This window comes from Sulfitobacter sp. 1A13679, assembly GCF_043557115.1.
Classification (GTDB): Bacteria; Pseudomonadota; Alphaproteobacteria; order Rhodobacterales; family Rhodobacteraceae; genus Sulfitobacter; species Sulfitobacter faviae.
Map to the genome: position 1 here is coordinate 1 of NZ_JBIFFO010000023.1, position 53,796 is coordinate 53,796.

Here is a 53,796-nt window from a genome sequence, read left to right on the forward strand (position 1 = left end):
ACTCAGACGGACTGATCAGCTCGGCCGTCGAAAGCGCCCGGCCAGCCGCGAGTTACACCACGCTATGGGGCATGATCTCCAAGAGCATGTCATGGGAGTTCGAGCCGCTAATCCCGGCATTGGCGACGGCCCGCCAGGCAATGATCTCACGATCATGAGCATCGAGCAGGAACGCCGCGCGGATAATGTCGCCATTCCAACAGGTGAACTCCAGCCCGTCAGAGTACCAGCGCAAGTTCGACCGCAACATGATGACATTGCCGTCATGGACGCGTTCTGGCCCGTTGAAGCTGGATCGCTCCAGCAGCAGGTGATTGGCTTTCATAATGCGATAGACGCGTTTATGATTTGCCGGGGCAAGGCATTCTGCTTGGAGTTCCAGGTTCAGCACTGCAGTGATCCTGCGGTAGCCGTAGGTTGGGCGCTCCGCCACCAAACGTTCGATACGTGGCAAGAGAGCCGCGTTTTGAGCTTTATAATAGCTCCGACGCGGCTCCGTGGTTCCTTTCTGTCGTTCATGTAGGTTCGAACGGAATACGCCTAACGTCTGTGCCACCGCCTTCATCGGGAACCGCCCGGTTTGAGTGACTGCGCAAGCAAGGTCGGTTTTTTTGAGCGGGACTTGTCCAGCGCTTCCTTCAAGATCTCCACTTCCAACGTTTTGCGTCCCAGCTGGCGCTCAAGCTCCCGGACGCGGGCTTCCATCTCTCGGACAGCCTTATTACTGGTTACGCTGTCATCCCCTGTCACGGCGATACTCCCTCCCTCGAGCATCAATCTCCGCCAACGATACAACAGATTTGAGGCCACGCCATTACGGCGAGCAACAGCGGAAACGCTTTCCTCGTCATAGAGGGTCTCTTCAACGATCCGCAGCTTTTCAGCCGCGGACCAGCGCCGACGGCGACCACCATCGGTGATGATTTCTATCTCAGACATAAGCACGTGCTTAAGGCTATCCTTAAGCCTCCTTGGTCAGTCCAAGGTGTCCGGTCGAAATAGGGGCCAGTTCACTCATGGACAGCGCAGACATGAGAGGCGGTGACCAGTGGCTGCTGGAGGATACCCAGCGTTTCGGGGAAGGCCAGTGTCACCGCGAGATGGGTGATATGGCTGCGCAAGCGGTTTACGATCTCGGAAGAGGAGAAGCTGTCGATAACCAGTTCGATTGACGGGTAGGGCGTTTCGAACTGGCGGACGGCGGGGGGAAAGAAATGGGTGGAGAGGGCTGGGGTAGCTCAGACCTTGAGGTCGGCGGGTTTTTCAGTCCTGATCTGTTCGGCGATGCGGTCAAGCTGATCGAGGCCGACATGAAATTTTCGACCCCCTGAAAGAAGCGGCCAGCCGCTTCAGTCGGGAGCAGGCGGCCCCGTACACGATCAAACAGGATGAACCCCAAGGACGCGTCCAAATCGCCGATCAAGCGGCTGGCAGCGGGCTGAGAGACAGCCATTATCTCGGCCGCGCCGGTGATCGTGCCGGTGATCATGACAAAGCGGAACGCCTCTATCTGACGAAACTGCATGCTGCGGGCCGGTGTTGTCACGTTAACGGGCGTGAGGTTGCTGGTTCATTGATCTGGGTGTAGGCGGCATTCGATGCAGACATTGAAAATCAACTACAAGCGCCACCGGTTTTCGCCCCAGATCATTGCTCATGTTGTCTGGCTCAACGTCCGGTTCAACTTGAGCCTGGGCGAGGTCAAGGAGCTGATGCTGGAACGTGGCGTGGACGTTTCGTATGAAACGATCCGACGCTGGACCGTCTAGTTCGGCCACCCTGATCGCCCACGTTCTACGGCGACGGCAGCCGCGCCCTGGCGATGTCTGGCATCTGGACGAAGTCGTTGTGAAGATCGCGGGCCGGTCATACTGGCTGTGGCGCGCGGTTGATCAACATGGCGTCGTTCTTGAGGAAACCCTTCATTCGAGACGAGGCAAGCGCGCCGCAAAGCGGCTTTTGCTCAAGCTGATAAAACGTTGGGGTTTCGTGCTCAAAAGGATCATTACGGACAAACTGGGCTCCTATGGTGCTGCCAAACGTGAGGTGACTCCCGGCCTTGATCATTGGTCACATAAGGGGCTCAATAACCGTGCCAAGAACAGCCATTCGTCTCTATGCAGTCTGCAACCCGCAATCATTTCTCTGTCCCAGCCCGCCGTCGGTCCGCTCACGCCATCCGGTACCATCGGCTCGAAGCTTTCGAGGCGTGGAAATCCGCGGCAATTGCCCCTTAATCAACGATCGGCATGCCAACTTGAAAAGTAGGCGAGTTAACGTGACAACACCTTGCAAAGACCTCGGCACAGCCCCCAGATTGCAGCGTCTCGGACTGGGGCAGGGGGGTCTGATCCTCTGTGAAACGCGGGCATAGCCTATCAGGGGCATGAAGGCGGGGCCGATTGCAATGTCATATACCGTTACCAAACGACCGTTTGTAGCCAAATGCAAGTAGGTGCTCTCTCGTCGTGCTCGTCCAAAAACCTTTGGTTTCCTTGCGCTGAAAGCGATCTGACAGGTTTCACCTGCAGTCGCGCGCGCGTACTATATAAGTGGCGCAGGCAGCGGCCACGAAAACGCCTGGGCAATGTGCAAAAAATCAGTATTTTGCACACAAGATGACGCAAGCCTCTTCTTTGACTGATGATTACGGCGACCTCCTTATCACCATCGAGGAGGATGAAGAGGCTCACGAAGACGATCTCTGGTTTCTACCTAGGTCACTTGAAGAAGAACCGGATGATTTGCCTCCAGGGCCACGGGCGGAACCGCCCGACACTGCTGTCGTCGAAGACTGGGCAAAAGCAGAAGGCGTTCACGCTGCGCGACTGGCAAGAGTGGCTGGACGCCTGGGAGCTCTGGATGACCGGCTGCTGCGTGGCCCGGAAGGCTGGCGGCATCGCCTCGCTCTTATCGAGGCAGCGGATCTCAGCTGGTTCGCAGGGGATCGGGTGAGTTCTGATCGTCTGGCGCTCTGGATATCGATGCGGCTGTCAGGTGCACAGGATGACCCAAATGCACTGGCAAGAGTTGGATGGGCTGTTCGGCGCCTAACAGGCGGTCCTGGACCGAAAGCTGACTTGGCCGCCTTCCTGGATCGCCGCGATCCCGAGAACATTGAAGACAGCGCTGAGCGTTTCGAGGATCGCGCGGGTGGGTGGCTGGACGTCATGGCAGCCGCAAAGGGTCTCCACCCGATCACGCGGGCGTGCATGGGGTATCACCTGTGGAGCTTGGCGGGCCTCGGACGCCACGGCGACCAGATCGAAGCTGCCGTCACCGCGTCCAGGATCGCGACCAGCGATGGAAGCGGTGCCATCTTCGCGCCGCTCGCTATGGCCGGGGCCGGGGGGCTGCGCGTTTCGGGCTTGCCACCCGAGCGTTTGGCCCGCTGGTTGGATGGGATGAACAGCGCAATTCTAACGGCGATGCGAACACTTGATGATATTGAAGTGTGGATCGGGCGGGCAGAAAACGTCATGGCGCAATTATCTGGCCGCACGCCGGTTGCCTTGCGAAAGGTTTTCACGGAATGGCCCTTGGTCTCCGCCCCGATGGCTGAGGCCATGACCGGAGCCAGCCGCGCCGCCGTTCAGCGCAATCTCGCATGGATGGAGGCAAGCGGTTTGATCCGCGAGGTGACGGGGCACGGGAGGTATCGCATGTGGAAAGCTGACCTAATATAGGTCATTTGTCGAGGCTGACACCGGCTTGACCTGGCACGCTTTAGTGCCGCCCCAGATGATCGTTTAAGCCACTTTCCGTTCGAATGCGACAAGGCTTTTCCAGCCCAAAGCGTTCGTTAGCCATTCGTCTCACGTTTTTGTGACAATTGATCGCTTGAAGCTCCAGTGGGTGAAGGTTGTAACCAGGCGAAAGAGGCACGACCGAAGGATTGATCATGAAGCTAATTAAAGACTCATTTATCTCACGTCGCGGAGCGCTGCTCGGTGCGGCCGCAAGTGGCGTGTTCCTAGGAGCAGGCGTTGCAACAGCGCAAACCACAGCACCACTTGCTACGCCACCAGTGCGCCGCAATATTTCATCCTTCAGCACCTCAAACTGGCGGGATCACTTCGATAATCTAAACCACGGTGCAATCCTGTGCGACATTGATTCCCGAGCGGTGCAATATTGGTCAGAGGATGAAAGTGTTTATAAGCTGTATCCGTCGAGCGTTCCGGAATCCGAAGAACTGACAAAACGCGGATACACTAGCGTTATCAAGAAAGTGGAAGGACCAAGCTGGCGCCCCACGCCTTCGATGAAGATCCGCAATCCGGATTGGCCAGACTATTTTCCACCCGGTCCAGACAACCCCTTGGGTACACACGCCCTCTACCTTTCATGGCAATATTACCGCGTCCACGGAACGGGCGACACGCGGAAAATTGGCCGCCAATCGTCGAACGGATGCATCGGCCTTTACAACGAACATATCAAAGAACTGTTCGCTTTGGCTGAGGTAGGAACACAAGTGAAATTGTTCTGATCGCGCACCTAGCATGACTTGTTAAAGTCTTTTTTCGTGTACCGGCGTTCATTCAACGTTCACCGTTCGAAAGCCACAGCTTCATGAATCGAAGAAAATTCCTCCTTGCCGCCGGGGCTGTTGGCACTTTGGCCAGTCAGCCAGTTTCAGCCCATGTAGTGCTGCCAAAGTATGATTTACCGCCGGAGTATTTACCTCAAGTAGTGAGCATTCCAGAGGGCTCCGCTCCATACGAAATCCATGTTGTTCCAAGCCAGTTTGCCCTGTTCTGGACCCAACCCGATAACACTGCAATTCGCTACGCTGTCGGGATCGGTCGCCCGGGCCTTTACGAGGCAGGCGAATTCTATGTGGGGGCAAAGAAGGAGTGGCCCAGCTGGACACCGACCCCGGGCATGTTGCGTCGTGAACCGAAAAAGTATGGACCGTTTCGGAATGGAATGCCTGGCGGTCTGAGCAACCCTCTAGGTGCGCGGGCCCTCTACCTTTTTCAACCGGGACGCGGGGATACCTTTTTACGTGTGCATGGCACAAATGACCCAAGCACTATTGGCAGTGCCGTTTCAAACGGATGCGCCAGATTGGTTAACGATCAGATTGTCCAGTTGTATGATATGGTTCCGCTGGACACGCGTGTGATCCTGTACCCCGCAACTTTCTAGGGTCAGGATGCATTGATTTTCAAAGCGCTGCGTGATTCACGGCCCGGAAAACGGAGCGGTGACATGAGCGACCTTTTCTGGCTGACCGACGAGCAGATGGCCAAGCTTTCCCCTTTCTTTCCCAAGTCCCACGGCAAGCCTCGGGTCGACGACAAACGCGTCTTGAGCGGGATAATCTTCATCAATCGCAATGGCTTGCGCTGGCGCGACGCGCCTGAAGCCTATGGACCGCATAAGACGCTGTACAGCCGGTGGAAGCGCTGGAGCGAGAAAGGCATCTTCGCCAGGATGATGGTCGGCCTGGCTACCGGACACCGCGAAGAAAAAACCGTGATGATCGACGCGACCTATCTGAAAGCACACCGTACCGCGACCAGCATGGCCGCCAAAAAGGGGGGCGCGGTCGCCTGATCGGTCGAACCAAGGGCGGCATGAACACAAAACTGCATGCCATCTGCGACAGCCAAGGACGACCGCTCAACCTGTTCGTCACCGCCGGACAGGTCAGCGACTACATCGGCGCACGGGCGCTGCTCAGCAGCCTTCCAAATGTCGAATGGCTGCTCGGGGATCGGGGCTACGACGCTGATTGGTTCCGAGAAGCATTGCAAGACAAGGGGATACGCGCCTGCATTCCCGGCCGAAAGCAACGCAAGACCCAGGTCAAATACGACAAGCGCCGCTACAAGCGGCGAAACCGCATCGAGATCATGTTCGGGCGCCTCAAGGACTGGAGGCGCGTGGCAACCCGCTATGACCGCTGTCCAAAGGTCTTTCTCTCAGCCATCGCGCTCGCAGCAACCGTCATCTACTGGTTATGAATCCTGACCCTAACGAATTGTCGCTGCGCAACTTCGGACCAGGTATCGTGCGAGCAGTTTTCTCCTCCCAAGCAAACTGGAAACTGCAAGGATCGCATGTTTACTCACGAAAATTTGCCCTTGAACCTCTAGCCACTAGAAGTCCTATCTGTTCAAGGAGAACACATACCGTTCTTGCCATCAATCGCCGGTGGGAACCGAAAGGGTACGACATGCTGACAAGACGACACTTCATTCAAACAACAACGGCGCTATTTTCTGCGACCGTTCCCGGCGTGACGTTTGCCGATAGCTGGCCCACCGAGGCGCAGAAGGCTGAATGGGACGCACAGGTGACGCCTCCAAATTATGTCCCCGAAACCTCCAATCCCTGGGATTTGCACCCGCGGTTCCTGCCGCAACGAGTCCTTGCGAAGGCCGGTCTCGTGCCGGGAGATATCCATGTCGACGCGGTCGCACGATATCTTTACCACATTGAAGAGGGTGGAACCGCGATGCGCTACGGCGTGGCCATCGCGCGGGGGAACCTCTACGAGCCGGGTGTCTATACCATCAAGCGCAAGGTCAGGTGGCCGCACTGGCAACCGACACAGAGCATGATCAATCGCGACCCCGAACTTTATGCTGACATTGCCGATGGCATGGAACCGGGACCGGAAAACGCGCTTGGATCGAGGGCGCTGTATCTCTACGTCGGGGATCGCGATACCCTTTTGCGCATCCATGGCACTCCGAGCCCACGGAGTATCGGTGGCCGCGCAAGTTCGGGCTGCGTACGGATGGTCATGGCTCATATCAATGATCTTTACCCGAACGTCGAGACCGGCTCTACGGCCTATCTTTACTCGGCGGAGGACAGCGTGACTGCCCGCAGCTAAGCCAAGCAGCGGACGGCAAACGCAATTAAGTTTCGCGAGGGGTGCAGATACGATTGCCGTTCGCCGTGCGCAGCGGCAGCAAGGTTGTTTCTACGGGGCCGCTGTGTTTGTACCAGTAGCACCCGTCTTCCGGTACCAAGCGCGCAGTTGCAACATCCTGATCCGGGGCAGCCATTGCAATCACGGCTTCGGGAACGTTGCCCCCCTGTTTTGCCACGTCGCCCGGTCCAGTCGGCTGGACTGCGCACCCGGCCGTGAGCGACAGCGCCACTGCAACCATCATTTTTTGCTTCAGAATCAAAACCCGCATTAAGTTTCCTTTCGTGACTGTTTTTCTTTGCAGCGGCTGTTCATGCCTCAAGGCGTGATAGAGCCAGTCACCGCATCCTCTAGCAATAAAACAATCTGAAATACCACCGTATTTTGCTCTTGAAGCTCTAGCCACTGTAGGGGCTATGTCATGGTAAAGCACCCGAATCCAGAGGTCCATTCATGCCGTCCGACACCCATCGTCACGACCACGATCACGCCGAAGATGCCCAGACAAGCGGCGGCAGCTGCTGCGGGAGCGCCGGAACGTGCGGCGACATCGTTCCGGCGACCCCCGCGCCAGCGGGCGGGCGCAGTTTTCAGGTGTCCGGCCTCGATTGCGCCGAGGAGGTAGCAATCCTGAACAAGGTGGTCGGCCCGAAGATCGGCGGGGCCGAACATCTTGCGTTCGACGTGATCAATGGACGGATGACTATCCTCGACAGCGCCAAGAGTGTATCGGACGGCGAAATTGCAGAACTGGTCGCAAGCACCGGCATGACCGCCAAGCCCTGGGATGCCGAAAACGCGTCGGTCGACCAGGCGGCCCATCTTGCACGCCAGCGGCTGTTTACGGCGCTCAGTGGTGGCTTCTGGGCCGCGGGATTTCTGTGGCACATCATCGAGACCGGCATGGGGGGGGCACTTGGCCTCTTCGCAGGGCACGGCGAAGCGCCGATGCCACTGGTCGAGGCAGGGCTATTCGCGGTCGCGATCCTGTTCGGTGTTTGGCTCGTGGCGCCCAAGGCATGGTCGTCCGCACGGCGGCTGTCGCCCGACATGAACCTGCTCATGGTCGTCGCAGTCGCGGGTGCAATTGGCCTCGGCGAATTTTTCGAGGCGGCGACGGTTGCGTTCTTCTTCTCGCTCTCGCTTTTCCTCGAAAGCTGGAGCGTCGGGCGTGCGAGGAATGCGGTTTCAGCTCTGCTGGACCTGGCGCCGCCGACGGCAAGAATTCTTTATGATGACGGTTCGGAAGCGGACGTACCGGCTTCCGCGGTTGCTATCAACGCACGTTTCGTCGTGCGCGGCGGAGATCGCATCCCATTGGATGGTGAGGTTGTCGATGGGGCAGGGGCCGTCGATCAGGCGCCAATCACCGGAGAGAGTGCGCTGGTCCCAAAGGAACGGGGCGACGAAGTCTATGCCGGTACGATCAACGGCGAAGGCACACTGACGGTGCGCGCCACGAAGGCCGCCTCGGACACCGTGTTGGCCAAGATTATCCGCATGGTCGGCGACGCCCATGCCCGCCGTGCGCCGGTGGAGCAGTGGGTGGCGAAGTTCGCCCGCATCTACACGCCTATCGTCATGGCTCTCGCCATTGCAATTGCCCTGCTGCCGCCGCTCATTTTCGGTGGGGCCTGGGATTATTGGTTCTACAATGCACTCGTGCTGCTGGTGATCGCCTGCCCGTGTGCTCTGGTCATCTCGACACCGGTCTCCATCGTCGCCGCACTCACCGCCTCAGCGCGGGCTGGGGTGCTGATCAAGGGCGGTGCATATGTTGAGGCACCGGGCAAGACCACTGCACTGGCCATGGACAAGACCGGCACGATCACCATGGGCGAGCCGGAGGTGGCGGCGGTGCATCCGCTGGGCAAAGCATCGGCGCAAGATCTGATGACCCTCGCCGCTGGGCTGGAGGCACGTTCCTCGCATCCCTTGGCGCGCGCCATTCTCGCGCGGGCAGAAGCCGAAGGCATCAATGTGTCCGCCGCGCAAGATACCCGAACCGTTCCAGGTAGGGGACTTGAAGGACGCACAGACGGCCGGTCGATCTGGCTAGGGTCCGACCGGTTTGCCGAGGAGAAGGGTTTCGGCGACGCCATTCCGAAGGATCTGCGCGACCGCATCGAAGGGGCCGGCAGCACCCTTGTTGCCGTGGGCGACGACACCGGCGTCACCGGCATCCTGGAATTGCGCGACCGTATCCGCCCCGATGCCAAGGGCATCGTGGCACAGCTCCACGCGCAGGGCGTGAAGACCATCGTCATGCTGACGGGCGACAACGAGCGGACAGCGCGCGCTGTTGCAGCCGAGGTCGGCATCGACGAGGTCCGTGCCGAGCTTCTGCCCGAAGACAAGGTGACAGCTATCGAAGAACTGGTCGAAACGCATGACATGGTGGCCATGATCGGCGACGGGGTCAACGACGCCCCGGCCATGGCGCGCGCGCATTACGCCATCGCAATGGGTGCCGTTGGTTCGGACGCGGCAATCGAGACGGCGGATATTGCCCTGATGACAGACGACCTCGGGAAGGTGCCTTGGCTGATCGGTCATTCGCGCCGGACAATGTCGATTATCCATCAGAACATCGGTATTTCCTTGGCGACCAAGGGCGTTTTCGTTGTCGCTACCGCTTTCGGAGTGGCATCGATGTGGGGCGCTATTGCAGCCGATGTAGGAGTGTCATTGCTGGTGGTGGCCAACGCCCTGCGCCTGCTGAACAGCCAAGAGGCCAAGGCGCCGCCGTCTGGCGGTGAACAGGTTGGCGAAGGCTTGGCCAAAGGAGCGCTGGCACATGGTCATTGAACTGGGAGAACCCGGAAAGGAGCCGAGACGAGACATGAGCGTGAAGGGCAGGATGATGTGTCCGGTTTGCGAGGTGCCCTTGAGCATGACCGACCGCCAGGGGATCGAGATCGACTTCTGTCCCGATTGCCGGGGTGTCTGGCTCGACCGGGGTGAACTGGACAAGATCATCGAGCGTTCGGCACCCGATGTGGCGCCTCAGCGGGTGCCTGAGCCGCGCGGCTACGACGATGATCGCGGCTACCGGCGCGGAAAGCACGGCGGCGGCGACCGCAAGCACGGCTATCGACGCAAATCCTGGCTTCACGAGTTGTTCGATTAAGGCTTGCCGTGGTCTCCCTGCCGGTCGCCCTCAAGGCGCTGCGGTAGGCCCGCAAGGCATTCAGCGGTGAGCAGGTTGGTCCAGAGATGGCAAAGGCCGCGCTTGCCCACGGACATTGATCACGCAGCATTTGCAAGGTAACGTAATGTCCATATCAGACCTCACGAAAGAGGCATCGAGCAGTGAAAACCATCCGATTTCCCCGCCGCGCCGTCCTGTTGGGCGGATTGGCAGCGTTTTTGTCTGGCTGTGCCAGCAAGTTCCGCAGCTATGGCGGACCCGAAGTGACCCGTGTTCGGCTTTACAAGGGGCAGCGTTTGCTTGTTCTGGACGGAGCCGATCGCGTATTGCAAACCTATCCGGTCGGGCTGGGTTTCGCTCCTGAGGGTCACAAGCAATTCGAGGGAGACGGCCGGACCCCTGAGGGCGCTTACGTAGTCGATAAGCGCAACCCCGACAGTACGTATCATCTTTCGGTTGGCATCTCCTATCCGAATGAGGCCGACATCGCCTTTGCTGAAGCGCAGGGCCTTTCCCCCGGCGGCGACATCTTCATCCATGGTGGTCCACGCCCAGGCATCGACCCAACGGACGTCCGCGACTGGACAGCTGGCTGCATCGCGGTCACAGATCGGCAGATCGAGGACATCTATGCAATGGTGAAAGACGGAACACCGATCGACATCTACGCCTGATGGGAGGAGATGATCTTCCGTCAGATCAGGCAAATCGTCGGCACAGGGCCACGTTGATCGCTTCGATGGCGATCACGGCCAAAGTGACACTTGCCGCCGTGGGCCAGCGCAAGCACCCGGTACGCGTAAGGACACTACAATATGTGTCCAGCCGTGGCAGTGGCGAGACAGGCGGGCCCTAGCGGAGAAGAATACGTCTGGTCTCATGTCGAATTCAATCTATCCGAGGGCATAGACGATGGTCACGACGGTAACCATGACAACCATGAACATGGAGAATGCGCCAAGGGCGAGCGTACGGCCCATGTCTCGGTTCGGCTTCCCTACTTTCAGACGCAGTTCCTCCGCGGTTTCCGGAAACTCGAGCGCCGCCGCATTCGATTGGCGCATCAGGTCGTAGCGGGACGTCCAGCGCCGTTCCTCCGCCGCGTTCCAGCCGTTCAGCACCAGAATGATTGCCGCGATGAGAACCATCGACGACGGGACCCAGATTACGTAGCCACCGATTGTCTCGTCAGCCAGGGCGCGAAGTCGGCCACCGCTCGCTGCGATGATTTCTGATCCATAGAGAGGCACCTCTTTGAGCGTTGTCAGGGAGCCCAGAAAGATGTTGGAAACGATCACCACGAACCCTGACATCAGCCGAGCACCGCGCCGCGCTCCTTCAGGCGGATCACGCAGATCGAACAGCATAGCAAAGTACCAAAGCCCAGCCAGCACCATAGACAGATGTGCTAGCGCTTCCATCGCCGCAATACGTTGTGTAAGGGCGTAGATCATCGGGATCTGCCAGACGAAAAGCGCACCAATCAACAAGGAGGTGGCAGATGCAGGAAGCGCCAAGAATCGCGGGATGCGCGCACGCCCAATCGCGGCAAGGCGTCGGCGCCATTCCCTTTTCAATCCGGCTTGAAGGACAAGCCAGGGTTGAGAAACCGCAATGAGAATGGGTCCTGCCAGTCGCAGAAGAAGATGCTCGGCCTGGTGTACCGAAAACAGACTGTGCCCCAATGGCGGGAGCGGCCCATTCGTCGCGACGAGGACGGCCGCGAGGCCGACAAAGAAGACGGCTCGACGCCAGCCAGAAACCCTTCCGAGACAGCGAGCGTGTATTTTGAGCCCACGCAAAAACAGCCATGCTGTAAGACCGACAACAATGAGCGACACCGGTGACAGCACATAGCCGAAAGGGTCGTAAAGGAAGAAGAAGTTCGTGATCATTCGCTCTGGCCCTCGCTCATCCGAGGGTTGTCGGAGGTAGCCGGTGTGAGCCGCGATATCCCGGAAGCGCCGCCACGGGCTAGTGACAGATCGGTCGACATGGCGAGGTATTCGCCTTGTATCCACGAGGGAAAAAGATTGTCGTAGAATCGAGATAGCGGATGTCCCGACTGTCCGGCGGGCGAGATGTAGTATGATCCCGCTGCTCCCGATATCGACATGACCGCCTGAAAATTGCTTCCGGCACTTACAAGGAATGGACGGTCTTCTTCAACACCAAATGACGTCAAGAATTGCGTAAAGGGATCGCCTGAGATCGGCGCTTGAAGGGACAGCAGGTCGGTCAGCAACCCACGTGAACTGATCGGCGACCACTGCATGTCCAATGTATGCTCCTCCCCCCAGGTCCAGGTCGAAAGATCGCGCCCATATCGATCGACCAGCCAGCCAAGGGCATCATCCAAGGCCACGCGAACCTGCTCCTCACATGTCTCTCGAGGTGACGATGGACGGATGTCGCACCAGATCGCGCTGCCGCGACGATCGCTGAGTACCGCATAAAGAAAGTCCGGGTTCGGACGGGTCCAGAGTTGCTTCGCTGTCGGAAACTCGTCTTTCAAAATGCGCTGCTGCAAAGCCCAGACCCAGGTCCAAAACAGCAGAGGTTCCGGCGCATATCGATCCATTTCGCCATTCCACGACGCAAGCCTGTCCAGTAGCTCACGACGAAGGTCGTCCGTATCGGTGCCTTCGATGCTGTCTCTGGACTGCACGAACCAAAGCTCTTTCGCCATTAGGGGCAGGAGGGTTCGCGCCACGGAACTTACGGTGTCCCTTTGAACACCCATGACGCCTTCTGTCGAGAAGATCGATTGCCGCGTTTCAAGCTCCGCCAGTCGAATGTCGCGAAATGACGACGCCCGTACGGCTTCCTCTTTTGGCCAACGGTCAACGGTCTCTCGATCAATTACCAATGCCTCCATGCCCTTCGGCAACATGTCTGCGGCAACTCTAGTGGCATCGTTCGCGTCGGCTGAACGCGCAAACAGCTCCAGCATCGTCAGGAAACCTGCCGTCTGCATGGGTGATGGCCCCCCTGGCGCCTCCTCGTCTGGCACGGGAAGTGACCGGAAGGCCCAGGCGACGCGCGCGTTGCGACCAACAATAACGAAAGGTACGCCCGGCATTGTGGCCCCTATGGCCGGCCCCGTCGAAAATTGAAGATCAGCGAGATACCATTCCGAGGGAAGCGACAGGGAACCGCTGATTTCGGCGGCGAGAATTGGCGTCCCGGTAGCGGTTCGGTCACCGTCCATCGCCCACGCATTGAGGCGCTGCTGCGGATCAGTCGCCAGTAGTTCGGGCGCTCTCGGGCGATCCGTCGGTATAATGGCACCTGATATACTCGGCATTCCTTCCCGTGCGCTTCCCGGTCGCAGGCCATTCAGGAAAGACCGGGCAATCCTCAGGCTATCGCCGGGTGTCCAGGCCGCGATCGACCGTTCGTCTGCGATCAGCAGCTCCGGAGAGCCTCTGCCACGCCCGCCTTCCGACACAAGCTCGAGCCACGCATTGACGCCCGCGGCATAGGACGCGAGCGCGTCTGAGACCGCTGGCGCAACGGACAATGTCCCATCGGCTGGCCACGAAGCTTCCGCTTTTCGCCTTGCCCTTAACAGTTGACCGAGCCTGTCTTGGGCGTGAACGAAGCCGATCGCGAAGTAGACATCTGCAGCGGAAGTCGCGGAGATGTGCGGGACTGCCGAAGAATCTCGCAGAATGTCGACCGGTCCGCCTAAGCCTGCGACCGTGAAGTCCTCGTCGTAGTCGGGAACGGATGCGCTCAGCAGAAAATAGACCAACCCGGAACCAACCGATACCGTGATGCAGATTGCCAGAAACCCGTACAGCAATATGTTGAAAAGCCGTCTCATGTCGGTGCTGTTTCGAAACCCTTCTTAAAAAAAGATGCGCAAGAGGACCACCGATATGAAATAGGTGAGAAGACCGAAGGCGATCGCCGAACTCGCCGCATACTGGAGGATATCCAGCCGGTTTCCTTTTCGGCGTCGCGCCAGATATCCACCCCAGATCGCACCCGCGACAATGCCCGCGATTACCAGCATGACTTTTTCTCCGTTCTTGTTCTCTTGTTGCACCGGTGTGTGCCGACCAGACCTGCAGCCAGTCCGACGGCCCAAGTAGTGAAGATGAGAGCCAGCAGCGCCCAGTCACCGAAGCGCGCATAGAGCGTTGACGGATGAGCAGAGGGCAGAGCCGCATCTATGACACCGGTTTCTCCGTTGCCGAGCCGCGCGACGAGGTCACCGTTTGCGTCGATGATCGCGGAGATCCCTGTGTTTGCGGCCCGGACGATGGGAAGCCCTTCCTCGACAGCGCGCATGCGTGCGGACGCGAGGTGCTGCTCCGGTCCAATGCTGGTTCCGAACCAAGCATCGTTGGTCGCATTGAAAATCCAGTCCGGCCGGAACAGATCGTCGACCACATGGCTTGGGAAGATGATCTCATAGCAGATCGCCACGGCGACCAGCGGCACACCCGGAAGCGCAAGCGTTCGCGGGCCCGGTCCGGGCGTAAAGTCGCCCAGACCCGCCGTGAGCCGCTCGATGGGCAACCAGCCACGGAATGGCACATATTCGCCGAAGGGTACGAGATGGTGTTTCGCGTATCCGGTCAGGATTCTGCCGGTCGCGCCAAAAGCCTGGACCGTGTTGAAATATCGGGTGCCATCCTCGCTCGGTACACGGTCCGGCACACCGGTGAGCAGCACCCTGCCCTCTGTGAGCGCAGCGGCAATGCGGGCCTGCGCCTCCGTATCCTCGTCGAGGAAACCCGGAAAGGCGGTTTCCGGCCAGAGAAGCACGTCGAAATCGCCGCGCCGGGTTGAAAGCTCAAGATAGCGCGCGAATGTCGCCTCGCGGTTCTCGGGCGCCCATTTCTCCTCTTGTGGAATGTTGCCCTGGACGATGCGCAGGTCGACACCGGGTGGCTGTTGTGCATCCGACTGGAGGCGCAGCGTGCCGACAGCCCACATCGTCGCGATTCCGGCCAGCGCCATGAGCGAAACGGTCAATCGTTGCCGCCCGGACGCCATAGCAGCCGCGCCAGGGAGTACCGCGACGAACACGGTGAGAAAGCTTAGCCCATAGCTTCCGACCCAGGCGGCGGTCTGGCGAAGGGCGGCGTAGTCTACAAGTGCGTAACCGGCCAGATTCCAGGGAAACCCTGTCAGAACGTGACCACGCAACCACTCGGCCACGGTCCAGGAGGTCGCGAACAGGAGGCAGGCCAAGAGACTGCCCATGGCTCCGCGCCGCGCGATTTCGGCAAAAAGCGCAGCGGCAATGGCTGGGAAAATCGCGAGACCTGCGGACAATCCCGCGACCGCCGGAATCGCCATCGTCCCAAACCGCTCGGCCTCGACGTAGAAACTTTCCGCGATCCACCAAATCCCGAAACCGAACTGGCCGAGACCAAACGCCCAGCCGACGAGGAAAGCACGCCCGAAGGAGAGATCGCGAAGCCCGACAAACAACGCGGAATAGGCAACGGGAACAAGCAGGAGAATCGAAAGAGGCGGGAAAGTCAGAACGGTCATCGCCCCGGCGGCGAAACCAAGCGTCATCCGCGAAAGAAAACGGTGGCGCAGAGCGATGCGGTTCAGAATTTCCGGCTTCACGACTTGATCGAACGCCGCGCGCTGATCCATGGCGCGGCGAGCAAGAGCCCCACGCCACTGACGACAAATACATCGGCCAAGTTGAAGGCAGGCCAATGTGTTGTGCCAATGTAGAAATCGAGAAAGTCTGTTACAGCCCGATACCGCACACGATCGATGACATTGCCCAGGGCTCCGCCAATGATCGCACCGTAGGCAAGCATTTCCACCGCATTGTCGGCGCGAAACAGCATAACCCCTAGCCAAACACAGATGGCAAGAGCGAGAGCGATTAGGCTCCACCACGGAGCGCCGCCCAGCATCCCGAAAGTCACGCCGTCATTACGATAAAAGACGAGGTTGAATCCCGGAAACACGGAAATCCCGGCGCTTAAAGTGGCGGCATCCGCAACAACAATGGCTTTGGTGATCTGATCAATCGCGAACGCAGCAAGCGCCGCGAAGACGCCGATCACCGGAGATACCTTGTTTAGTGACATTGCCTCATCCCAACCAGACATCGAGAAACAGCATCAGAACGAGCCCGACTGCGAGACCGAGCGTCGCCCTGTTCTGATGGCCGCTGCGATGGGTTTCGGGGATGATTTCGTGGCTGATGACGTAGAGCATTGCGCCCGCGGCAAAGGCCAGTCCCCATGGCAGCAGCGGTTCCGACAGTGTGATGATCCCGGCCCCGAGCAGGCCGCCAATCGGCTCGACCATGCCCGTCAGCGCCGCGATGCCCCAGGCGCGCAGCTTCGGATATCCCTCGCCCAGCAGAGATACAGCGACGGCCAATCCTTCGGGCGCATTCTGAAGCCCGATGCCGACAGCAAGCGGCAAACCGCCCTCCATACCTCCGGATCCGAAGCCGACCCCCACGGCAAGGCCTTCGGGGAAGTTGTGGATCGTGATCGCAATGATGAACAACCAGACCCGCCGCAAAGACGCCGCTTCGGGCCCTTCGCGTCCCATCTTGAAGTGCTCGTGCGGCAGCTTTTCGTTCATCAGGGCGACAGCCCCCATGCCCAGAAGAATCGAAACGCATACGATGGCCGCAGGCATCGCGCCGTTTTCGAACATCGGCTCCGCCGCATCCAATGCCGGGATGATCAGCGAAAAGAAAGAAGCGGCGAGCATCACACCGGCAGCGAAGCCGAGCGACAGAGCGCGTGTGGCCCGAGACGGGATGCGCCCGAACAGCACGGGAACTGCTCCGACTGCTGTGAGCGATCCGGCGGCAAGACTTCCGAGAAAGCCGAGCATTATCGGAGACAGATTTCCCATGGGCGGGCCAGATTATCCTTCGGCGTAGCTCGAAAAGACTTCCGTCGACCCGTCCTTGCGGATGAGGAAGACATCATAGGCTTCACGGTCGTCTTCTGGCCCCATGCCGGGCGAGCCATAGGGCATCCCCGGAACAGCGAGGCCGACGGCGTCCGGGCGCTCCTCGAGAAGGCGGCGGATGTCAGCGGCCGGTACATGGCCCTCGATCACGTAGCCGTCAATGAGCGCGGTGTGGCAGGAGACCATGCGCTGCGGCACGCCGTTGTCTAGCTTGAAGCGCACGAGAAGCCCGCCGAACATGTCCTGGCCGGTCGGCACAAACCCGTTCTCTTCGAGATGTTTCATCCACGAGAGGCAGCAGCCGCATCCGTTGGTCTTGCGGACGTCGATCGCCGTTGCCTCTGCGAGGGCCTGGGCCGCTGGGAACAGGGCGAGCGTGATGGCGAGAGCTTGGGTCATGCGTTTCATGGGTCAGAGCCTTTCGGTTGTCGTTTTGGCAATCTCGCTGCCGAGGTTTTCATTCAGAAGCGCGCGCGCCTCGGCCAGACGCGAGAGCGCGGCGGTATCATCCGCTTCGCTCTCGGCTGCTTCGGCGAGCCGGTCGTCAGTGAGGGGGTCAGTCGGGCGCCCATCCACGAGGACTTCGTAGTGCAGGTTCGGACCTGTCGCCGTGCCAGTCGCGCCGACGCGGCCGATCACATCTCCCGCCGCAACGCGTTGGCCTTGTGCCAGGTCTTCCGGCACGGCGCTCAGATGCGCGTAGCGCGTCATGGTGTCGGAGCCGTGCGAGATTTCGACCACACGGCCATAGCCACCGCGCCAGCCAATGAAACTAACCCGCCCCGGTGCCGTCGATTGAACCGGTGTCCCACGTGCCGCTGCGAAATCGACGCCGGTGTGCATCCGGACGTTGCCAAAGACCGGATGCGTGCGGCGTCCGAACACCGAGCTGAGGCGCGCACCCTCGACCGGCTGTGCGAAGACGCGCAGCACCTCGCCATCGACGTAGATCGTCGCCTGACCGCTGCCGTCGTCCGGCCATACGATCTCGTAAAGCGAACCGCCGACCTCCAGTGCGGCGAAGGCGAGTTCGGGCTGTCCGATCCTGTCCTCTCCGACCCGCGCCTCACGCCAGAGAAGCCTTAGTGTTTCGCCACCGGCCATCTCGCGGCGGAAATCCACGGTCCCACCCAGCATCTGCGCAAGGTCCACGGAAAAACGGGCGGGTATGCCGGCTTCGTCGAGTGCCGCGAAGATCGAGCTGTCGATCACGGCTTCGCCGGCAAGGGTTACGATCTCCGGATCCGGAGCCACGACCTGTGTGGACAACTGCTCGCCGAAAACCACCTCGATCCGAACCCCGTCCTCGACGGCGAGTGAGACGGTGCGGGGGCTGCCGTCCACGGTCGAAGCGACAGTGACCGAGTGCCCCGGCCGCAGCCGTCGCAGATCGTATTCCGCACCAAGCGCGAGGGCAACTTCGGCTCTGTCAGGTGCCGCAAGACCGGCCTCTGACAGCAAGAAATCGAGCGTTTCGCCCGGAGCAATGTCGCGCGACCACGTCGACAGGGGTGGCTCGATCGCTTGCACCGGCCTGTCGGCAAACGCGGCCTGCAGAAGGGGCAGCGGGCTGAGGTCGGGTGCATCGTCTGCCCATGCCGCCGCGGGCAACGTCACGGGGATGTCAACGTTCTGGGGGGCTTCAGGACCTTGGGGCATCCAGCTACCTGCCTGGGCAAGTTCCGGCGGCACGGGTTCTTTCGACATGGAATCAGAGATGGCGATAGCCGCTCCCGAAACCGTCCCCGCAATTGCGACACAAGCCGCCAAAGATCTGAGCCTCATGTCGCCCCCTCCATTTCTTCTTCCAGCGCGCGGCGGATCTTCGGCACCGCGAATTCTTTGGGCTCGTGATAGTCGATCATGGTGACGAATCGCCCAGAGGCTGCGAACAGGAAGACGCTCGCGGTGTGGTTCATCGTGTAATCGCCGCTCTCCGCCGGTACTCGCTCGTAGGTGGCGCGGAAGCCGTCCGCGACGCGCGCTATCTGCTCTTCCGGTCCCGTCCAGCCACGTATCCCAGGATGGAAGTAGCCGACATATTCCGCCATCGCCTCGACGGTATCGCGCTCGGGGTCGACCGTAATGAAGACCACGTTCATCTCGTCGGCCTCGTCTCCCAGATCGTCGAGCCATCCCGAAATGTCCGAGAGCGTGGTCGGGCAGACATCGGGACAGTAGGTGAAGCCGAAGAACACCATCGTCGGGCGACCGATCAGGGTTTCCGGCCCGACCGCGTTGCCCTCATGATCCGTCAGACGGAAATCCATCTCGGTCAGGGCCATAGGCCGCTGCCCGACAGGTTCGGGTCCACCGGGTCCATCGACCTGCCACCAACCGACGAAGAGCATCAGGGCGACCGCCCCGACACCAGCCGCGCCGTACCCCAGGATCGCCCGTCGCCGCATCAGTCCTCCGGCCCTCGCGCGGCGATGCCGAGGATCGGCACATGGACCGTCACTTCGCCTCCGTCGTCGAAAAGCAGGGTCAGCGGAAAGGTGTCCCCTTCCGTCATCGGTTCTTTCAGCCGCATCAGCATCGCGTGCAGGCCGCCCGGCTCGAGCGCGACGCTTTCGCCAGGGGCGATCGCGATCTCCCCCGCCGGGCTCATGGAACTCACACCTTCGGCATTGGTCTTCGTCTCGTGAATTTCGGGCATCATCGCGAGCGGTGTTGTAAGGCCGATCAGCGTCACCGGTTCGTCGCCAGTGTTGCGGATCGCCATGTAGGCGGCCCCGGGGCGGTTCATCCCGATGGAGGCGCGGGACCACGCGTTCTCGACGACAACATCCTCTGGTCCGGCCAGCGCGGGCACTGAGAGCCCTCCAAAGGTCAAAAGCACGGCCAGTGTGCCGGTCAAAATATACTTTTTCATCGTTCTGATCCTGCCCTTTCCATTCAGCTTTACGCGGCAGCGACTTCGGCAGCCACCAATCGCCGCAGTTCTGCCTCCCCGAACGGATCGAGCGGCTTGCCGTTCACGAAGAATGTGGGCGTCTGGCGAATTCCCACGGTCTCGACGTCAGCACGATCCTGGTTCAGGATCGCCACGACATCGGGTGCCAGCATTTGCGTGCGCGCGGCCTCGGCATCGAGTCCGGCCGTGGCGGCGATTTGAAGGATCAGACCAGGCTCCGGGGCACCGTGCGACGCCCATCTCGGCTGTTCCCGCAAAACGGCCTCGAGCACCGGCACGTAAATGTCCTGCATGCGCGCCGCCTCGAGCACGCGGATCGCTTCCTCGGATGCCGCGCCGTGGAAGGGCGTGTAGCGGATCACGACGCGGACAGCATCCCCATGCTCGGCCATGATGTCCTTCACGATGGGATGAAAGGCGCGACAGGCCTCGCAGGCCGGATCGAAGAATTCGACGATCGTGACGGGCGCTTCCGCAGGCCCGAGGATGGGCGAGTAGGGGCGGATCATCGCGTCCGCGAGTTCCGGCGCAACAGGCTCCGCTTCGGCCACCGGGCCGGGGCGGGTTGCAAACCAGGTGGCTCCGCCGAAACCGGCGACGCCGAGGGCGAGAACGGACAGGATCAGGCCGCGTCGGTTCATGTTCGTGTGTCCTTCAATGAAAGGGCCGAAAGCGCCCCGATCAGCGCGAAGGCGGCGAGCGCCATCAGCGGGATAGGGATGCCTAAGACCAGTTGGTTGTCATCGGTGCAAGAGGGGCCGGTCGCCGTGCAGGGCTGGATGCGTTCGGGAACAAGACCGACGTACAGTCCCATGTGCCACAGGGCGACTGCGCCGCCGCCAAGCGCCAATGCGATGCCATAGCGCCCCACGCGGCCGTCCCGCCACCAAAGGCCCAGCCCGAGGATAATGGCCAAGGGGAACATGAAGGCGCGCTGGAACCAGCACAGCACACAGGGCGTCTGCCCCAGCACCTCGCCGATGAAAAGCACGGCAAGCGAGGCGACGAGCGCGATGATCCACGCCAGCCCGAGGGCTGTTTCTCCGGACATACGGTTCATGTCGGTCAGATCCTCTCTTCCAGGTCGGCGAGGATCTCTTCGGCGGAGGTGCCGTAGGGCCACGAGTCGGCGAAGCCCGCGTCGGGATCGAAGAGGAACAGATGCGACGTGTGGCCCATCGTGTAACCATCCGGCGCCGCAGCCTCTTCGACGCGTTCGAAGAAGATCGGAAAGGTCTCGGATGTGGCGGCGATCTGTTCCGGCATGCCGGTCAGCCCGATGATGCCCGCATCGAACAGCGGGACGTATTCGGCGAGTGCTGCGGGCGTGTCTCGTTCAGGGTCGATTGTTATGAAAATCGGCTGGACCTTGGCGGCATCGTCGCCCAGACCGTCCATCACCGCCGCGACCTCGGATAGGGTCGTCGGGCAGACGTCGGGGCAGTTGGTAAAGCCGAAAAAAACCAGCATCCAGCGCCCCGCAAAGTCCTCCTCGGTTCGAACCATACCCTGGTGGTCCGTCAGTTCGAACTCAGCGAAAAAAGGCGGTTCGGCGTCGGTTCGGGCGCTATCGGAACGATAGTCGGACCAGAGCAGAAGCCACACGAAGGCAAGCGCTGCCACGCCTGCCAAAACCCAAAGAAACTTCTGTGCCGATGTAAGGGACAATCCTGTTCGCCTGATTTTGATTCTTATTGCCTGTGCGGATACATCCTCTAGCCGCTAGAGGTTCAAGCACGAAATCATGGTATAGCTTGAACTCACGCGTCTGTGAATCCGACACTTGTTTATTCCGACGGCAAAACCTACACAAACTGTATCTTTTTCATGGAGGCGAAAATGCTCACGATCGGTACTCTGTCAAAGAAGACTGGCACAAAAGTGCAGACCATCCGGTACTACGAACAGATCGGACTCATGCCCGAACCTGGCAGGACCGAAGGCGGACAAAGGCGCTACGACAATGCACAGCTTGATCGACTGTCCTTCATCCGCCACTCGCGACAACTCGGTTTCTCGCTCGATGCGATCCGCGAGCTGCTCGACCTCAGCGACCATCCCAACCGGCCCTGTGATGAGGCTGATGCCATCGCGCGTCGCCAGCTCAAACAGGTGGAGCAGCGCATGGCCCGCCTGAAGGCGCTCCGCACGGAACTGAAACGCATGGTTCACGAATGCAGCGGCGGGCGGACGGGAGATTGCAAGGTGCTTGAGGTGTTGCGGGACCATTCGGAATGCTTGACCGAACACGAGGAAATCGGGGCCTGAAGGAATTCAGCCAACAATCCGGCTGGAACGCAGATCAGCCGCAGAAGTTAATGTGTCGTACAACACAAGCTGGAACCACAAAATGGCCGCTAGACAAGATTCAATGGAGAGACGGACGCTTTGGATCGTTCTGGCGCTCAATATTGGTTTGGCCGTGGCCTTTTTCGCAACAGGCGCCTTCGGCGACTCAAGTGCCCTGATCGCCAACGGGCTCGATAACCTCTCCGACAGCTTCGTCTACGCGATCAGCCTTTTCGCTTTGTCCCGATCCGCCAAATGGAAACGCGGGGCGGCGAACGTTTCCGGCGGGCTGCTGATCCTGTTCGCTGCAGGCATCCTCTACGATGCGTGGCGCCGCTACATCGGTGGGTCAGATCCGCTCGGGACGATCATGATCGCCATGGCCCTGATCGCAGCAGCCATCAACGCGGTCTGCGTCTGGCTGCTCGCTAAGCTCAAAAATCCGGACGTCAACATCCGCGCGGCCAACACCTTCAGTTACAACGATTTCGCCGCGAACCTTGGGATCGTCGTGGCCGGTGGCCTCGTCGCCTGGCTAGGAACCAACTGGCCGGACCTCGTCGTCGGCGTGATTGTCGCCGAGATCGCGGCCTGGGGAGGTATCGACATTCTGCGCGACGCACACGGCGAACACCACAAAGCGGTTCACACGGACAAATAGTTGCGGGAGATTCTTTCTGAAAGAAAGGATTGAAGCTACAGTGACTATAGAAATTAGTTTTGTTCCAAGACGATTCGAGGGTAAGCGTCGTCTCGACCCCACGTTGCTGCTGATGGCTTCGGCTGCGAAGTGATCTCCATCTCATGATGGGGAGTGCGTTTCGCAATGTGCGCTACAAATTCGTTTCTCAAATCGCTGGGCGTCGAGATCTACGCGTCGGGTCATCGTCGGTGGCCGGATGAAGCAAAGGCCTTGGCCGTCTCGATGACCCTGGAAGCTGGAGCGACTGTAAATGCCGTAGCGGAGCGGTTTGGCATTCTGCCCAATCAACTTTCGGCGTGGCGACGAGAGGCCAAACAGGGCAAGCTGGTGCTGCCTGCAGCCGAAGTCGAGGAACCTGTCTTTGCGCCGCTCGTCGTCTGCGAGGTCGCCGAGGAGGAAGCGCGTCCGGAGGTAACATCGCAGGCGGCCCCGATCAGGATCATTCGGGGGCTGTTGTGATCGAACTGGCGCATGACATGCCCGTCGCCCGGGTCGCTGAGATCGTCCACGCGCTCGAGGCGCATCCATGCTGATGCCCTCGCAGGGTGTGCGGATTCTGGTGGCGACGAAGCCGGTCGACTTCCGCAAAAGCCATGACGGCCTCGCGGCCCTGGTCCAGTCTACTCTGGCGGAAGATCCGTTTACCGGAACGGTCTTCGTCTTCCGCTCGAAGCGCGCCGACCGAATGAAGATCCTATTCTGGGACGGCAGCGGGCTCGTGATGGCCTACAAGCGGCTGGAAGAAAGCACTTTCACCTGGCCTGCGATCAGGGATGGGGCCATGACGCTGAACCGGGCACAGTTCGAGGCCCTGTTTGCCGGCCTGGACTGGCGCCGTGTGCGATCGCTGGAGGTGCGCAGACCAGCTGTGGCAGAGTGACTCGCCCCAGGGAATGATAGGGCATCGACGCATTTGGCGCGGTATAATCTGCGCATGTCCAACGCCCCGCCCATCGACCTGTCCGCGATCCCCGAGAGCCAGCGCGCCGCCGTTCTGGCGCTGCTGCAGGAGAATGGTGCGCTGAAGGACGCAAACCGGCGCCTCGAGCATCTCGTCGCCGAGTTGAACCATGTCGTGCATGGCAAACGGTCCGAGAAGCTGAGCGAAGACGACCGGCAGCTGGCCTTCGAAGACCTGGAAACCGCCGTCACGGAGGTCGAGGCCCGCAAGGAGCAGGCCGCGCCATCCACCACGACGCCGCGCCGGAGACGGCAGCGCAATCTCGGCCATCTGCCCGCTGATCTGCCGCGCATCGAACGTGTCATCGAACCGGCGAGCCTTGAGTGCCCGTGTGGGTGCGGCCGCATGCACCGGATCGGCGAGGATCGGACCGAGCGGCTGGACATCGTGCCCGCGCAGCTTCGGGTGCTGGTCGACATCCGGCCGAAGTATGCCTGCGGCATCTGCTCGGATGGGGTCATTCAGGCTGTCGCCGCACCCCGGCTGATTGAAGGCGGGCTGCCGACCGAAGGGTCCATCGCACATGTCCTGGTGTCCAAGTTCGCGGACCACCTGCCGTTTTACAGACAGAGCCAGATCCTTGCCCGCTCCGGCATCCAGATCGATCGCAGCACCTTGGCGGACTGGGCTGGCACAGCGGCCTTCCACCTCGGCCCCGTGGTCGACAGGCTAACCGAGCATCTCAAGTCCTCCGGCAAGTTGTTCATGGACGAGACGACCGCCCCGGTGTTGGATCCGGGCCGTGGCCGAACCAAGACCGGCTACCTCTGGGCGCTTGCCCGGGATGATCGTGGATGGGGCGGCGATGACCCGCCCGGCGTGGTCTTCACCTATCGTCCAAGCCGTGCTGGCGCCCATGCCGAGCAGATCCTGCAGGGCTTCGACGGCATCCTGCAACTGGATGGCTATACCGGTTACGATCGACTGACGCGCCCCTCCCGCAAGGGCGGCGCGCCGATCACGGTGGCCCACTGCTGGGCGCATGCGCGGCGCAAGCTGAAGGAGGTCTTCGACCGCGACGGCTCGGAAATCGCCGCCGAGGGCCTGCGCCGGATCGCTGAGCTCTACCGCATCGAGCTCGAGATCCGGGGCATGGGCCCGGGCCAACGTCTGTCGGCCCGTCAGGCCCGCAGCGCGCCCCTCGTGGCCGAGTTCGGTGATTGGCTGCAGGCACAGCGTCTGCGTATCTCGGTTAAGTCGCGCCTCGGCGAGAAACTGACCTACATCCACCGCCAGTGGGGCGGCCTGCAGACCTTCCTCCACGACGGCCGCGTCGAGATGGACTCCAACGCCGTCGAAAACCTGATCCGCCCGATCGCCCTGACAAGAAAGAACGCACTCTTCGCCGGCCACGACGAGGGCGGCCGCACCTGGGCCCGCATCGCCTCCCTGATCGCCACCGCGAAGATCAACGGCGTGGAGCCCTTCGCCTACCTCGAGGCGACCCTCGAAGCGATCACCGCCGGTCACCCCGCCAGCAGGATCGACGAGCTGATGCCCTGGAACTTCACCACGTCAAGCTGATCCCGCGTGGGGCGCAGACAGCGCTTACATTCGAGGAGCGACCCGTTGCATATGACCGACCCCCTACTTGTACCCACCAAACTACTGGATTTTGATGCCGCGCCTCTTGCGCATCTAATTGAGAACCGCAGCTGGCGCGGCTTATCCGAATACGATCGGATCGGAGCTGCCTATGATTTCGTTCGGAATGAAATCGCGTTCGGATACAATCGAGCTGACGACATCCCCGCATCGGAAGTGCTTTCCGACGGCTACGGGCAGTGCAATACCAAAGGCACGCTCTTGATGGCGCTGCTGCGTGGTGTCGGCATTCGTTGCCGGTTGCATGGGTTTACGATCCATAAAGGCTTGCAGCGCGGTGTTGTACCTGAGCTGGTGTATCCGCTTGCTCCGCAGGAAATTCTCCACTCATGGGTCGAGATCGAATTTCAAGGTGCCTGGATCAACCTTGAAGGCTTCATCCTGGATGACGCTTTCCTCAAAGTCCTGCAAACGTCTTTCTCGGACACGGACAGTCTCTGCGGTTATGGCGCGGGCACGGATTGCCTTGGCGCGCCTCCCGTCGCCTGGAACGGAGAAGATACCTACATTCAGAAAACCGGCATCGTGCAGGATTTCGGCGTGTTTGATACGCCGGACGCCTTCTATTTTTCCCATGAGCAATCCTTTGGATGGCTGCGTGGTGCCCTTTACCGTCATATCATACGCCACTGGATGAATGCGCGCGTTCGTGGTTTCCGCAGCGACCGCCTCAAGACTGACCGACGCGCGACACACGCGCATGAGGAGCCTGCCAATGCTACATGACCACGGGCACGCGCATATCGATCCGGATTCTGGCGATCGGCGGGTTGCCATCGCGATCTGGGCGAACGGGCTTCTTACCGTTGCGCAAATCGTCGGGGGCATATTGTCGGGCAGCCTGGCACTGATCGCCGATGCGCTGCACAACTTTTCCGATATGGCTTCGCTTGTCATTGCCTTCGCCGCACGCAAGATCGCGCGCCGCCCAGCCGATGAGCGCATGACCTTCGGCTATGGTCGGGTCGAAATCGTCGCAGCCCTGGTTAACTACACCACCCTGATTTTGATCGGCTTCTAACTGATCTACGAAGGTGGCATGCGCATGATTGATCCACCCGAAGTCATGGGTTGGACCGTCGTCATTCTCGGTGGAATTGCGCTTGTGGTCGACACGCTGACCGCAATGCTGACCTATTCGATGCAGAAGGGCAGCGTGAACATCCGCGCGCTTTTCCTGCATAACCTGTCGGACGCGCTTGCTTCGGTCGCGGTTATCGTCGCTGGGTCGCTGATCATCCTTTACGACATGCGTTGGGTCGATCCTGCCATCACCATCGGCATCGCCATCTACATCCTGTATCTGTCTTTCACTGAAATAGGCGGCCCAATCCGAACCCTGATGCTCGGGAGCCCGCCGGACATCGACAACGAGGCCGTCGTCGAAGCGATGCGGAAAGTCGAAGGCGTCGCCGACGTCCACCACGTCCATCTCTGGCAAATGCAAGAGCACGAGGCTGCGCTCGACTGCCATGTCGTCGTGGCAGCCGAGGGGTGGTCGAAGATTGAAGAGATCAAGAGCGCGATCAAGAAGCGGCTGAAGGGAGAATTCGGCATCAGCCATTCCAGCCTCGAATTCGAGCACGAGGATCGCGCTCATCAGAACGCCGATCTCTATGGTCACGGTAATTCGAGAGATGGGGAGGAAACTCATACTCACGAAAAAAGCTGACCGAGCATGAGGATATCATTTCCTCATTTGCGACGGCAAGTTGACGTCGACCAACGTCAAGTGGACTGATGAACCTTTGCATGAGCAACTGGCTGCGAAGGGCAGTAGGGAAGGTCTGAGGCGGATACACTACAGGGGTATCACGTCCAAGTTACAGAATGTCACTTGACCTCCCCTTGCTGGAAGGTTGTAGCAGTAACTGTATGACCTGCGTTTTTCGCCTTGTTTTGATTCTCATGCTGACCTTCGGTGCAGTGACTGCGCCGGATATGTCGTCGGCCAGTATGTCAATCACGGCTATGGCGCAGATGGAACCCACCGAAAGCGCGGATGGCCGTTGCGGCGGGTGCGATCCCACCGGATTTGCTGAGGGCACTGCCTGTGAAGGTGGGTGTCCTGTTCCTTGCGCCTCCAGCGGTACTTCTGGCCTCCTTGCCAAGATGCCGTCAGCGCGGCTCACGAGGCCTTTTGGTACTGCCGTCCGGGGTGCCGAACCTCTGATCTCACTCGGCACGAATCCGTCGCTTGATCCATTCCCTCCCAAACTGCCTGTCTGAATCGTCATCGTCTCGCCCGGCGCTACGAGGGTCGTGTCGCGAAGGTGGGTTCGCGCACCATTCTGATCGGTTTCCCAGAAATGGTGGCCATGCAGGTGGATACCGTGCGGAAAAGCAGTGTCGTTCACCATCCGCACCTGCACTGCTTCATCACGTCTTGCCGAAATCAGCGGTTTGTTCGGCAGACCGCTCACGTCGTTGAAGGCCCAGCCCCCGAACCCGCCGTGCGCGCCGTCCCCGGCACCGCCTTGCATGAAGAGATCTGCCGTTTGCGTGATCTCTCCGGGCGCGGGCACGAGGTTCGCGGGGAGGGGAGCTATCGGCGCAGACCGGATTTGTCGCTGACCGTTCAACATAATGCCCCCCAGTTCCTCGCCACCCGAAGGCACGGTTTCTCTTAGGATCACATCACCCGTCACATCTGCGATGATGTCGATGCGCTGCGCCGGTGCGAGTTTTAGATTGCCCAGCGAAACCAGCTCGGGCAGCGGCATCCCGTCATAGGCCACACAAAAGCCCGTCAGCCCGTCGATACGTATCTCGAAAATGCGATCCGGTGTCGGATTGATCAGACGCAACCGGATGTGATCCCCCAGCCGCGCCTGCTCAGACGACAGGAAGGTGGTCATCAAGTTCCCCAGCCTACCTGCTGTTATGAAATCAGCGCGGTCGAATTCCATGTCGAACTGGCCGGTGTCATCAAGCCGAATGTCGAAGAGGATGGCCGTGATGTCCTGATCCACGTCTGGCGGGGCAGGTTCTTCGACGATCAGGGGCCGAACAGTCCGCGGGCGACCTGTTCGTAGGAAAGGTAGTGGGAGTGATACCAGTAGGTTCCGGCATCGGGAACCGGAAACCGGAAACCGGTACTCGTAACCCTCATTCGGGATGATGACATCCTGTGTCAGCACGTTTACGCCGTCCATCGCGTTGGGCAACCGAATGCCATGCCAGTGTACGAGGGTCCCGTCCTCCAGCCCGTTTTCCACCCGCGCCCGCAGAATATCGTTCTGGCGCTGTCTGATTTCGGGGCCGGGACAGGTGCCATTGAATCCAAGCATTGCAATGTCCCGCGACCCGATCCGGGTGAAGGCCGGGCGTCAGGGTGACAGGCACCGAAGCCGCACTCAGGGGCAGGGGGAGCGTGGCTGCGCCAAGCGCAACCATCATCTGAAGACGCTTAAGCATGGGTTTCCGTGTATTCCGTTTCTGGGGCCTGCAACCCACATCCCCCACCGTTGCGGAAGGGCGTCCCGGCGAGATATATTGATACATTGCAGATCGGCGCCCAGGTTTGGCGGAATACCGGAGAGCACCTAACGTATCTGCAGGTCCTGAATGGCCGCAAGGATCTTTCCGTCGGTATCATCGCTGTCGGCTGTCACCGCAAGACCGACCAGAACCTTTGGCATGTCCCCGAACGCACGCACGAAATCGCGATCCAGGTTCACATTCTCGGTGAAGTTGCCGGTTTGTGCCGTTTGCAGAATTTTCGATTTGAGACCCGTCGAGTAGGGGCTGTTCAGCAATGCGCCTTTCGCATGATTGCCACCCCAGACATAAACCAGCGCCCGCGTATTGGGATCACGCAGCAATTTGCGCGCCGTTGTTCGGCCAAGCGTGCTTGCGGTCTGCGGATCGACGAATATGAAGTACAAAGCAAGATTGCGATCATCGCCGCCGCGCCGTGTGAGGTCGGTTCCCTTAACACCCTGCGTGACGGACCATTCCCACATTGCTGCCTTTGCGGTGCCAAGGGCTGCGCTGACCGGACGCCAGAGAACCGAAACCGTGCCATCGGAAATCACGTCCAGCCGCCGACCTTGCAGGCCGTACTCGTTCGAAAAGAGCCGCAAGAGGCCCTGTTCTTTCCAGCTTCCATCGAATGGAATTGTCTTTCCTTGCGCATAGAGGGGCGGGGCGTTTGCAGCTAATGCAACAAAAGCGATGAAAAGTGTCGCTGCGAGGGACCGTATAAACATCTGAACTCCTTTTGCGATGCCGCTGGTCCTGCTTTGATCCCGGTTATCACCATTATGTGCCGTCATGATCCGTTGAATTGTGCCGGGCGCGCGCAACTTCAATGAACATATCCGTGATCATAGATGTGGTTGCGCAATGGTCGTTGCAGGACGCGGGAGCGAATTCAGATCATGGAGCGCGACCTTGATCGGCTGATTTCCCGCGACGGACGGATCCAGTAGGCGGCGGAGCTTCCAACCGTTACAAACAAGTACAAAACTCATGGGATACAAGCGCCTGAACACATGGACGCGGGTGCCGATGTGCGTCATCTCTGGTTCAACGGAACCGACTCCCGCACGCAAGGATGGCACATTCACCACAGCGCTTTGGGCTGGGGACAACAGGGTTGAACGCGCCAACGTCCGTTGCGGGAAACAAAATGTGGCCTTGTGTGAAACAGGCAAAGGTAACAAAGAATGCTGACTTCGATTATCCAATTTCCTGACATCGGAACAGAGATTTTTGCCGTTGATATCGGATCGTTCCGCTTTGCCCTGCGTTGGTATGCGCTGGCCTATATTGTTGGCCTCCTTATCGGCTGGCGCATCTGTGTCGCATTGGTCCGCTCTTCGTCAGTCTGGGGGGCCGGGGCGCCGCCGCTGCAACCCAAGCAACTGGAAGACCTGCTGACATGGATCATTCTGGGCGTGATCGTGGGGGGCAGGCTGGGGTTCGTGCTTTTCTATCAACCTCAGTACTATTTTCAGAACCCCGTCGAAATCTTCATGGTCTGGCAGGGTGGTATGTCATTTCATGGCGGCTTTTTCGGCGTGGTCGTGGCCACCTTGCTTTTTTGCTATCGCAACGGCGCACCCGTTCTATCAACGGCGGATCTGCTCGCTGTTGCAACACCACCGGGTCTTTTCCTCGGTCGGCTGGCCAACTTCACCAATAACGAGCTTTGGGGCCGTCCGACCGATGTGCCCTGGGCGGTGGCATTCCCCGGCGAGGCGGCCCAGTCCTGTGCGGGCGTCGTGGGCCTGTGTGGCCGCCATCCGTCCCAGCTTTATGAGGCTCTTCTGGAGGGTATCCTGCTTGGCTCGGTCCTGATCTTTCTGGCCTGGAAACGCGGTTGGCTGCGCTTTCCCGGAAGCCTTACTGGCCTGTTCCTGGCGGGATACGGAAGCGCAAGGTTCCTTGTCGAGTTCTTCCGGCAGCCTGATATGCAGTTCGTCACGCAGGACAACCCGATTGGACATGCGGTTCATTGGGCGGGCTATGGGCTGACAATGGGCCAACTGCTGTCGTTGCCGATGATTATCCTTGGCGCGGCCCTGATCGTATGGTCCCGCAGGCGTGTGACGGTTAATTCTGCGGATCTGGTGTCGACATCAGATTCTTTGTGAATATCCGAGCGTAGTGTTGGCGAAGTGACCATTGCGGCCTGGGTCCGCATATGAGCCTTGGGCGCGTGCTCAATGATGCGGCTTGCGTCCTTTCGCAATCATCAGATGGTGCTCTTGATGATGTACACCGATTGTCATCAGACCAAAGAAACCAAGGCCCTGTATTTGTTCACCATCGCCACCCACGATCAGTGCGACACCATCCTCCATTTCTTCTGACGCAACACTCCAGCCTGTTTCACCGGCAAGGAACGGTGCATGGGCGGGAACCATTGTGTTGATGGCCGACAGGACACGCGGGCTGCCACGCACTTCGAACCGTGCCCCGTCGGGCCGCAGAATGCGGGTGACCTCTGCCTTTCGTGTCAAAAGGTCCATATCGACCAGATGGTCCCTCAGTTTGTCGATATTGACGGCGCCCCAATCGGTTTCGGGATCGGCCTGGAGCAGCACAACTATTTCGGCCAATGCGGCGAAGGCGGACTGGCCGGTTTCCTGGGGCGTCGGACGCGTGACCCATGGATGAATGCATTTGTTGCGGCGTAACGGGTGTCGCAAGCAAGACAGCGAAGAGAACGGGTATCAGTCGCATGGACCAGCCTTTCCTGAGTGTATTCGGATTCAGCCTAGTACCTGATCGGACCCTGAAATATGATTTGGATCATATGATGCCTGAACCCTATAATCTCATACCGCCCTCCGCCTTGCGTCCGCTGACGAGGGCCGCAGGGGATACGGTCTTTCGTCAGGGCGCGCGGACCTGCGGCCTTTATGTTGTTAAGTGCGGGCGCGTTCATCTTGAGCGTGTCGGCCCGGATGGCGAACGATTTATCATCTACCGTGCCGAGCCCGGGATGAGCCTTGCCGAAGCATCGGTGTTTTCGGATAGATACCACTGCGATGCGGTCGTGGCGGAGGCTGGGGCGTTTGTACAGATCGACAAAGCGGCGGTCTTGTCTGCCTTTGCAGATCCGGATTTTGCACGCGCCTATGCGCGGCAAGCGGCACAGCAGATACAAGCGCAACGTCAGGCGCTTGAGATCGTAGGCATCCGCCGCGCAGAAGAACGGGTCTATGCCGGTATGGTGGCGGGCCTGCTTGAAAGCTCCGTTGTCGATTTTGCCAGCGCGCTGCACCTTTCGCACGAGGCCACCTATCGGGCCTTGCGAAAGCTTGTGAATGATGGCCGGATCGCAAATCCGACCCGGGGAACGTATCATTTGCGCCCCTGAATGGATCAGCCGGACCATGCCCGGTTCGAGATAACAAAAGGTGCGGTAGCAAAGCTTGGCGGGTATTTCGCTTGCCCGATAACAATGAGAATTGCTGCCCGCGACGATGACCTGTTTTCAAAGATCGCCGTTATGCCCTGTCTTACTGCTCGCCGCTGAAAGGTCGATTGCCTCAGCGCCGCTTTCGTCGAAGCACCGTGTTTCGATCTGCAGGGTTGCGAAAAAGAACCCGAAGTCCTTACGCAGCATGTCGTAGGCGGTTTGCAGGACCTCTTCTTGATCTGTGACACGCAGATGCGCGGAGAAGACATGCTTGCCACTTGTCAGCGCCCAGGCATGAATATGGTGAACATCGGAAACCTCGTGCAGTTCTTCAAGGGTACGTTTGATTTCAGGCAGACTCACTTCGGGGGGCGTGCCTTCCATCAAAAGATGCGCCGCTTCTTTCAGCAATCCCCAGCTCGCCCATAGCAGGACAAACCCGAACGCCATGCCAAGCAGCGGGTCGATCAGCAGAAACCCGGTGAATTCGATTGCGAGGGCGGTCACGATGATCAACAGACTGCCAACAAAGGTCTGGATGATATGCCAGAACGCTCCCTTCGTGTTCAGATCTTCCTTGCTTTGCTTCCAGATCAGCGCAAGCGAAATGAACTCCGTAAAGAGCCCCCCGGCAGCCGCAATCAGCATCGGACCCGTTGGAAGATCAATTGGCGCAGACATGCGCATGGCAGCCATCGCGATGACAACAACCGCCATGGCCAGCAAGAAGCCGCCATTCACAAGGGCGCCGATGATTTCGGCGCGCGCCCAGCCAAAGCTCCGCTCTTCATCCGCCGGACGCAACGCCATACGCGCCGCGACAATGGCGACCAGCACACCGCCCACGGCCGAAAAGGTATGGAACGCGTCGGAGATGACCGCGATTGACCCTGTCCATAGGCCAATCGCCAGTTCAATCACAAAATAGATGCCGGTCAACTAGGCTGATATCGCCAGCCCCTTGCCGCCGGACGGCATATGCCCCTGATGTCCGCCTGCCATCATCTATCTCCTTAGTTTGCGACTAAAGCCGTACCCGTCGCAGCCGCAGTGCATTGCTAATGACGGAGACCGAAGACAGGCTCATCGCGGCGGCGGCGATCATCGGCGACAGAAGAAGGCCGAAAAACGGGTAGAGAATACCAGCCGCGATGGGCACACCTGCGGTATTGTAGGCGAAGGCAAAAAACAGGTTCTGCTTGATGTTTCGCACCGTTGCCTTTGCCAATCGGCGCGCACGCACGATGCCGACAAGATCACCACCCAGAAGGGTGATGCCTGCGCTTTCCACGGCAACGTCGGCACCGGTGCCCATCGCAATGCCCACATCAGCCGCCGCCAGGGCAGGGGCATCGTTCACGCCGTCTCCTGCCATGGCGATCCGGGCCCCTTCTTGTCTGAGGGAGTCCACCAATGCCTTCTTGTCTTCGGGCAAGACGCCTGCGTGGACTTCATCAATACCCAGCTTTGCGGCGACGGCTTCGGCGGTTTTCTGATTGTCACCGGTTGCCATTATGACCCTGAGACCGAGGCGATGAAGGTCATCGATGGCGTCTGCCGTGGACTCCTTGATGGGATCGGCAACAGCGACAATGCCGGCAAAAGTGCCATCTATCGCCACAAGCATTGCTGTCTTTCCAGATTCACGAAGGTCGTCCGCAGCAAATTCCGCAATCGAAGCGTCAACGTTGATCTCTGCCATCATGGCGGGATTCCCAAGTGCCACGACCTGGCCATCGACCATGCCTTTCACGCCCTTGCCAGTCACGGCTTCGAATTCCGTTGCGTTCGGAAGCGTCAGCCCCCGTGCCAGCGCACCCTCGACTATTGCTTCGGCCAGCGGATGTTCGGAGCCCCGTTCGAGGGCCGCAGCCATTGTCAGCAGGTCATTTTCAGCCTTGTCCCCCGTGGGCACCACGTCTGTCAGCTTGGGGCGCCCTTCGGTGAGTGTTCCGGTCTTGTCAACGATGACGGTATCGACACGCGCCATGCGTTCCAGTGCTTCGGCGTCTTTGATCAGAACGCCAGCCTGTGCCCCGCGGCCCGCCGCCGTTGTGATCGAAATGGGCGTCGCAAGGCCCAAGGCACAGGGGCAAGCAATGATAAGAACGGATACGGCTGCAGTAACAGCGAAGGCGAGCGCGGGATCGGGCCCTAAGAACAGCCAGACAACGAAGGATATGATCGCAATGACGACAACCGTCGGAACAAAGACGGACGATACCCGGTCCGCCAGACCCTGAATCGGCGCGCGCGACCGCTTTGCACCTGCCACCATGTCCACGATCTGGGACAGGACCGTGTCCGCACCGACCTGTGTGGCCCGGATCGCCAATGTGCCGTTCTTGTTGATCGTGCCGCCTGTGACCCGGTCGCCTTGTGTTTTCTCGACCGGCAACGGCTCTCCGGTGATCATACTTTCGTCGATAGATGAATGCCCTTCGAGGACCTCGGCATCGACGGGTATGCTGTCGCCGGGGCGTACCCGCAACCTGTCACCCTCAACAATGTGTTCGAGAGGTGCGTCATATTCCGTCCCGTCCGGCAGGATCCGCCGCGCCGTTTTTGGTGCGAGATCGAGCAATGCACGGATGGCATCACCCGTCCGTTCGCGGGCGCGCAACTCGAGCACCTGACCGACAAAGATCAGCGCAACGATCACAACCGCAGCTTCGTAATATGTCCCGACGCTTTGGCCGTTTCGATACGCTTCGGGGAAAATGCCGGGCAGGAATGTTGCGGCAAGCGAATAGATATAGGCAGCCCCGACGCCAAGCGCGATCAGGGTCCACATGTTCGGCGATATATTCCTGATCGATTCCCACCCCCTTTTGAAGAAGGGAAGAGCCGCCCAGAGAATGATCGGGGTTGCGAGGACGAATTCGATGTAGACAGCCGTCTGATGTCCGATCCATTCCCGCACAGGTAGGCCGACCAGTTCACCCATCGTCAGGATAACCAGCGGAACGGCGGCTGCCGCGCTGATCCACATGCGTGTTGTGAAATCGGACAACTCTTCTGACGGCTCGTCCGATGGAAGCATCGGTTCAAGCGCCATGCCGCAGATCGGACAGGACCCGGGCTCATCCTTCAGGATTTGCGGATGCATCGGGCAGGTCCATTGCGTACCGGCCTCGCCATGTGCTGGTGTCTTTTGGGCGTTTCCCGACGCATAGTAAAATGGGTCTTTGCCAAACTTGGTTTCGCAGTTTTCCGAGCAGAAATGAAAGACCTCTCCATCATACTCGGCACTGCGCGTGTCTTCGTCTATCTCGACGGTCATGCCGCACACCGGGTCGGTCGCTGTATCTGGGTCTGATGCGGTCGAGGTGCGCGTCATGTCGTGATGATGTTCTTGGTCCGTGGCCATCTTCTAATTCCCGTTTTCAAGACAATTGAACACATAACCCTTCCAGTTACTGGAGGGTCAAGACTCTTCCGACAACGCTGCGTATGAATTTTATGGGCCTTCGCGATGCGCGAAGCTCCTGTCAGCCCAGGGTCAGTATCATGTCTTCCGAAACGGACATCGTGGGAATATGCAGGTTCTCCGGTGCCGGACCCTTTCGAATGCGTCCTGCTGTATCATAATGGGAGCCATGACAGGGACAGAACCAACCACCAAAATCGCCGGCTCCGTCACCAAGTGGTACACATCCCAGATGCGTGCAAACGCCTATCATGACCAAGAAATTCTCATTTCCCGCCACTGCCCTGTTTGCATCGGTGGCCAGGTCATCTCCGGATATGTTGGGATTTCTGGCGACGGTATCAGGAAGGGAAAGCACATCTTCCGAACGGGCCTGCGCGATTTCCGCGTCGGTCCTGTGCCGGATGAACACCGGCTTGCCGAGAAAACTGACAGTCAATTGCGTTCCGGGTTCCACACCGGAGATATCGACGCGGATCTGGGACAGCGCGCGGACATCGGCGGATGGGTTCATCTGATTGAGCAATGGCCAGACCGCAGCCCCTACGGCAACCGCGCCCGTTCCGGCGGTGGCGTAGTACAGGAAATCCCGGCGGAGTTGTGGTGTTTGTGTATCCATAGCGATTCACGGTCGCAGCTTCCTGTGGGGGAAGGTCAATGGTAAAGTAGGCAATCACGGTTTTCATTTTTGCTGACATACTCAGACTTAGGAAGCGTTGGTTGACCGATTTGTTCGCCAGAGCGCTGCGACCAGCAACGGTGCGGCAGTCATCAATCCAAGACCGATGATGATCCACTCAGCAGTGCCGAAATCTCCCGACATGGCCTCTGCTCCGAAATGCGCGAGCAGGAAACTGGCTGGAAGAATGCCTGCCAGAGTTGCGATCAGGAACCGCCAAAGGCGCAGGCGGCTGAGACCGGCAGCGTAGCTCATTGCGTCAAACGAGATGAAGGGCAAGAGGCGAGACGCGAACACCGTCAACATCAACAGATTTTGAGAGCCCAATAACCCGAAACCGGCCTTATCCCCAAGCCAGCGCTCAACGTGGTCGCGCCCGATATAGCGGGCGATGATGAATGCCACGAGTGCACCCAGTTCCGACCCGATGGCGACATAGACAGCTCCGGCAACATGACCATACGCCGCGCCTGCCACCAGTGCGACCGGTGCACTTGGAATGGGGCTTGCCACGATCGAAACCATCATGAGCACGATGATGAGCAACGGTCCCAAAGCGCCGGCCCGCTCTATCCAGACCTCGATAGTCTCGCGGGCTATCGCCGGGCCATATCCCATTGCCCATATGGCTATCAAAAGTACGCCAAGCGCAACCACCAACCATAGCCCAACCCGATGCAGGCGCGGTTTGCTAAGCGGCATGGAGCACCAAAAGAAAGAGAGCTGCGAAGACAATTGGCCTTTGCTCGGGCAAGATGAAATGCATAGGCGCAGAGATGACGATCAACAGCCCGCCGGCGAGGGTCAGCCGCTTGATGTGCAATTCGGTTTTCATCTCAAACCTCTATCGAGGAATAGGATTCCCCTAAAGGTTCCTGTCAGCGGAGGGTAAAGGGATTTCTGCGCTAAGCAACACTGAATTGCCCCATCATGCCGCCGTCTTCGTGTTCCAGAATGTGGCAGTGATACATGTAGGGCGCAGCCGCTGAGGCAGGTTTTTCGAATTTCATCGCAAGCTCCACTTCACCATCCACCAGTACCGTATCCTTCCAACCCCTGTTCTCTGCACGCGGTGCCGTACCGTTTTCCGACAGGACCTGAAACCGGACGCCGTGAACATGGAACGGGTGCATCATCATGGCCCCACGCACAATCCAACGCTCGATGCTGTTGAGTTTGGTGGAAAAATTGAGCGTTCCCGAATCGTATGACGCGCCGTTGATCGAAAATCGGTTACCGGACCGCGAGAACATCATCCCCATGCCCATCGACATATCCAGTGACAGACGTCGGACTGGCGCGTCCTTGACCGCAAGATCAGGCAACTGCCCGTCCAGAGAGCCGGGCAGGGCGTCGATGCGAACCGGAAGGGTTGTGTCGACAGCGAAAGGCAGCACGGTGAATGGACTGCCGGAACCGCCGCCGCCCATCATTCCGCCCATGGCCGAATTAATGATATCGTCGGACTTCAAAACACTGTCCCGCCCGCTTGTGAAATCCACAAGCACTTCTGCGCGCTCTCCTGGTGCAAGGGTCAGGCGGTTCAGCGCAATCGGTCGATCCAGAAATCCGGCATCTGTCGCGATGAGATGAAGCGACCGGCTGTCAGACATGGACAGGCGGTAAACCCGCGCATTCGAGCCGTTGACGACACGGCACCGCACGATCCCCTTCGGAACCGCTGCCGACGCGCCGATTTGACCGTTCACAACCATTGTGTCGCCCTGAAACCCGTTCATGGACTGGTGCATGCCGGGATCGTATTTCAGGCGTCCGCGCCAGTTGAACTGACGGTCCTGCAATACAAGGGTCAGATCATCGACCCCGTAGGCGGATGGCAATCCACGGGCGTCATCCGCGTCATCCGTCACCTGCAGAACACCCGCCAGCCCCAGCATGACCTGCCGTGCCGTCGCGCCGTGAATGTGGCTGTGATACCAGGCCGTTGCCGGGGGCTGGTCAAGGTCCAGCACCGGCTTCCAGGTGTCTCCCGGTGCGATGGCCTGATGTGGTCCGCCATCGAACTCACCGGCAACAACCAACCCGTGCCAATGCGCCGACATCGGCTCGCCAAGCGTGTTGTGCACCTCTGCCCGTGTCTCGACCCCGGCCTGCACCCGGATCGTCGGGCCAAGGTATCCCTGGTTGTAGCCGAACGTTTCGCTGGCGGCACCGTCGTCAAAACGGGTCTCGCCCGTGCGGGCTTCCAGCTGAAAAAGCCGGGATGTCGTCGCATCGAGAAGGGGAGGATACGCGAGCCTCTTGTCCGATGCCGCGAATGCAGCCGATGGCAGGGCAAATGCAGCCCCAAAGCCTGCGGCATGGCCCAACAGTTCTCGACGGTTCAACAGTTTCACTTCAACTCAATTCCTCTGGCAGCGCCGCCAGAGCCATATCGACACTGACGACCGGATAACCGCCCGCGATCCAGCCCGGTCCGGCGGCAGAACCGAGCATGCCTTCGGATACGTCAAGAAAGCCGCTGTAGCCAGCCTGCCGAAGACTTCGCATGACGCGGCCAGACCGCCCGCCTGTCGCACAGATGAGCGCGACAGGCCGCCCTTCGGCCCGTTCCCGGGCGGCAAAAAGCCGCTCGGCGAAACGGTCCTCATGCAGGCTGATGGGCCAGGTACCGTCGGCAACGCCGGTGTCGGTCCATTCCGGTCGCGACCGAACGTCGATCATCCGGATCAGGTCCTGTTGCAGCGCATCTGCTGCCATGTCCGCCGACCAGACCTCGGCGGTCTGGGCGACAGCCGAGAAAGGTGCAACGGAACTGGCCAACATCGCAAGGCTTGCGCCGCGGCGCGTCAGAAAGAAGGCCATAATTTGCCCCCATCAAGCTGAGTGCCGCAGGCTTGACCCTTATTCGCTGTCATGATGACCTTCCATGTCCGTTCCGGTGGAAGTACCGTTCATTTTGCTCATCCGTGTACCGGCATCTTCCATCTCGTCCTGAGAGATCTGGCCGTTACCGTCCGCATCGAGATGCTGAAAGCGATCTACCATGCGCGCGCGCATTGCGTCCATATGCAAGGCTTCGAACTCGTCAAGTGTCAACGCTCCATCGGAATTCGCATCGAACTCCCGCATTTTTTCGGACATCTGCGCGGCCATTTCATGAGGCTGTCCACCGGACATCATTGTCGACATCATGTCCCGATCCATCATTCCCATCATGTTGCCCTGGCCACCCATCATAGCGGCATGCATCTTCATCATTTTTCGCATCATCGGCATCATGTCCCCGCCCATCATGCCCATCTGATTGTCGCCATCGCCCATCGCCATGCCGGACATATTCCCGCTGTCAGGCTTGCTGTCGGCAGCCCCGTCGGATTCCGCAAATGCTGTTTGCGCCATGCCAACCGCGATCACCACGCCAAGCGCAATAATTTCTTGTTTTTTCATTTCTCATTCCTTTCAGACTTACCCTAGATACATTGGCGTTATAGCGCTTTGATTAAAGGCCAAGCGCGGGCCGTTTTGTAATCATTTGTCACAGCATCCTGTTACAAACGGTGACAAAGCAACCACTCACAGTTCGCCGGACGATTTGCTAGACAGACGTCGATCCAGTGAATTCATTGAAGAGGCTGATGATCCTTTGACACCTGAAATCGGTCATTTCGCGCTGGCACTGGCCTTGGCCATGGCGCTTGTTCAAAGTGTGCTGCCCATCCTCGGTGCGGGGCGCGGAAACATCCTGTGGATGCAGTCTGCCAGATGGTCCTCGTTCGGTCAGGTTTTCTTTGTCGGCATCGCGTTTCTGGCGCTGATGCAAGCCTTCGTCACAAGCGACTTCACGGTCAAGAACGTGGTGGAGAATTCCAATTCACTCAAACCGATGCTGTTCAAGGTGGCAGGCACCTGGGGCAGTCACGAAGGATCCCTGTTGCTGTGGACCCTTATCCTGACGGTGTTTGGTGCGGCGGTCGCCCTCTTCGGATCGAACATTCCTCTGTCGCTGAAGGCAAGAACGCTGTCGGTGCAGGCCTGGATCAGTGTCGGTTTCCTGACTTTCATGCTGCTGACGTCCAATCCCTTCGACCGCGTTTTCCCTCCGGCAGACGACGGTCAGGACCTCAACCCATTATTGCAGGATGTCGGTCTCGCCATGCACCCGCCGCTTCTCTACTTCGGGTATGTCGGGTTCTCGATTGTCTTTTCGTTCGCGGTTGCCGCCCTGATCGAAGGGCGGGTGGACGCGGCCTGGGCACGGTGGGTACGTCCGTGGACGCTGGCTGCCTGGATGAGCCTGACCGCAGGCATCGCGCTGGGATCCTGGTGGGCCTATTATGAGCTTGGCTGGGGCGGCTGGTGGTTCTGGGATCCCGTTGAGAACGTCAGTTTCATGCCATGGCTGATGGGCACGGCACTGCTGCATTCCGCAATCGTGACGGAGAAACGGGATGCGTTCAAAAGCTGGACAATCCTTCTGGCGATCCTGACTTTTTCCCTATCGCTCTTGGGCACGTTCATTGTCCGATCGGGCCTGCTGACCTCTGTGCATGCATTCGCGGTCGACCCGGAAAGGGGACTTTATATCCTTGGATTGCTGGCCGTTTCGATCGGCGGTTCCCTTGCTCTGTTTGCCTGGCGCGCGCCGACAATGGAGCCCGGCGGCCTGTTTAAGCCGATCAGCCGGGAAGCGGGGCTATTGGTGAACAACCTGCTGCTGGCCACGGCCACCGGCATTGTGCTGTTCGGCACCTTGTACCCGCTCTTCTACGAAGCCGCGACGGGCGGTGAAAAACTGTCGGTGGGGCCGCCCTTCTTCAATGCGTCCTTTATTCCCGTGATGCTGCCGCTCGTCTTTGCGATGGGGCTGGGGCCTTACCTGTCCTGGAAACGTGCCGATCTGGCGGGCGTTCTGCAGCGGTTGCGTTTCGTGGTCGTTCTGGCCGTGCTCGCGACATTGGTGACCTGGTATCTCGCCGAGGGCGGTCCGGTGTTGGGGTATCTGTCGCTGATGCTTGCATTCTGGCTGTTTTTCTCAACCCTGCGGGAATGGGCGATGCGCATAAAGCTGTTTGAGGCACCGTTCCCGGAATCGGTGCGCCGTGCACGCAACCTGCCCAGATCCTCTCATGGGATGACACTGGCTCATGCGGGGCTCGCGATGGCGATGTTCGGATTTATCGGCTCGACGGTCTGGAAATCCGAGGAAATCATCTTTGTCCGGCCCGGTACAGAGGTCAGCATTGGTGGGTTCGATGTCACCTTTGAGGGGGCCGAACGTGTGCGTGGGCCAAATTACTTCGCGGATCGTGGCACGCTTCGTGTGGCCCGGGAGGGGAACTATGTCACCGATCTCTTCCCGGAGCGGCGTACCTATCCGGTCGCGCAAACCACCACCACAGAGAGCGCCATCAGATCGACAATGGCCGGTGATCTCTATGCGTCCATCGCAAATCCGGCCGCCGAGGACGAGAGCACGCAAGGGGCTTGGACCCTGCGCATCCTGTATGAACCTCTGGTCAACTTTATCTGGATCGGATCGGCGATGCTTGTGCTTGGTGGGGGTCTTTCGCTGTCTGACCGGCGGTTGCGCGTCGGGGCACCCCGTCGCAAGGCGACAGCGCCCGCAGCACTTCCTGCGGAGTAGGCATGGGACGTATACTGGCATTCATTCCGCTGGCAATCGCGGCCATTTTCGGGGGGTTTTTTCTGTGGGGCTTGAACCCGGACCGGGACCCGAACAACATTCCTTCGGTTCTGATCTCGCAGCCGGCACCCGAATTCGATCTGGCCGCTGTCGACGGGTTGGAGACGCCAGGGCTTTCCCGCGCCGATCTGGTCGGGAACCCGCGACCGGTCATCGTGAACGTGTTTGCCTCGTGGTGCGTGCCCTGCCGGGCCGAACACGGGGTTCTGACCCAGATGGTCGAAAAGGACGGGCTGACGTTGTTCGGGATCAATTACAAGGACAAGCCGGAGGATGCGACTAAATGGCTTGCTGAGCTTGGCAATCCCTACGAAAGGATCGGGTCTGATCTGAGCGGCAGAGTGGGGATTGAATGGGGCCTTTCGGGCGTACCTGAAACATTCATTGTCGGCTCTGACGGGACGGTGTTGTTCAGATATGTCGGCCCCGTCGTGGGCGAAACGGCGATTTCCACATTCAGGGAAGCATTGATCCAGGCTGGCGCGTTAGCAAGGGGCCAGAACGGATGAGGTATATCGCATTTGCTTTCCTCCTGCTGCTTCCGGTGACGGCCTTGGCGGTCGAGCCAGACGAGATGTTGCAGGATCCTGTACTGGAGCAACGCGCCCGTGAAATATCACGGGAACTGCGCTGCGTTGTCTGCCAGAATCAGGACATCGACAGCTCCAACGCCGGGGTTGCGCGGGACCTGCGCATACTGGTGCGCGAAAGGCTTGTTGCCGGTGACAGCGACAAGGAGGTCATCGCGTACATCCACGCCCGGTATGGCGATTATGTCCTGATGCGCCCGCCCCTGAATCGCGCCACTCTCGCGCTCTGGATGGCGCCCTTCGTGTTTGCGCTTGTTTCGCTGCTTGTCGGCTGGACCGTCATTTCGAGAAGCCGGCGCAGGGCTGCCGCAACGGGATTTTCCGATGACGAAAAAGCGGAAATTGCGCGTTTCATTGAAGAGAACGCTTCAAAGGACGGTTCATGATCTGGTTGGTTTTCGCCCTGTTATCCGTTGTAGGTCTGCTTTTCATGGGCCTGCCGCTGCGCCATCGGTCGTCGCGGACACCCGTCCCGGCTGACGCCACGGATGCGGTCCTCATGGATCAGTTGGATGAGGTTCGGCGGGATCTTGAGCGCGGTGTCATTTCCGACACCGAGGCCACGGCGGCGGAGCAGGAGATCAAGAGACGGATCCTCGTGCAGTCGCGCCGGTCCGTTCTGTCAGATGGGAAACCGGCGGCAGGGGGCCGCTTGATGGTCGTTCTGAGCGCAGTGTTCGTGCCGGTCTTCGCTTTTGGATATTACTCCGCAATGGGCTCGCCAGAGATCCCAGGTGTCGCCTTTGCCGAACGTGCCACTGAACGGCAGGAAGCGGCGGAAATCGCCGAATTGACAGATCGTCTGTACGTCCGGCTCAGTTCAGACCCCGAAGGCGGGCCTTCGGAAGGCTGGATGCTGCTGGGGCAAACCTATTCGAAAATGGGCCGGTATGCGGATGCAGCCGATGCATATAGAGTTGTCGCACAACGACCGGAGGCCGATTCCGCCGTCTTCTCCATGTTGGCCGAGGTTCTGATCTACGCAGAGCAAGGTGTGGTGACACCTGAAGCGGACACCGCGATTGATCGGGCGTACGAACTGGATCCTTCCAATCCCGGTGCTGCCTTTTTCAAGGCAGTCTCGCTCGAGCAGAAGGGCGATGAGGCTCGGGCTCACGAAACGCTGGTGGCCCGGCTGGACGATGCGGATAGGTTTTTCCCGTGGATGGAAAGCTTTGTTGGCGAAGCCAACCGGATTGGCGCGAAGATCGGCAAGGCTCCGATCTCGCTGGCCGACTATGCCCCGAAGACCAGTGCGTCCGGCCCGACACAGGAAGACATCGAAAACGCGCAGGACATGAGTGTGGAGGAACGACAGGATTTCATCCGCTCGATGGTCGAACGGCTGGCCACGCGGCTGGAAGATGAGCCTGACGATCTTGATGGATGGATGCGGCTTGGCAATGCCTATTCGGTTCTGGGTGATACCGCGCCGGCAATCGCGGCGTTTGAACACGCTGAAATCCTGTTGTCGGAGGTGCCGGGAGATGACCCGCGCCGTCAAGCCGTGCAAAGCGCGTTGGAACGGTTGCGCCCGTAGTGGCGTGGGCGACCGTCGCTGTGCAGGTGAATGTGAGGCAGGATCAAGGTTTGGCGCTTAATCGAAAGCCCATCCGGTCCGGCCGTCGTCACAGACTATTTCGTGGGTAGTACCTTCAGACTGACCGACCAAGCGACATCCTACGGGAAGCATGACGTCGTGTGCCGCATCCCGTGTCACGGAAGGGGGCTCAAGTGGGCAAAGCTTGCCCGAGGCCGACTGGGCACAACCGCCGAGGGCCAGAATACCTGCAATCGGAATTCCGATTGTCAGCCGCGTTCTAGCGGGCGCGTACCAGTTCTCGTTCGGGAGCTTGGCCATCTTCAAATTCTGCATCCACAGTCGCCTCGTTCGCCTGTTCAACTCTTGACCCGTGACACGACTTTCCCATCATCCTGTGCATGACGACATGCGCACCAAGACAAAGTGCGAGCGGCGCAAAAAGGCCGACGTTGCCCCACAGACCCGCGATCGTGCCGCCTGCAATAAAGAATGCGGCGACTGGAAACAACATAACGGCACAACAGGCCATCATACCATACTGCATCAGTTTCGATGAACCGGTGGATTTTTGACTTTGATTGTCAGACATGTAGCTCTCCAGAATATGCTCGTGTTCTTCTGCGACATTCCAGTGAGGCAAGGTCAAGGGTACATTCGGATACAATTTGATCAGATGACAGCCTGCGGGTCGTTGACCAAGTTGGCCCGTCAGGTTGCCAGATCCAACGCATAGGACAGGAATGTGACGAGGGGGATCGGGGTCAGGCTGAACAGCAAGGCCATGCTCATTGTCCTGAACATGGTAGGCTTCGATGCCTCGCCAGAAGGTTCTGTCAGAACCACCAGAAGCGCGATGAAGGTGCCGGGCGCCAGGGCATAGAGATATACGCCCGAGATGTTCCCAAACATGAACGACCGCTCGAGCGTTGGTCCGACCACGCTCAAAGCTGTTGCACGGCTGCCGTTGAACGAGCCGAACAGATCGGCCGACATCACATAGACGGCAATGTGAACCCCAATGAATGCGACACTCCGCAGCAGGCCATCTAAAACCAGGTAAACAATCGGCCGATGCTGGTACTGCTTCAGCGCGACCGATGCGGAAACGAACCCCAAGTAATTCACGAGGAAAACGACCACAAACCCATTGGTAAAGACCTGCCGGAGGAAGCGCGAGAGCGCGGTCCCATTCGTCAGCAGCAGCGTCGCAAAACCAGGCGTTGCGAGGATGTAGACAAGCAGGAACGGCAATATGCTTGCCAAGCTCAGAACGGATACGTTCCAACAAAATCTGCCGAATGGTAAGGTCGGCGAAAAACTTTGTCGGAACGTATCGCGGGCAAACACGTCAGCCGTGGGTTGCGAAGACTTGCGTCGACCCATCCATCAGTACAAGCAGCACATCATAGGGATCACCTTGGGGGCCCATGCCGGGCGAACCCATGGGCATTCCCGGTGCTGTCAGTCCGCGCGCGACAGGTTTTTCGCTCAGCAACCGCCCGATGTCAGCCGCAGGCACGTGACCCTCGACGAAATATCCGCCCACGGACGTAGTGTGACATCCTGCCAGTTCCGGCGCGATGCCGTGTTTCTGCTTCAGAACCTGAAGCGTGTCGTAATCCACGTCCTCGACCGATGCCTTGAAACCGGCAGCGATCATCTCATTTACCCAAGCGCCGCAGCAGCCGCAGGTCGGTGTCTTTGTCACCTGCAACGTGGGTGCGGCGGTTTGCGACAAAGCAGGCCCGGCCAAGGCCAGGCTGAGTGCCGTAAGGCCAAATTCACGTCGGTTCACTTAAAACTCCTCGATGTTCTTCCTTAAATAGTTGCTCGGTATCCCGAAGTCGACTGCCCGCGCTGTTACATTTGGCTACAAACACGGGATGGGCGTCCCTTGGTGAAAATGACTATGTTGGCGGCATGAGCGATCTGCCACGCATCCTTGTCGTCGATGACCATTCAGAGATTCGGAAATCCGTCACCAGTTATCTGGAACGCAACGGCATGCGTGCTTCAGCGGCGGAAAATGCAGTTGAGATGGACGCAAGGCTGGCGGAAGCGCATTTCGATCTGATTGTCCTCGATGTGATGATGCCGGGGGAAGACGGGCTGTCCGCGTGCAGGCGATTGCGCAAGGAAGGGCATATTCCGATCCTGATGCTGACCGCATTGGGTGACGACGAAGACCGCATCGCGGGTCTGGATGGCGGGGCAGACGATTATCTCGCCAAGCCGTTTAATCCCAAGGAACTGGTGGCGCGGATCAACGCGATATTGCGTCGGACGCAGCTGATCCCAAAACCGAATGGTTTTGCGGGGAAAACGTTGAAGTTTGCACACCTAAAGCTGGATTTCGATGGCCGCACACTGATTGACCAAGGCGGTTCGCGTACGCAACTTACATCCGGTGAACTCAAACTCCTGACCCTGTTCCTGCAAAGGCCAAGGACGGTCATTGGCCGCGACGAGCTGCTCAAATTGAGCACCGGCCGGGTCGCCGGTCCATTGGACCGAACCATCGACAATCAGGTGAGCCGGTTGCGCCGGAAGATGGAAGAGGACGTTTTGCGCCCGAAGATCATCGCGACTGTCCGGCATGGGGGGTATAGTCTTTCCTGCGATGTCGAGATTTGCGAATGAAGCTGCTTCCGCGGACGTTGCGTGCACAGATTGCCCTTCTGGTCCTCGGTGTCTTGATCCTCGCGCAAGCTCTGAGTCTTTGGTTTTTCGTTGATGAACGCTCGTTAGCCATTCAGGCCGCCATCGGTGCCGAAGCCGCCGGAAGGGCCGCAAATGTCGCACAGTTGATTGAAGGCGCACCCCCGGAATTGCATGCCCAGATCGTCCGCGCGGCAACGTCTCCGCTCGTACGGTTCGACCTTACAGACGAGCCGTCGGTTGCACACGGACAACACGATGACGGTGGAGCGGTCGAAGCGCGGATACGGGCACTGCTTCAGGAAAGCTACAGCCGGGATATCCGGGTTGAGGTTCATGAAATCGAGGGAGGTCTGCTGCCCCTTCCGAACCTGTCACCGGAAATGGCGCAAATGCACGCCGAAATGATGCAGGGCAGCCTTGCGGCCATCGAGATGGAGCTGTCCATTGCGCTGTCCGGTGGGAATTGGCTCAACATCGAGACGCGGTTCGAACGGCCGCCTCTGCAAAGGTCGCTGGCGTCCAACATATCCTTTGCACTGACTGCGGGACTTCTGCTGGTTGCAAGTTTCTGGTTTCTCCTGTCCCGATTGACCGGACCACTCAACGATCTCGCGACTGCGTCCGAACGTCTGGGTCGCGGCGCCGCCAAGGGCGATCTGCCGGTCGTAGGGCCGAAGGAAGTTCGGGATCTGACCCGATCATTCAACATCATGCAGGATCGCCTGACGCGATTTGTCAGTGACCGGACCCAGATGCTTGCAGCGCTTGCGCATGATCTGCGCTCGCCTTTGACGGCGCTTAGGGTGCGGGCCGAAATGGTGGACGACGAAGACACGCGCACGTCCTTGGTGGCGTCAAGTGAAGAGATGCAACGGATGGTCGATGCGACCCTCGATTTCGCGAAGGGCGTCGGACAGCATGAAGAGGTCCAATCGGTTGATTTGCACGATCTGATCACTGGTATGGGCTTGGACAAGGTTCAGGTGACCAGCCAAGGTCCACTCATCGTATCCGTGAAACCAAGCGCGATGGGGCGCGCGTTGAGAAACCTGATTGAGAACGCGATCCGCTACGGGAGTGAGGCCAGGGTTTCGTGGCAACGCATGGGCAGTGAGGTAGTGGTCGCCATCGACGATCAGGGGCCCGGTATTCCCGACAATCAGCTGGAGGCTGTTTTCGGACCCTATGTCAGGCTCGAGACGTCGCGATCACAGGATACCGGCGGTCATGGCCTGGGGCTGTCGATTGCGCGCAGCATCATCCTTGAGCACGGTGGTTCTATCGAACTGAAAAACCGCACTGATGGGGGTCTGCGCGCTGAAATCACGCTGCCCGTCAAACAAAGCGCCGAGTCAGCCCCGAAAGAGGAAGGCTCGCCACATATGGCGCGGGTTGTTCGTCACCTCAAACCCGACTAGTTTAGTGAGGCAAGTATATGAAACGAAGATATTTCCTGACTTCTGTTGCAGCTCTTTCGGTGAGTGGAAAAACAGCATTCGCGCATAGTGACGCAGAGCACGACCGGCGCGTCGGGCCATCTGTGGTGCCCCCGGAGCAGTTGCCGCGCCAGGTTCCGTTCACCGAGGCAGACAAACCGGGAGAAATACATGTCGATCCGAACCAGTTCGCTTTATTTTGGACTTTGCCGAACAATCGGGCAATCAGGTATACCGTCGGAATTGGCCGGGAGGGGCTCTATGAATCCGGCGAGTTCTATGTCGCGCGCAAGCAAAAGTGGCCGCGGTGGACGCCCACACCCGCCATGATAGCCAGAGATCCTGACCGATATCTTCGTTTTGCGGGCGGTGTGCCCGGTGGGCTGAACAATCCACTCGGTGCCCGCGCCTTGTATCTTTACCAGCCAGGGCGTGGGGACACCTACCTGAGAATTCACGGCACAACGGATCCGAAGACGATTGGTCGACGTGTCTCAAACGGCTGTGCAAGGCTTACCAATAATCAGATCATCGAACTCTATGAGAAGGTCCCGCTCGACACGCGTGTTGTCCTGAAACCCATCGAGGTTTGAGGCAGCAGCGCGAAGACGTGTCCGTTGGCCGGGATACATATCGTTACATAATATCAGGCCCCGGACTGTTCATGAAATGCGACCAGGCGGGTAGTCTAGTGGATAGGCAGACAACAACATGAGGCCATATGATGACCCGCAAGCAAACACGTGTAACGCGTCGAGCATTCACGGCAGGTACCGCATCGGCAGCTTTCGCGGCCCCGTCCATCCTGCGTGCGCAGGTGGATCAAACCAGTGTCCGAAGGAATATCTCATCGTTTCGTACACACGCTTGGCAAGACCACTTTGACGCTTTGGACAAGGGTATCATCATCGCAGACACCGTTACCCGCGTGATGCAACACTGGACGGCCGATGGCGAAATGCGCATTTATCCGACATCGGTTCCCTTGTCTGACGAGCTGACAAAGCGCGGCTACACGACAGTCACGTTCAAGGACCCCGAACCTGACTGGACCCCTACACCCTCCATGCGCGAACGTGACCCGTCTTTGCCAGCCTATATGCCGCCCGGGCCGGATAACCCGTTGGGCGTCCGTGCCCTGCACCTGAGTTGGACGTACTACAGGATTCACGGCACCCATGATACGCGCAAGATCGGAAGACGCTCTTCAAGCGGGTGTATCGGTCTCTACAACGAGCAAATCATCGAGGTGTTCGAAAGGACACCGGTCGGCACGCAGGTACGATTAATCTGATGTCGAAGTCCGGCATCCTGATTGCGGCGTTTTTTGTCGTCGGTGGCGCGGTTGTGATCTGGCAGCAATTGCAGCCATCGTCTTCGATGCCCGGCCACACAATGACAACGCCTGATCTTTCGCAGACGGAAGAGGGCGCGCCGATTGCAGACGTGGTTGTGCCTGCTGAATTCTCAGCAAATGCCCAATTGGGAAAGCGTGTTTTCGATGGCGCTTGCGCCGCTTGTCACGGTGCGAATGCTGCCGGACAGAATGGCGTGGCACCGCCGCTTGTCCACAAGATCTATGAACCGAGCCATCACGGTGACGCCGCTTTTTTGCTTGCCGCGAAACAAGGTGTCAGAGCGCACCATTGGAAGTTTGGCAATATGCCGCCAGTTGAAGGCGTCACGCCCGGCGATGTGAAGATGGTTGTTGCATATGTGCGGGAACTTCAGCGCGCCAACGGGATCAATTGACAGGAATGACCAACTTGAACATGAAGATATGGATTACTGCCATTGCGATCGGGACGACCGGCGTTGCTGCCTTGGCGCATTCCGGAGCAACCGGCGTGGTGCTGGAGCGGATGCAGGGCATGTCCGCGATGGCCAAAACACTCAAGACGCTATCACCCATGATGCGGGGTCAGGTACCTTATGACGCCGATGTCGTCCGCAGGGAAGCTGGCGCGATGATCGGCCATGCCGGTGAGCAAATGACGCGACTGTTTCCTGAAGGCTCGGGTGGCGGAGTGTCCAAGGCGTTGCCGTCGGTCTGGGAAAACAGCGAAGAGTTCGCGGCCCTTGCGCAAGAGTTGAGAACAGCCGCCGAAGGATTGAAGTTGAGCGCAGGCAATGGGTTGGCCGCAGCACAGGGCAACGGTAGCGAATCAATGATGGGCGGCGCCACTGACGGGATGATGGGTGGCGGGTCCGCGCCTGCAATGGGAGGGGGCATGATGGGATCGGACCTTCCCATGACGACCGAGATGTTTGCGGACATGCCGACCGACCGTGCGTTCGCGATGGTCGCCCAGACCTGTTCGGCCTGCCACCAGAAGTTCCGCAAAGAGGACAAGTGATCAGATGCGGTGGTGGCGTTGGATCATCGGTGCGGGGGTCGTCGGCGGCATCGGCGTTGTCGCGGCAACGATAGCCTGGCCGATCGGTGCGCCAGTCTCGGACCTGACCCTGCAAGGCGATGCCCAGCGGGGGTCGTATCTGGCGCGCGCCAGTGGATGCATTGCGTGCCACACCAACTTTGAAGCTGGCGGGGCGCCATTGGCAGGAGGAGCGCCACTCCGGACCGATTTCGGGACATTCTATCCGCCAAATCTGACCACCGATGTCGAATTCGGGATTGGCGGCTGGACAGTAGAAGAGTTTGCAAAAGCGGTAAGGCAGGGAATTTCCCCGGACGGAGACCCCTATTATCCCACCTTCACCTACCCGTTTTATGCAAATTACACGGATCAGGACATTGCCGATCTGTGGGCCGCGTTCCAGACCGTGCCAGCCGTGAATGTGCCGACCCCGTCCCATGAGGTGCCTTTTCCGTTCGATCAGCGATGGGGGATGAAACTTTGGCGGGCGGCTTTTCTGACAAAGCCTGACACCGCACCAGAGGCGGACCGAAGCGATGCTTGGAACAGGGGCAAGCTGCTGGTCAACGGGGCGGCACATTGTGCTGCCTGCCACACAACGCGGAACTTTGCAGGCGCACGCATAGTATCGAAGAGGTTTTCCGGCAACGACGCCTTGCCGGGAGGTGGCAAAGCACCTTCGATCCGGACGCGCGATCTTGTGTCCGAAGGCTGGACAACAGACGATATGGCTTATGCATTGCGATCTGGCATAACGCCGTCTGGCGACGTATTTGGTGGATCAATGGCCGAAGTCGTGCGCTATGGCACGGGCTTTCTGAGCGACGCAGACCTGAATGCGATGGCCACCTACCTGCTGGACAACAAATCATAATCTTGGGAACCCACGAATGATCACGCTCAATCGCCGCCAATTTCTGGCAACATCTGCTGCGTTCAGTGGTCTGTCGGCCAGCACTGGATTTGCGGGCACGCCATTCGCGACCCTGACAGCCCAGCAAAGCGACGTGCAGCTGCTGCCCGGCAACTATGGCAAGACATCGCTTTGGTGCTTTGACGGCGGCTCACCCGGTCCGGAGATTCGCGTGGCGCAGGGGGGGCGTGTCCAGCGCAGATTGGTCAACCGGTTTTCTCAGGGAACGTCGACGCATTGGCACGGCATCCGCATCGACAATGCGATGGATGGCGTTTCCGGCCTGACACAGGATGTGGTCCAGCCGGAGGAAACATTCGACTATGACTTTACTGTCCCGGATGCCGGGACCTATTGGTACCATGCCCATAATAGGTCGTTTGAGCAGGTGGGCAGAGGGCTTTACGGTGCACTGATCGTGGAAGAGGCCGAGCCTCTCGACATTGATCGCGAGGAAGTCCTGATCCTGGATGATTGGCTTATTGACCCCGAAACCGCGCAGATCAAAGACGACTTCGGAGCGCCTCATGATCTCAGCCACGCAGGGCGCATCGGCAACCTGCTGACGACCAATGGAACCTTCAATCTGGGCCTGAGTGCACGCAAGAACGAAAGACTGCGCTTGCGGCTGATCAATGCTGCCAATGCGCGCAATTTCCAACTGGGGCTGGAAGGCCTTGACGGTTGGGCGGTTGCTTTGGACGGCATGCCCCTGGCTGCACCCATTAAGGTGACGGAGCCGATGATCCTCGCTCCGGCTCAACGGATCGACCTGATCGTCGATGTGGTCGCGGATGTTGGTGAAACGGCTCATATTCTTCAGTTCGGCCGGGAAGAGGCCTTCAGCCAGGTTACATTCGAGGTCGTTGAGTGGGGCTCGAAAAATCGTCGAGACGCGCCTTTGGCCTTGCCGCCGAACGACCACAGGATGGTCGACTTGAGTGAAGCCACGATGCTCAGCCTGAGTATGGAAGGCGGTGCCATGGGGCGGATGAGGTCCGCTTCCCTTGGGGGCGAACTCAAGCCGATCGGCGAGATCGTCGAGGCCGGGTATTTCTGGTCGTTCAACGGCAAAGTGGACGGGATCAACGGTGATCCCCTTGCGCGGCTGGACCGCGGCCAGAATGTACGATTGAAGATCGTGAACGACACGGCGTTTCCGCACGCGATGCACCTGCATGGCATTCACTTCCACGAGGTCGCCGAAAACGGCACCCTCGGACCGCTGCGTGACACGACCCTTCTTGAACGGGGTCAGACGCGCGAGATTGCCTTTGTGGCGGACAACCCGGGCCAATGGCTGCTACATTGCCACATGCTGTCGCATGCGGCTTCGGGCATGATGACCAAGATCGTCGTTGGATGACCCCGCGATCCGTCTATCTTGCGTTGGGCGTAGTTACCGTTGCGGTGGCTACCATATTCCTGTGGACCCGGTCCGGCGGAACCGACCATACGGCGGAAAACCTCATCAACTCCTCAGCCGATGTGGCCGCGGGCGAAGTCCTCTATGCCGAAAATTGCGCCGCGTGCCATGGCGCAAATCTGGAAGGTGAAGAAAACTGGCGCAGTCCGCGCGATGACGGAAGCCTGCCCGCACCGCCGCATGATGCAAGCGGCCACACTTGGCACCACGCGGACAGCATGCTGTTCGCCTACACCAAGCTGGGGGGCGCCGAGGTTCTCGCGGCGCAAGGCGTTGACTTCAACAGCGGCATGCCCGGTTTCGGCGACCAACTGAGCGACGGGGAAATCTGGGACATCCTCGCATACATCAAGTCAACATGGCCGGAGCGTGAACGCGCCACGCAAGCCGAGCGCACGGCCCAGGATATTGCCTCACAAGGAGACGGATAATGAAAAGATTCTTGGCTACCACCGCACTGTTAATGCTTCCGATCGCTGCGATTGCAGACGGCATGGACGAAGACCGGATCAAGGAACTGGTGCTGGAAGCCATCCGCGAGAATCCGGGCATCGTGTTCGAGGCCGCGCAGTTGTTCGAACAGCAACAGCAGGCGTTGCAGGCGCAAGCCGCAGCGCAGGTTTTCGATACGGAAAAAGCCACGCTTGAAAATGATCCCAATGCGCCCGTTCTGGGCAATCCGGATGGCGATATCACGGTTGTCGAATTCTTCGACTACAACTGCCCCTATTGCCGCCGGGTTAAACCTGAAATGGAGGC

62 protein-coding genes and 5 pseudogenes (1 of these 67 only partly in view) are annotated in these 53,796 nt (G+C 59.3%); 33 read left to right on the forward strand and 34 right to left on the reverse strand.

Features of this window, described 5'->3' with window-relative positions:
- Positions 1-76: 76 nt before the first annotated feature.
- The 3 genes and pseudogenes from ACGYLA_RS16110 to ACGYLA_RS16120 all read right to left on the reverse strand — a co-directional run.
- Positions 77-939 (reverse strand): annotated as a pseudogene (locus ACGYLA_RS16110) (transposase); the annotation flags it as partial.
- 71 nt (positions 940-1,010) lie between these two features.
- Positions 1,011-1,178 (reverse strand): annotated as a pseudogene (locus tag ACGYLA_RS16115) (hypothetical protein); the annotation flags it as partial.
- Positions 1,127-1,525, reverse strand: a complete 399-nt coding sequence (locus tag ACGYLA_RS16120; RefSeq protein WP_394433842.1) for a LysR family transcriptional regulator — start codon at positions 1,523-1,525, stop codon at positions 1,127-1,129. The pseudogene ACGYLA_RS16115 and the gene ACGYLA_RS16120, both read right to left, overlap by 52 nt.
- 73 nt (positions 1,526-1,598) lie before the next feature.
- Between ACGYLA_RS16120 and ACGYLA_RS16125 the strand changes: the two genes are divergently transcribed.
- Positions 1,599-1,769 carry a hypothetical protein gene (locus tag ACGYLA_RS16125; protein ID WP_394433844.1) on the forward strand — a complete coding sequence of 57 codons (171 nt, stop codon included), beginning with the start codon at positions 1,599-1,601 and terminating at the stop codon, positions 1,767-1,769.
- Positions 1,741-2,268: a transposase gene (locus ACGYLA_RS16130; protein ID WP_394433846.1), complete on the forward strand. Its 528-nt coding sequence runs from the start codon at positions 1,741-1,743 to the stop codon at positions 2,266-2,268. Before ACGYLA_RS16125 ends, ACGYLA_RS16130 begins: the two co-directional genes overlap by 29 nt.
- A gap of 25 nt (positions 2,269-2,293) precedes the next feature.
- Here ACGYLA_RS16130 and ACGYLA_RS16135 read toward each other — a convergent pair.
- Positions 2,294-2,388: pseudogene (locus ACGYLA_RS16135) on the reverse strand (recombinase family protein); the annotation flags it as partial.
- Positions 2,389-2,618: 230 nt separating this feature from the next.
- Between ACGYLA_RS16135 and ACGYLA_RS16140 the strand changes: the two are divergent.
- From ACGYLA_RS16140 to ACGYLA_RS16160, 5 genes are all read left to right on the forward strand, one after another.
- Positions 2,619-3,686, forward strand: a complete 1,068-nt coding sequence (locus ACGYLA_RS16140; protein WP_088635931.1) for a hypothetical protein — start codon at positions 2,619-2,621, stop codon at positions 3,684-3,686.
- 215 nt (positions 3,687-3,901) lie between these two features.
- Positions 3,902-4,492: a L,D-transpeptidase gene (locus ACGYLA_RS16145; RefSeq protein WP_088635923.1), complete on the forward strand. Its 591-nt coding sequence runs from the start codon at positions 3,902-3,904 to the stop codon at positions 4,490-4,492.
- An 83-nt stretch (positions 4,493-4,575) separates the two neighbouring features.
- Entirely contained in the window at positions 4,576-5,154 is a 579-nt protein-coding gene (locus ACGYLA_RS16150; RefSeq protein ID WP_009815505.1) for a L,D-transpeptidase, read from the forward strand.
- A 63-nt stretch (positions 5,155-5,217) separates the two neighbouring features.
- Positions 5,218-5,975 (forward strand): IS5 family transposase gene (locus tag ACGYLA_RS16155; RefSeq protein WP_088635922.1). Its coding sequence is split into 2 segments (ribosomal slippage): positions 5,218-5,542 and positions 5,542-5,975, totalling 759 coding nucleotides; the frame shifts between segments, so codons are not numbered across the junction.
- A gap of 212 nt (positions 5,976-6,187) precedes the next feature.
- Positions 6,188-6,853 (forward strand): L,D-transpeptidase, encoded by a 666-nt coding sequence (locus ACGYLA_RS16160; RefSeq protein WP_088635921.1) that lies wholly within the window; start codon positions 6,188-6,190, stop codon positions 6,851-6,853.
- Between the two features lie 25 nt (positions 6,854-6,878).
- Here the strand turns inward: ACGYLA_RS16160 and ACGYLA_RS16165 are convergent, their stop codons facing one another.
- The gene (locus ACGYLA_RS16165; protein WP_088635920.1) at positions 6,879-7,163 is read right to left on the reverse strand and encodes a hypothetical protein; all 285 of its coding nucleotides are present in this window, start codon (positions 7,161-7,163) and stop codon (positions 6,879-6,881) included.
- 182 nt (positions 7,164-7,345) lie between these two features.
- Here ACGYLA_RS16165 and ACGYLA_RS16170 point away from each other — a divergent pair, with 182 nt between their 5' ends.
- From ACGYLA_RS16170 to ACGYLA_RS16180, 3 genes are all read left to right on the forward strand, one after another.
- The gene (locus ACGYLA_RS16170) at positions 7,346-9,700 is read left to right on the forward strand and encodes a cation-translocating P-type ATPase (protein ID WP_271690351.1); all 2,355 of its coding nucleotides are present in this window, start codon (positions 7,346-7,348) and stop codon (positions 9,698-9,700) included.
- Positions 9,701-9,734: 34 nt separating this feature from the next.
- Positions 9,735-10,022 (forward strand): zf-TFIIB domain-containing protein, encoded by a 288-nt coding sequence (locus ACGYLA_RS16175; RefSeq protein WP_071974146.1) that lies wholly within the window; start codon positions 9,735-9,737, stop codon positions 10,020-10,022.
- A 182-nt stretch (positions 10,023-10,204) separates the two neighbouring features.
- Positions 10,205-10,717: a murein L,D-transpeptidase family protein gene (locus ACGYLA_RS16180; RefSeq protein ID WP_035367119.1), complete on the forward strand. Its 513-nt coding sequence runs from the start codon at positions 10,205-10,207 to the stop codon at positions 10,715-10,717.
- A gap of 219 nt (positions 10,718-10,936) precedes the next feature.
- Here ACGYLA_RS16180 and ACGYLA_RS16185 read toward each other — a convergent pair whose 3' ends face one another.
- From ACGYLA_RS16185 to ACGYLA_RS16245, 13 genes are read right to left on the reverse strand one after another with little or no spacing between them, the layout of a single operon-like run.
- On the reverse strand, positions 10,937-11,938 hold the full coding sequence (locus ACGYLA_RS16185) for a cytochrome c oxidase assembly protein (RefSeq protein ID WP_088635918.1): 1,002 nt from the start codon (positions 11,936-11,938) through the stop codon (positions 10,937-10,939).
- Complete coding sequence (locus ACGYLA_RS16190; RefSeq protein WP_088635917.1) at positions 11,935-13,872, reverse strand: penicillin acylase family protein; 1,938 nt, start codon at positions 13,870-13,872, stop codon at positions 11,935-11,937. Before ACGYLA_RS16190 ends, ACGYLA_RS16185 begins: the two co-directional genes overlap by 4 nt.
- 24 nt (positions 13,873-13,896) lie before the next feature.
- The gene (locus ACGYLA_RS16195) at positions 13,897-14,064 is read right to left on the reverse strand and encodes a hypothetical protein (RefSeq protein WP_009815492.1); all 168 of its coding nucleotides are present in this window, start codon (positions 14,062-14,064) and stop codon (positions 13,897-13,899) included.
- Positions 14,055-15,668, reverse strand: coding sequence for an apolipoprotein N-acyltransferase (gene lnt / locus ACGYLA_RS16200; RefSeq protein WP_088635916.1), 1,614 nt, complete (start codon positions 15,666-15,668; stop codon positions 14,055-14,057). Before lnt ends, ACGYLA_RS16195 begins: the two co-directional genes overlap by 10 nt.
- A complete protein-coding gene (gene lspA, locus ACGYLA_RS16205; RefSeq protein ID WP_369824853.1) occupies positions 15,635-16,138 on the reverse strand; it encodes a signal peptidase II in 504 nt (167 codons plus the stop codon). Before lspA ends, lnt begins: the two co-directional genes overlap by 34 nt.
- On the reverse strand, positions 16,122-16,904 hold the full coding sequence (locus ACGYLA_RS16210) for a ZIP family metal transporter (RefSeq protein ID WP_088635914.1): 783 nt from the start codon (positions 16,902-16,904) through the stop codon (positions 16,122-16,124). Before ACGYLA_RS16210 ends, lspA begins: the two co-directional genes overlap by 17 nt.
- Before the next feature lie 12 nt (positions 16,905-16,916).
- Positions 16,917-17,372: a DUF411 domain-containing protein gene (locus tag ACGYLA_RS16215; protein ID WP_043772538.1), complete on the reverse strand. Its 456-nt coding sequence runs from the start codon at positions 17,370-17,372 to the stop codon at positions 16,917-16,919.
- 3 nt (positions 17,373-17,375) lie between these two features.
- A complete protein-coding gene (locus ACGYLA_RS16220) occupies positions 17,376-18,749 on the reverse strand; it encodes a M23 family metallopeptidase (RefSeq protein WP_271690352.1) in 1,374 nt (457 codons plus the stop codon).
- Positions 18,746-19,372 carry an SCO family protein gene (locus ACGYLA_RS16225; RefSeq protein ID WP_088635913.1) on the reverse strand — a complete coding sequence of 209 codons (627 nt, stop codon included), beginning with the start codon at positions 19,370-19,372 and terminating at the stop codon, positions 18,746-18,748. Before ACGYLA_RS16225 ends, ACGYLA_RS16220 begins: the two co-directional genes overlap by 4 nt.
- Positions 19,372-19,839, reverse strand: coding sequence for a copper chaperone PCu(A)C (locus tag ACGYLA_RS16230; protein WP_088635912.1), 468 nt, complete (start codon positions 19,837-19,839; stop codon positions 19,372-19,374). Before ACGYLA_RS16230 ends, ACGYLA_RS16225 begins: the two co-directional genes overlap by 1 nt.
- Before the next feature lie 29 nt (positions 19,840-19,868).
- On the reverse strand, positions 19,869-20,522 hold the full coding sequence (locus ACGYLA_RS16235; RefSeq protein ID WP_088635911.1) for a thioredoxin domain-containing protein: 654 nt from the start codon (positions 20,520-20,522) through the stop codon (positions 19,869-19,871).
- Entirely contained in the window at positions 20,519-20,941 is a 423-nt protein-coding gene (locus ACGYLA_RS16240; RefSeq protein ID WP_088635910.1) for a disulfide bond formation protein B, read from the reverse strand. Before ACGYLA_RS16240 ends, ACGYLA_RS16235 begins: the two co-directional genes overlap by 4 nt.
- Positions 20,942-20,946: 5 nt before the next feature.
- Positions 20,947-21,513, reverse strand: a complete 567-nt coding sequence (locus ACGYLA_RS16245; protein WP_088635930.1) for an SCO family protein — start codon at positions 21,511-21,513, stop codon at positions 20,947-20,949.
- A gap of 207 nt (positions 21,514-21,720) precedes the next feature.
- Here ACGYLA_RS16245 and ACGYLA_RS16250 point away from each other — a divergent pair, with 207 nt between their 5' ends.
- The 7 genes and pseudogenes from ACGYLA_RS16250 to ACGYLA_RS16280 all read left to right on the forward strand — a co-directional run bounded on the left by ACGYLA_RS16250 (position 21,721) and on the right by ACGYLA_RS16280 (position 27,111).
- Entirely contained in the window at positions 21,721-22,149 is a 429-nt protein-coding gene (locus tag ACGYLA_RS16250) for a helix-turn-helix domain-containing protein (RefSeq protein WP_013959865.1), read from the forward strand.
- Between the two features lie 103 nt (positions 22,150-22,252).
- Positions 22,253-22,831, forward strand: a complete 579-nt coding sequence (locus ACGYLA_RS16255) for a cation transporter (protein ID WP_271690428.1) — start codon at positions 22,253-22,255, stop codon at positions 22,829-22,831.
- 153 nt (positions 22,832-22,984) lie between these two features.
- On the forward strand, positions 22,985-23,332 hold the full coding sequence (locus tag ACGYLA_RS16260) for a transposase (RefSeq protein WP_271690353.1): 348 nt from the start codon (positions 22,985-22,987) through the stop codon (positions 23,330-23,332).
- A gap of 67 nt (positions 23,333-23,399) precedes the next feature.
- Positions 23,400-23,753, forward strand: a complete 354-nt coding sequence (gene tnpB / locus ACGYLA_RS16265; protein WP_271690354.1) for an IS66 family insertion sequence element accessory protein TnpB — start codon at positions 23,400-23,402, stop codon at positions 23,751-23,753.
- A gap of 54 nt (positions 23,754-23,807) precedes the next feature.
- Positions 23,808-25,358 carry an IS66 family transposase gene (gene tnpC / locus ACGYLA_RS16270; RefSeq protein WP_271690355.1) on the forward strand — a complete coding sequence of 517 codons (1,551 nt, stop codon included), beginning with the start codon at positions 23,808-23,810 and terminating at the stop codon, positions 25,356-25,358.
- Between the two features lie 51 nt (positions 25,359-25,409).
- Positions 25,410-26,165, forward strand: a complete 756-nt coding sequence (locus ACGYLA_RS16275; protein WP_100161091.1) for a transglutaminase family protein — start codon at positions 25,410-25,412, stop codon at positions 26,163-26,165.
- Positions 26,155-27,111 (forward strand): annotated as a pseudogene (locus tag ACGYLA_RS16280) (cation diffusion facilitator family transporter). The gene ACGYLA_RS16275 and the pseudogene ACGYLA_RS16280 overlap by 11 nt, the downstream one beginning before the upstream one ends.
- Before the next feature lie 151 nt (positions 27,112-27,262).
- On the opposite strand, the gene ACGYLA_RS16285 reads toward ACGYLA_RS16280, so the two are convergent.
- The 4 genes and pseudogenes from ACGYLA_RS16285 to ACGYLA_RS16300 all read right to left on the reverse strand — a co-directional run bounded on the left by ACGYLA_RS16285 (position 27,263) and on the right by ACGYLA_RS16300 (position 29,650).
- Complete coding sequence (locus ACGYLA_RS16285; protein ID WP_317406871.1) at positions 27,263-28,348, reverse strand: multicopper oxidase domain-containing protein; 1,086 nt, start codon at positions 28,346-28,348, stop codon at positions 27,263-27,265.
- An 89-nt stretch (positions 28,349-28,437) separates the two neighbouring features.
- The gene (locus ACGYLA_RS16290; protein ID WP_306419543.1) at positions 28,438-28,566 is read right to left on the reverse strand and encodes a multicopper oxidase domain-containing protein; all 129 of its coding nucleotides are present in this window, start codon (positions 28,564-28,566) and stop codon (positions 28,438-28,440) included.
- A gap of 7 nt (positions 28,567-28,573) precedes the next feature.
- Positions 28,574-28,729 (reverse strand): annotated as a pseudogene (locus ACGYLA_RS16295) (multicopper oxidase domain-containing protein); the annotation flags it as partial.
- Between the two features lie 255 nt (positions 28,730-28,984).
- A complete protein-coding gene (locus ACGYLA_RS16300; protein ID WP_043847224.1) occupies positions 28,985-29,650 on the reverse strand; it encodes a DUF3047 domain-containing protein in 666 nt (221 codons plus the stop codon).
- Between the two features lie 459 nt (positions 29,651-30,109).
- On the opposite strand from ACGYLA_RS16300, the gene lgt reads away from it, so the two are divergent.
- Positions 30,110-31,039 (forward strand): prolipoprotein diacylglyceryl transferase, encoded by a 930-nt coding sequence (gene lgt, locus ACGYLA_RS16305; RefSeq protein WP_050672452.1) that lies wholly within the window; start codon positions 30,110-30,112, stop codon positions 31,037-31,039.
- Positions 31,040-31,108: 69 nt separating this feature from the next.
- On the opposite strand, the gene ACGYLA_RS16310 is transcribed toward lgt, so the two are convergent.
- Entirely contained in the window at positions 31,109-31,492 is a 384-nt protein-coding gene (locus tag ACGYLA_RS16310) for a hypothetical protein (RefSeq protein WP_009824461.1), read from the reverse strand.
- A gap of 137 nt (positions 31,493-31,629) precedes the next feature.
- On the opposite strand from ACGYLA_RS16310, the gene ACGYLA_RS16315 reads away from it, so the two are divergent.
- Positions 31,630-32,271 carry a Crp/Fnr family transcriptional regulator gene (locus ACGYLA_RS16315; protein ID WP_108895363.1) on the forward strand — a complete coding sequence of 214 codons (642 nt, stop codon included), beginning with the start codon at positions 31,630-31,632 and terminating at the stop codon, positions 32,269-32,271.
- A gap of 117 nt (positions 32,272-32,388) precedes the next feature.
- On the opposite strand, the gene ACGYLA_RS16320 is transcribed toward ACGYLA_RS16315, so the two are convergent.
- The 8 genes from ACGYLA_RS16320 to ACGYLA_RS16355 form a co-directional block, all read right to left on the reverse strand.
- Positions 32,389-33,252 (reverse strand): cation diffusion facilitator family transporter, encoded by an 864-nt coding sequence (locus ACGYLA_RS16320; RefSeq protein WP_227512169.1) that lies wholly within the window; start codon positions 33,250-33,252, stop codon positions 32,389-32,391.
- An 85-nt stretch (positions 33,253-33,337) separates the two neighbouring features.
- A complete protein-coding gene (locus tag ACGYLA_RS16325) occupies positions 33,338-35,683 on the reverse strand; it encodes a heavy metal translocating P-type ATPase (RefSeq protein ID WP_043847221.1) in 2,346 nt (781 codons plus the stop codon).
- A gap of 121 nt (positions 35,684-35,804) precedes the next feature.
- Positions 35,805-36,362 carry a ubiquinol-cytochrome c reductase iron-sulfur subunit gene (petA, locus tag ACGYLA_RS16330; RefSeq protein WP_009824465.1) on the reverse strand — a complete coding sequence of 186 codons (558 nt, stop codon included), beginning with the start codon at positions 36,360-36,362 and terminating at the stop codon, positions 35,805-35,807.
- A gap of 87 nt (positions 36,363-36,449) precedes the next feature.
- Positions 36,450-37,124 (reverse strand): TVP38/TMEM64 family protein, encoded by a 675-nt coding sequence (locus ACGYLA_RS16335; protein WP_043847219.1) that lies wholly within the window; start codon positions 37,122-37,124, stop codon positions 36,450-36,452.
- Entirely contained in the window at positions 37,114-37,257 is a 144-nt protein-coding gene (locus ACGYLA_RS16340) for a hypothetical protein (RefSeq protein ID WP_009824469.1), read from the reverse strand. The genes ACGYLA_RS16335 and ACGYLA_RS16340 overlap by 11 nt, the downstream gene beginning before the upstream one ends.
- A 70-nt stretch (positions 37,258-37,327) precedes the next feature.
- A complete protein-coding gene (locus ACGYLA_RS16345; protein ID WP_043847217.1) occupies positions 37,328-38,779 on the reverse strand; it encodes a multicopper oxidase family protein in 1,452 nt (483 codons plus the stop codon).
- 1 nt (position 38,780) lies between these two features.
- The gene (locus ACGYLA_RS16350; RefSeq protein WP_043847215.1) at positions 38,781-39,248 is read right to left on the reverse strand and encodes a rhodanese-like domain-containing protein; all 468 of its coding nucleotides are present in this window, start codon (positions 39,246-39,248) and stop codon (positions 38,781-38,783) included.
- A gap of 39 nt (positions 39,249-39,287) precedes the next feature.
- Positions 39,288-39,833 carry a calcium-binding protein gene (locus ACGYLA_RS16355; protein ID WP_043847211.1) on the reverse strand — a complete coding sequence of 182 codons (546 nt, stop codon included), beginning with the start codon at positions 39,831-39,833 and terminating at the stop codon, positions 39,288-39,290.
- Between the two features lie 196 nt (positions 39,834-40,029).
- Here ACGYLA_RS16355 and ACGYLA_RS16360 point away from each other — a divergent pair, with 196 nt between their 5' ends.
- The 4 genes from ACGYLA_RS16360 to ccmI are packed head-to-tail and all read left to right on the forward strand — an operon-like array spanning position 40,030 to position 44,220.
- A complete protein-coding gene (locus ACGYLA_RS16360; RefSeq protein WP_043847210.1) occupies positions 40,030-42,030 on the forward strand; it encodes a heme lyase CcmF/NrfE family subunit in 2,001 nt (666 codons plus the stop codon).
- A 2-nt stretch (positions 42,031-42,032) separates the two neighbouring features.
- The gene (locus ACGYLA_RS16365; RefSeq protein ID WP_009824474.1) at positions 42,033-42,599 is read left to right on the forward strand and encodes a DsbE family thiol:disulfide interchange protein; all 567 of its coding nucleotides are present in this window, start codon (positions 42,033-42,035) and stop codon (positions 42,597-42,599) included.
- Entirely contained in the window at positions 42,596-43,066 is a 471-nt protein-coding gene (locus ACGYLA_RS16370) for a cytochrome c-type biogenesis protein (RefSeq protein WP_009824475.1), read from the forward strand. Before ACGYLA_RS16365 ends, ACGYLA_RS16370 begins: the two co-directional genes overlap by 4 nt.
- The gene (ccmI, locus tag ACGYLA_RS16375) at positions 43,063-44,220 is read left to right on the forward strand and encodes a c-type cytochrome biogenesis protein CcmI (protein WP_043847209.1); all 1,158 of its coding nucleotides are present in this window, start codon (positions 43,063-43,065) and stop codon (positions 44,218-44,220) included. The genes ACGYLA_RS16370 and ccmI overlap by 4 nt, the downstream gene beginning before the upstream one ends.
- Before the next feature lie 280 nt (positions 44,221-44,500).
- Here ccmI and ACGYLA_RS16380 read toward each other — a convergent pair whose 3' ends face one another.
- The 3 genes from ACGYLA_RS16380 to ACGYLA_RS16390 form a co-directional block, all read right to left on the reverse strand.
- Positions 44,501-44,812: a DUF2933 domain-containing protein gene (locus ACGYLA_RS16380; protein WP_037953520.1), complete on the reverse strand. Its 312-nt coding sequence runs from the start codon at positions 44,810-44,812 to the stop codon at positions 44,501-44,503.
- 119 nt (positions 44,813-44,931) lie between these two features.
- Positions 44,932-45,474: a hypothetical protein gene (locus tag ACGYLA_RS16385; RefSeq protein ID WP_050672448.1), complete on the reverse strand. Its 543-nt coding sequence runs from the start codon at positions 45,472-45,474 to the stop codon at positions 44,932-44,934.
- 97 nt (positions 45,475-45,571) lie between these two features.
- The gene (locus ACGYLA_RS16390; RefSeq protein WP_043847208.1) at positions 45,572-46,018 is read right to left on the reverse strand and encodes a DUF411 domain-containing protein; all 447 of its coding nucleotides are present in this window, start codon (positions 46,016-46,018) and stop codon (positions 45,572-45,574) included.
- Between the two features lie 125 nt (positions 46,019-46,143).
- On the opposite strand from ACGYLA_RS16390, the gene ACGYLA_RS16395 reads away from it, so the two are divergent.
- From ACGYLA_RS16395 to ACGYLA_RS16440, 10 genes are all read left to right on the forward strand, one after another.
- Positions 46,144-46,863 (forward strand): response regulator, encoded by a 720-nt coding sequence (locus tag ACGYLA_RS16395; RefSeq protein ID WP_050672447.1) that lies wholly within the window; start codon positions 46,144-46,146, stop codon positions 46,861-46,863.
- Positions 46,860-48,302, forward strand: a complete 1,443-nt coding sequence (locus ACGYLA_RS16400) for an ATP-binding protein (RefSeq protein WP_050672446.1) — start codon at positions 46,860-46,862, stop codon at positions 48,300-48,302. Before ACGYLA_RS16395 ends, ACGYLA_RS16400 begins: the two co-directional genes overlap by 4 nt.
- A gap of 17 nt (positions 48,303-48,319) precedes the next feature.
- Positions 48,320-48,913, forward strand: coding sequence for a L,D-transpeptidase (locus tag ACGYLA_RS16405; protein ID WP_005619183.1), 594 nt, complete (start codon positions 48,320-48,322; stop codon positions 48,911-48,913).
- Positions 48,914-49,041: 128 nt separating this feature from the next.
- A complete protein-coding gene (locus ACGYLA_RS16410; RefSeq protein ID WP_394433850.1) occupies positions 49,042-49,614 on the forward strand; it encodes a L,D-transpeptidase in 573 nt (190 codons plus the stop codon).
- On the forward strand, positions 49,614-50,072 hold the full coding sequence (locus tag ACGYLA_RS16415) for a cytochrome c (protein ID WP_005619178.1): 459 nt from the start codon (positions 49,614-49,616) through the stop codon (positions 50,070-50,072). The genes ACGYLA_RS16410 and ACGYLA_RS16415 overlap by 1 nt, the downstream gene beginning before the upstream one ends.
- A 5-nt stretch (positions 50,073-50,077) precedes the next feature.
- Positions 50,078-50,677, forward strand: coding sequence for a cytochrome c (locus ACGYLA_RS16420; protein WP_009824484.1), 600 nt, complete (start codon positions 50,078-50,080; stop codon positions 50,675-50,677).
- A 4-nt stretch (positions 50,678-50,681) separates the two neighbouring features.
- Positions 50,682-51,572: a cytochrome c gene (locus ACGYLA_RS16425; RefSeq protein ID WP_009824485.1), complete on the forward strand. Its 891-nt coding sequence runs from the start codon at positions 50,682-50,684 to the stop codon at positions 51,570-51,572.
- Positions 51,573-51,588: 16 nt separating this feature from the next.
- Positions 51,589-52,977 (forward strand): multicopper oxidase family protein, encoded by a 1,389-nt coding sequence (locus ACGYLA_RS16430; protein ID WP_050686572.1) that lies wholly within the window; start codon positions 51,589-51,591, stop codon positions 52,975-52,977.
- Positions 52,974-53,468: a cytochrome c gene (locus ACGYLA_RS16435; protein WP_005619169.1), complete on the forward strand. Its 495-nt coding sequence runs from the start codon at positions 52,974-52,976 to the stop codon at positions 53,466-53,468. The genes ACGYLA_RS16430 and ACGYLA_RS16435 overlap by 4 nt, the downstream gene beginning before the upstream one ends.
- A protein-coding gene (locus ACGYLA_RS16440) for a DsbA family protein (protein WP_043847202.1) crosses the window boundary here: on the forward strand, positions 53,468-53,796 show its 5' portion. It continues 391 nt past the right edge of the window; 329 of the gene's 720 nt are visible here — the first part of the coding sequence; the start codon lies at positions 53,468-53,470; the stop codon falls past the right edge of the window. Before ACGYLA_RS16435 ends, ACGYLA_RS16440 begins: the two co-directional genes overlap by 1 nt.

Excerpts from the sequence above, each read along its gene's own strand:
- ACGYLA_RS16120 (WP_394433842.1), bottom strand. The coding sequence starts at position 1,525 with ATGCAGTTTCGTCAGATAGAGGCGTTCCGCTTTGTCATGATCACCGGC.
- ACGYLA_RS16125 (WP_394433844.1), top strand. The coding sequence starts at position 1,599 with ATGCAGACATTGAAAATCAACTACAAGCGCCACCGGTTTTCGCCCCAG.
- ACGYLA_RS16130 (WP_394433846.1), top strand. The coding sequence starts at position 1,741 with ATGAAACGATCCGACGCTGGACCGTCTAGTTCGGCCACCCTGATCGCC.
- ACGYLA_RS16140 (WP_088635931.1), top strand. The coding sequence starts at position 2,619 with ATGACGCAAGCCTCTTCTTTGACTGATGATTACGGCGACCTCCTTATC.
- ACGYLA_RS16145 (WP_088635923.1), top strand. The coding sequence starts at position 3,902 with ATGAAGCTAATTAAAGACTCATTTATCTCACGTCGCGGAGCGCTGCTC.
- ACGYLA_RS16150 (WP_009815505.1), top strand. The coding sequence starts at position 4,576 with ATGAATCGAAGAAAATTCCTCCTTGCCGCCGGGGCTGTTGGCACTTTG.
- ACGYLA_RS16160 (WP_088635921.1), top strand. The coding sequence starts at position 6,188 with ATGCTGACAAGACGACACTTCATTCAAACAACAACGGCGCTATTTTCT.
- ACGYLA_RS16165 (WP_088635920.1), bottom strand. The coding sequence starts at position 7,163 with ATGCGGGTTTTGATTCTGAAGCAAAAAATGATGGTTGCAGTGGCGCTG.
- ACGYLA_RS16170 (WP_271690351.1), top strand. The coding sequence starts at position 7,346 with ATGCCGTCCGACACCCATCGTCACGACCACGATCACGCCGAAGATGCC.
- ACGYLA_RS16175 (WP_071974146.1), top strand. The coding sequence starts at position 9,735 with ATGAGCGTGAAGGGCAGGATGATGTGTCCGGTTTGCGAGGTGCCCTTG.
- ACGYLA_RS16185 (WP_088635918.1), bottom strand. The coding sequence starts at position 11,938 with ATGATCACGAACTTCTTCTTCCTTTACGACCCTTTCGGCTATGTGCTG.
- ACGYLA_RS16190 (WP_088635917.1), bottom strand. The coding sequence starts at position 13,872 with ATGAGACGGCTTTTCAACATATTGCTGTACGGGTTTCTGGCAATCTGC.
- ACGYLA_RS16195 (WP_009815492.1), bottom strand. The coding sequence starts at position 14,064 with ATGCTGGTAATCGCGGGCATTGTCGCGGGTGCGATCTGGGGTGGATAT.
- lnt (WP_088635916.1), bottom strand. The coding sequence starts at position 15,668 with ATGGATCAGCGCGCGGCGTTCGATCAAGTCGTGAAGCCGGAAATTCTG.
- lspA (WP_369824853.1), bottom strand. The coding sequence starts at position 16,138 with ATGTCTGGTTGGGATGAGGCAATGTCACTAAACAAGGTATCTCCGGTG.
- ACGYLA_RS16210 (WP_088635914.1), bottom strand. The coding sequence starts at position 16,904 with ATGGGAAATCTGTCTCCGATAATGCTCGGCTTTCTCGGAAGTCTTGCC.
- ACGYLA_RS16215 (WP_043772538.1), bottom strand. The coding sequence starts at position 17,372 with ATGAAACGCATGACCCAAGCTCTCGCCATCACGCTCGCCCTGTTCCCA.
- ACGYLA_RS16220 (WP_271690352.1), bottom strand. The coding sequence starts at position 18,749 with ATGAGGCTCAGATCTTTGGCGGCTTGTGTCGCAATTGCGGGGACGGTT.
- ACGYLA_RS16225 (WP_088635913.1), bottom strand. The coding sequence starts at position 19,372 with ATGCGGCGACGGGCGATCCTGGGGTACGGCGCGGCTGGTGTCGGGGCG.
- ACGYLA_RS16230 (WP_088635912.1), bottom strand. The coding sequence starts at position 19,839 with ATGAAAAAGTATATTTTGACCGGCACACTGGCCGTGCTTTTGACCTTT.
- ACGYLA_RS16235 (WP_088635911.1), bottom strand. The coding sequence starts at position 20,522 with ATGAACCGACGCGGCCTGATCCTGTCCGTTCTCGCCCTCGGCGTCGCC.
- ACGYLA_RS16240 (WP_088635910.1), bottom strand. The coding sequence starts at position 20,941 with ATGAACCGTATGTCCGGAGAAACAGCCCTCGGGCTGGCGTGGATCATC.
- ACGYLA_RS16250 (WP_013959865.1), top strand. The coding sequence starts at position 21,721 with ATGCTCACGATCGGTACTCTGTCAAAGAAGACTGGCACAAAAGTGCAG.
- ACGYLA_RS16255 (WP_271690428.1), top strand. The coding sequence starts at position 22,253 with ATGGAGAGACGGACGCTTTGGATCGTTCTGGCGCTCAATATTGGTTTG.
- tnpB (WP_271690354.1), top strand. The coding sequence starts at position 23,400 with ATGCTGATGCCCTCGCAGGGTGTGCGGATTCTGGTGGCGACGAAGCCG.
- tnpC (WP_271690355.1), top strand. The coding sequence starts at position 23,808 with ATGTCCAACGCCCCGCCCATCGACCTGTCCGCGATCCCCGAGAGCCAG.
- ACGYLA_RS16275 (WP_100161091.1), top strand. The coding sequence starts at position 25,410 with ATGACCGACCCCCTACTTGTACCCACCAAACTACTGGATTTTGATGCC.
- ACGYLA_RS16285 (WP_317406871.1), bottom strand. The coding sequence starts at position 28,348 with ATGGAATTCGACCGCGCTGATTTCATAACAGCAGGTAGGCTGGGGAAC.
- ACGYLA_RS16290 (WP_306419543.1), bottom strand. The coding sequence starts at position 28,566 with ATGTCATCATCCCGAATGAGGGTTACGAGTACCGGTTTCCGGTTTCCG.
- ACGYLA_RS16300 (WP_043847224.1), bottom strand. The coding sequence starts at position 29,650 with ATGTTTATACGGTCCCTCGCAGCGACACTTTTCATCGCTTTTGTTGCA.
- lgt (WP_050672452.1), top strand. The coding sequence starts at position 30,110 with ATGCTGACTTCGATTATCCAATTTCCTGACATCGGAACAGAGATTTTT.
- ACGYLA_RS16315 (WP_108895363.1), top strand. The coding sequence starts at position 31,630 with ATGGACCAGCCTTTCCTGAGTGTATTCGGATTCAGCCTAGTACCTGAT.
- ACGYLA_RS16325 (WP_043847221.1), bottom strand. The coding sequence starts at position 35,683 with ATGGCCACGGACCAAGAACATCATCACGACATGACGCGCACCTCGACC.
- petA (WP_009824465.1), bottom strand. The coding sequence starts at position 36,362 with ATGGATACACAAACACCACAACTCCGCCGGGATTTCCTGTACTACGCC.
- ACGYLA_RS16335 (WP_043847219.1), bottom strand. The coding sequence starts at position 37,124 with ATGCCGCTTAGCAAACCGCGCCTGCATCGGGTTGGGCTATGGTTGGTG.
- ACGYLA_RS16340 (WP_009824469.1), bottom strand. The coding sequence starts at position 37,257 with ATGAAAACCGAATTGCACATCAAGCGGCTGACCCTCGCCGGCGGGCTG.
- ACGYLA_RS16350 (WP_043847215.1), bottom strand. The coding sequence starts at position 39,248 with ATGGCCTTCTTTCTGACGCGCCGCGGCGCAAGCCTTGCGATGTTGGCC.
- ACGYLA_RS16355 (WP_043847211.1), bottom strand. The coding sequence starts at position 39,833 with ATGAAAAAACAAGAAATTATTGCGCTTGGCGTGGTGATCGCGGTTGGC.
- ACGYLA_RS16365 (WP_009824474.1), top strand. The coding sequence starts at position 42,033 with ATGGGACGTATACTGGCATTCATTCCGCTGGCAATCGCGGCCATTTTC.
- ACGYLA_RS16370 (WP_009824475.1), top strand. The coding sequence starts at position 42,596 with ATGAGGTATATCGCATTTGCTTTCCTCCTGCTGCTTCCGGTGACGGCC.
- ccmI (WP_043847209.1), top strand. The coding sequence starts at position 43,063 with ATGATCTGGTTGGTTTTCGCCCTGTTATCCGTTGTAGGTCTGCTTTTC.
- ACGYLA_RS16380 (WP_037953520.1), bottom strand. The coding sequence starts at position 44,812 with ATGTCTGACAATCAAAGTCAAAAATCCACCGGTTCATCGAAACTGATG.
- ACGYLA_RS16395 (WP_050672447.1), top strand. The coding sequence starts at position 46,144 with ATGAGCGATCTGCCACGCATCCTTGTCGTCGATGACCATTCAGAGATT.
- ACGYLA_RS16400 (WP_050672446.1), top strand. The coding sequence starts at position 46,860 with ATGAAGCTGCTTCCGCGGACGTTGCGTGCACAGATTGCCCTTCTGGTC.
- ACGYLA_RS16405 (WP_005619183.1), top strand. The coding sequence starts at position 48,320 with ATGAAACGAAGATATTTCCTGACTTCTGTTGCAGCTCTTTCGGTGAGT.
- ACGYLA_RS16410 (WP_394433850.1), top strand. The coding sequence starts at position 49,042 with ATGATGACCCGCAAGCAAACACGTGTAACGCGTCGAGCATTCACGGCA.
- ACGYLA_RS16415 (WP_005619178.1), top strand. The coding sequence starts at position 49,614 with ATGTCGAAGTCCGGCATCCTGATTGCGGCGTTTTTTGTCGTCGGTGGC.
- ACGYLA_RS16420 (WP_009824484.1), top strand. The coding sequence starts at position 50,078 with ATGACCAACTTGAACATGAAGATATGGATTACTGCCATTGCGATCGGG.
- ACGYLA_RS16425 (WP_009824485.1), top strand. The coding sequence starts at position 50,682 with ATGCGGTGGTGGCGTTGGATCATCGGTGCGGGGGTCGTCGGCGGCATC.
- ACGYLA_RS16430 (WP_050686572.1), top strand. The coding sequence starts at position 51,589 with ATGATCACGCTCAATCGCCGCCAATTTCTGGCAACATCTGCTGCGTTC.
- ACGYLA_RS16435 (WP_005619169.1), top strand. The coding sequence starts at position 52,974 with ATGACCCCGCGATCCGTCTATCTTGCGTTGGGCGTAGTTACCGTTGCG.